Below are 55611 nucleotides of genomic sequence, written 5' to 3'. Positions count from 1 at the left end.
CCGACCGGGAGGGTTCCCGTCAGCAGGGTGCGGGTCTCGTCGAAGAAGTGGTGGCCGGAGCCCTGCGAGGGGTCGTTGTTGTACGGGTAACCCCCGTAGACCCAGCTGTACTTCGAGGTGAGCGGCAGGTCGCGGAGCTGGGTGCCGTCGGCGTAGACGCTGAGCGTGGTGTCGATGCCGGTGCCGGCCGCGTTGTCCGGGACGGAGTAGCGCAGGGTCAGCGCGTTCGCCGGCTCGGTCAGCGTGAACTGCACGTACTCGCCGGTGGAGTCCAGGACGACGGCCTTGCGGCCGGACGCCTCGGACGGCACGGAGAGGTAGGTGCGGTCGGGGCCGGTGGTCGTGGCGTTGGTGCTGCCGCTCTCCGCCTCGTACGTGGTGTACGGCAGCGTGGCGCCCCGGGTGTCGTTCGGCGTGGAACCGGTGACTCCGATGCCGTCGAGCTGGAGGGTGCCGTTGTCCCCCGACGCGGTGCGCAGGGTGACGTGGTTGAGCGCGGCCCGCAGGGGGGCGTCGGTGGAGGCGCTCTTCCACGCGCCGCCGGTGCCGGGCAGCGTCACTCGGCGGACGGTGGTGCCGTTGGCCAGCAGGGTGACGGTGGACGCCGCGCTGTCGGGCGTGCGGTAGCGAACGGTCACCGGGTAGGTGGCCGCGCGGGGCGCGTCGACCGCGAAGACGGCGCGGGCGCCGGTGGCGGTGAAGCCGGAGAGGTAGGCGCTGCCCTCGTAGCCGGTGGCGGCGGTGGCCTTGGCCGGTCCGCCGGAGACGAAGGCGTCCTCGGCCTGGTGGGTCAGGGTCCCCGGTTCGGTGGGATCGGTGGGGTCCGTCGGCTCGGTGGGGGTGACAGGGGTGACGCTGTCGATGTTGACGTTGCCGCTGTCGGCGGTGGTGAAGGTCCAGGCGACGGTGTTGGCGCCCTTCTTGTAGGTCACCGACTCCTGGCGGGTGGCCCAGGTGTCCCAGTTCGCGGTCGCCGGCAGGCTCACCTGCCGGACCTTCGCCCCGTTCACGTACAGGCTCAGCGTCATCGCCGCGCCGGTGCCGTTCGCGTACCGCAGGGCTACGGTCCCGGCCCCGGCTTCGGCGGAGTCCACACCGAAGGAGACGGAGGCGGAGCCCTTGTTGGCGTCGGTGAAGCCTCCGACGAAGCCCGACCCCGTGTAGCCGCTGTGGTCGGAGCCCGCGAGGGCGCCGCCCGACAGCTGGGCGGACTCGGCTTCGAGGGCGCCGGAGGGCGTCGGTGTTCCCGTGCCGCTGGAGGTGGCCGCGGTGGCGTTGTCGATGTTGACGTTGCCGCTGTCGGCGGTGGTGAAGGTCCAGGCGACCGTGTTGGCGCCCTTCCTGTAGGTCACCGACTCCTGGCGGGTGGCCCAGGTGTCCCAGTTCGCGGTCGCCGGCAGGCTCACCTGCCGGACCTTCGCCCCGTTCACGTACAGGCTCAGCGTCATCGCCGCGCCGGTACCGTTCGCGTACCGCAGGGCTACGGTCCCGGCCCCGGCCTCGGCTGAGTCCACACCGAAGGAGACGGAGGCGGAGCCCTTGTTGGCGTCGGTGAAGCCTCCGACGAAGCCCGATCCGGTGTAGCCGCCGTGGTCTGTGGAGACGGCTGCCCCGCCGGACAGCCGGGCCGACTCGGCTTCCAGCGTGACGGACGCCGCCTGTGCGGACGCCGTCCCGTACAGGGCGGTGCCGAGCAGGGCCAGGAGTACGGGGTAGGTGAGCCGCGCGGCGGCCCGGGAGCGCATTCTTGGTGCAGGAGACACGTCTGTGTGTCCTTCCTGTGGGGGTGGGTCAGCCCTTGAGGCTGCCCGCGGTGAGACCCGCGATGATGTGGCGCTGGAAGATCAGGAAGAGGGCGAGCAGGGGGATGCTCGCCATGACCATCCCGGCCAGGAGCTGGTTGGCCGGCATGAACTCGGAGAGCCGGTTGAGCGCGACGGTGATGGGCTGCTTCGCCTCGTCGGGGAGGACGAGCATCGGCCAGAGGAAGTCCTTCCAGACCCCCACGACCGCGAAGATCGACACGACGGCGAGCACCGGCCGGGAGAGCGGCAGGACCACCGAGACCAGGACCCTGAGCGTGCCCGCCCCGTCGATGCGTGCGGAGTCGAGGAGTTCCGCGGGGATCTGGTCGAAGAACCGCTTGAGGATGAAGATGTTGAAGGCGTTGGCGGCGGCGGGGAGCCAGATCGCGAACGGCGTGTTGATCAGGTTGACGTGGAAGAGCGGGACGTCGACCACCGTCAGGTAGGTCGGGACGAGCAGCGCCGACACCGGCAGCATCAGGGTCGCCAGCATCATGCCGAGGACGACGTTGCCGAGCAGGGGCCGGAGCTTGGACAGGGCGTAGGCGGCGGACACGTCGACCAGCAGCTGGGTCAGCCAGGCACCGAGGGCCAGCACCAGCGTGTTGAGGAAGAAGTGGCCGAGTCCGACGTTCGTCCAGGCATCCGTGTAGCTCTCGGGGTGCCAGCTCTCGGGGAAGAGGCTGGGGTTCGGGTCGCCGAGCTCGGACGACGACTTCACCGCTCCCGTCGTCATCCAGTAGAGCGGGAAGACGAAGGCGATGGTGAAGCCGGTGAGGGTGGCGACGAGCACGAAGCGGTAGAGGAACCGGCCGGTGCGCCGGTTCATCTCGGCGGGCGCGATCAGGGTGCGTACGGGGGTTTCGGCGGCCATGGGGACGGTTCCTCTCAGCCCTTGCTGCGGGTCAGGCGCAGATAGACGACGGAGAAGAGGCCGAGCACCAGGAAGAGCAGGGTGCTCATGGCGCTGGCCAGGCCGAAGTCGTTGTAGACGAAGGCGTAGCGGTACAGGAGCAGGAGCACGGTGACGGTGGCGTCGTCGGGTCCTCCGCCGGTGAGGACGAAGGGCTCGACGAAGACCTGCATCGTGCCGATGACCTGGAGCAGCAGCGTGATCATCAGGATGAACCGCATCTGCGGGATCGTGACGTGCCACAGCCGTTGCCGGACCGACGCGCCGTCGAGTTCGGCCGCCTCGTACAGCTCGCCGGGGATGCCGCCGAGCGCCGCCAGGTAGATCAGGGTGGTCGTGCCCATGTTGGCCCAGGTGGAGACGAGGACCAGGGAGACCATGGCGAGGTTCTCCGACTCCAGCCACTGCTGGGCCGGCAGCTGGAGGACTCCCAGGACGTTGTTGAACAGGCCGGGGCCGGGATCGTAGAACTGGCGCCAGAGCAGCATGGTGACGATCGGCGGGAGCATGACCGGCAGGTAGACGGTCATCCGCAGATACGAGCTGCCGTGCCGCAGTTCGTTCAGGACGACGGCGGTGGCGAAGGGTGCGGCGAAGCCGAACACGAGGGCGAGCAGCGTGAAGTAGCCGGTGTTCTGCCAGGCGGTGAGGAACAGCGGGTCGTCGAAGAGGCGCCGGAAGTTGTCCAGGCCCACCCATCGGGCGGGTTCGGCGAAGGTGACCTGCTGGAATCCGAGCAGGGCTCCCCGCACGATCGGGTACCAGGAGAAGAGCGCGAAGCAGAGCAGGCCCGCGGCGAGGAAGAGATAGGCGACCGCGTTCTCCCGCAGGGCCCGGCGGAGCCGGGGGTTCCCGGCCCCGCTCCCCGTCCGGGGGCGGGGAGCGGGTGGAGGACCGGCGGCTTCCGTGGTCTTCTCCGCGGCTGTGGTGCGTGGCCGGACGGACATCGCCACGTCACTTCACCGAGGCGAGGATGGTGTCGGCCTTCTTGGACGCCTCGGCCAGCAGGGCGTCGATGTCGGCGTTCTCCTTGGTCAGGACGGCCTGCATGACCCCGTCGAGGACGGTGTAGAGCTGCTGGGCACTGGGCGGCTCGACCTTGGTCTCCACCTGTGCGTTGCGCTCGATGAACGGCTGGTAGTTCTTCACCGGGGTGTTGGCGTACTGCTCGTGGATCCTGTCGATCTCCGCCTGCGCCTCACCGGCGAACAGCCGGGGCTGCGGCAGCCCGATCGGCACGCCCGTCTCCTTGGACCGCTCGCTGTCGATCTTCTCGCGCTCGGGGCTCCGCAGGTACTTCCACTGGACCCATGTCAGCCCGGCCTTGATCTTCTCCGGCGAGGCCTTCGGGTTGAACATGAAGCCGTCGCCACCGCCGAGGGTCGCGGTCCCGGGCAGCGCGGCCAGGCCGTACTCCTCGTACTCGCGCTCGAACTGCTTGACGATGGTGGGGATGTTGTCGGGGCCCGCCATGTACATCCCCAGCTTGCCGGCGCCCATCATCTTCTGGACGTCGGCTATCTCCAGGAGCTGGCGGGTGCCCATGCTCTTGTCGGTCCAGCGCATGTCGTGCAGGGCGTTGAGCGCCTTGCGGCCCGCCTCGCTGTCGAAGGCGGCCTTCCAGCGGCCGTCCTGCTTCGTGGCCACCTCCCCGCCCATGGAGTAGATCCACGAGGTGAGGTGCCAGCCGCCCTGGTTGTTCTTGCTGTAGTCGGCGTATCCGACCGTGCCGTCACCGAGCGCGCTGATCTTCTTCGCGGCGGTGCGCACCTCCTCCCAGGTGGCCGGCGGCTTGTCTGGGTCGAGACCGGCCTTGGCGAACAGGTCGCGGTTGTAGAGCAGGCCCATCGAGTAGTTGCCGGTGGGCAGGCCGTACGTCTTGCCCTCGGCGTCCTTGAAGACCTTCATCAGCGCCGGGTCGATGTCGTCGAAGTACGGCACGTCGCCGACGTAGTCGCTGATGTCGGCAGCCTGGCGGCGCTGGATCAGTCCGGCGGGGTCGGTGAAGTAGACGTAGTACACGTCCTCCAGCTGACCGCCCGCGAGCTTGGCCGCGAAGGTCTTCGGGTCCATCTGGCCCTCGCGGGCGTCGATCTTGATCTTCGGGTGGCTCTTCTCGAAGGCCGCGACGTCCTCCATGAAGTTCTTGCGGTCGACGGCCTGCGTCTTGGCGGGCATGCCGTTCACGCTGATCGTGACCACGCCGTTCTTGTCCACGCCGGACGGCGAGTCCGCGGAGCCGCCGCAGGCCGTGAGGGCGAGGGAGAGGGCGACGGCCGTCGCCGAGCCGAGGACCTGACGTCTGCTGATGCCGGGCATGCCAACCATGGGGATCGTGCCTTCCTGGAGGTCCGCTGCGGGGTTGTCGGACCCCGAGCACTGAGCTGCGCCGAAGGTAGAAGCCCGTTACGCAAGAAGTCAATGCATCTGCGCAAGAAAGTAATCTCAGGGGCTTGTGCAAGAAACACGGGCGCCCCCGAGGCCGCTCAGCGGGGCCGGGCGGCGGTGGACCCCCGGACGATCAGCTCGGTGTCGAACATCATCAGTTCGTTTGCTCCCGCGTGGCCGTCGATCTGCGCCACCAGGGACGCGACGACCGCGGAGGCCATCGCCTGGATCGGCTGCCGGGCCGTGGTCAGCGGAGGGTCCGTGGCCACCATGAACGGGGAGTCGTCGAAGCCGGCCACCGAGAGGTCCCGCGGCACGGACACCCCCTGACGGCGGGCGCCCCGGACCGCCCCGAGCGCGAGGGCGTCACTGGCGCAAACGATGCCGGTGACCCCTTCCGCCAGCAGTCGCGGCAGCGCGGTGGCGCCGCCCTCCATCGTGAAGAGCGCGTGGGCCACCAGCCGCCGCCAGTCGTCGGCGGGGATGCCCCTGCGCGCGCAGAAGGCGGCGAACCCGGCGAGCTTCCGGGCCGAGGGGACGTGTCCCACCGGGCCGAGGATCACGCCGATCCGTTCGTGCCCCAGCGCCTCGAGGTGGGTCAGCGCCTGGTCGGCGGCGAGCGCGTCGTCCACCCTGACCTGGGGGACGCCCGTGTTCTCGTCGGCGGCGTTGAGGAGCACCATGGGGATCCTGCGTTCCCGCAGCGCACGGCCGTGTTCGGGGCCGGCGTCGGCGTAGCTGGCACCGATGAAGACGATGCCCCCGATGTTCTGGCGCAGGAGCATCTCGATGTAGTGCGCCTCGGAGACGCCGTCGGCCGTCCTCGTGCAGAGCACGGGTATGAGCCCGCGCTTGTTGAGCAGGCCGCACAGGGCCTCGGCGAAGGCGGAGAAGATCGGATTCTGCAGATCGGGCACGACCAGGCCGATCAGCGCGGCCCGCTCGGCCCGGTAGCGGCTCGGCCGCTCGATCCCGCACACGTCCAGAGCGCTCAGCACCGCTTCGCGGGTCGTGCGCGCCACATCGGGGCTGCCGTTGAGGACACGGCTGACCGTGGCCTCGCTGACACCCGCGTACTCGGCCACCTGGGAGAGTCGTCGTTTCGTCACGGAGCTCACCCTACAAAGGGCAACGCAAAAATAGAGATCACTTACGAAAGAAAATGACTTTTTGCTCGGAAGTGCCTCCGGGCCCTGCGGGAAGGCATGTGGGGAGTGCCACGAGGAGAGGGCGGGCACGTGTCATCAGCACCCCCGGGGACCAGGTATTATTTTCGAGTCAGCAGGCGCCGTTAGCTCAGTTGGTTAGAGCAGCTGACTCTTAATCAGCGGGTCCGGGGTTCGAGTCCCTGACGGCGCACGACACCACAGTGGGCGGTCTCCCTTCGGGGAGACCGCCCACTGTGCGTTGCGCCGGATCAGAACTGCACGTCGGAGCACGCGTAGAACGCGTTGCTGGTGTCCGCGACGTTCCAGACGGCCAGGATGATGTGCTTGCCGCTCTTCTGGGTGGGCATCGAGCCCTGGTGGGTCAGCGTCGCCGGGGGCTGCTGGTTCCCGTACGGCACGGTCATGAAGGGCTGCGACTCCAGGGCGGCCCGGGTGAGCGGCTTCGTGGGGTCCCAGCCGTTCTTGGTGATGTAGTACCGGAAGTCACTCGTGGAGTGGCGGGCCGTGAACTGCCAGCGGAAGCTGTAGCCCTGCCCAGAGGTGACCTTGGTGGCGGGCCAGCCGCCACCCCGCGGGTCGTCGAGCTGCGTGAAGCTGCTGTTCCCGCCGGAACAGATCTTTCCGTCCGCGGGTCCCGCCGCCGGGAACCTCTTGGGGCCCTCGACGCTCTGGGGCTCCCACTGGATGTTGCCGCAGCCGGTGACGGTGCCGTTGGCGCAGAGCTTCTGCCGGCTGATGGGTGTGTCCGTGTAGCCGTGGCTGCTGGCACTGCCGGTCGCGAACATGGAGACGCCCGCTATCGCCAGGCCGATGACGGCCGCGCTTGCCCTTTTCCGCATGCTGTGTCGCTCCTCGAGAACGTGGGGGAGGTTCTGGGGATGTGCTGGGCTCTGCTGCGCGCATGCATTCGTGCGGTCTAGACCAAGTCCAGATTATTGACACGCCATGAACATGTCCAGACCAATGTGGATCGGGTTTCAGCGCGTGCCGCGGTGCAACCGGAAGCGATCAGGCCCCTTCTCCCGCGCTGCGGCCGGTGTAGAAGGCCACCGTCAGATCCCTGACCAGCGCCTTGTGTTCGTAGCCGTCGAGCTCGACGATGCCGCGCGCGGTCAGCCGTCGCACCGTGTCGTCCACCGCGTCGACCACGGACGTCAGCACCGCGTCCCGGTGCTTCGCGTCGATGGCCGCCACCCGGCAGCGCCGCATCGCGGCCGCGACCTCGGGGGCGTACTCGATCCCGGTCGGCTGCGCCGAGTACACCTCGATGCCCACGGGCGCGCAGTCGGCCTTCACCATCCGGGTCAGCGCGTCACCCACCGCCTCCGCGTCGCGCAGGGTGCGGGTGTCCTCGTGGAAGGCGTCGGCCGGCAGCTGCGAGAGCACCCGGGCCAGCGCCGCCTCCACCTGGTCGCTCAGATACCGCTCGTGGTCCGCGACCCCGAACAGGGCCCGCGCGGTGTCCTTCACCCTCCAGACGACGAGGACGACGGCCCGCAGGGATGTGCCGCTCGCGTCCACGGCGGGCAGCGGCTCACTGCGCCAGTGCCTCAGGCGTACGTCGATCCGGCGGCGCAGCAGGAGCGGGGAGACCCAGAGGAGACCGGTGCGCCGGACGCTCCCCCGGTACTCCCCGAAGAGCGTCAGCACCGAGGCGTGCCCGGCCCGGCCCCGTCCCAGACCGCAGAGCGCGAACAGCGCCACGGCCGCCAGCAGCGCGAGCAGCGCCCAGGTCCCGGTGCCGATCCCGTCGTACGGGCGCTGCCCGAGCCCGAGCCGTCCGGTCACGGCGGCGGGCACGGCTCCCTGCCACCACAGCACGGCGAGCCCTGCGGCCGCCCCCGTCGCGGCGGTGAACAGCGCCGCCCAGCCGGGCAGTACGGGGCCTGGCCGCTCGGTGAGCCGGGGGTCGGCGAGAGGTGCGGGCCGTACGGGCGCCTGCGGCTGGGGGTGGCGCGGCTGGGGCGGACGGCGGAAGGCGGGCCCCCGCGCCGCGCCGGCTCCCGCGGCGGTGCGGCCCTTCGCGGCCGGCCCGCCCTCGTGGTCGTCGTCACGGAAGAGCAGGTGGACGGGGATGGGTGCGGTGGTCTCGGTGGAGATGACGGGCTGCCTGCCCCCGGCGCCCCACCAGGCGACCGGGTCCGCGGCACCGACGGTCAGGGTCACCGGGGCACCCCCGTGCCTGCCCGGGCCGTCCACCGCCTGGGCCCCGCCGGGCACCGGCTTCCGGAGATCGGGCGGCCCGCCCGGCCCGCCGTCCCGGTCCGCCGGAGCGGGGCCCTCCTCCGCGTCCGCACCGGCGGCCGTTCCCGGGGCAGAGGACAGACCCGGCACCGGACCCGGACCGGCCGGCGGCTCCTGGTCCAGGGGGTCCCGGTCCAGCGGGTCCCGGTCCAGCGGGTCTCCGTCCAGCGGGTCCCGGTCCAGGAGGTCCCGGTCCAGGGGGTCCGACGGCTCCCGGTCCGACGGCTCCTGGTCCACCGGCTCCTGGTGCGGGAGCGCGAGCAGGTCCGCATCCAGCTCCGCATCCGGCTCCGGGCCCAGGCCGATGTCCGGACCCAGGCCGATGTCCGGACCCAGGTCGATGTCCGGGCCCAGGCCGATGTCCGGACCCAGGTCGAAGTCCGCCGGGCTCCCGCCGGTGGCCGTGGCGGCGCGGCCCACGACGGCCACCGCGTCCAGGGCGGGCCCCAGATCCGCCGGGATGTCCTCGTCCTCGGCCTGCACGTCCGCCACCCGTGTGTCCGCCACCGGCGGCAGCCCCGCCGCCGGATGCGCCGTGTCCACCGGCACCGTGTCCACCGGGTCCACGACCGCCGCACCCGCGGGCCGCTCCCGCGCCGGCTCCTGCCCCGCGCCGGGCGCCGGCACCCCGGCTTCGTACACGTGCGTCACCGCCGGCACCTCAGCCGGCGGCTCACCCTGCGCGTCACCCGCGCCGGGCCCGGGCACGACCACCCGCATGTCCCGCTCGCCCAGCTCGTCCCACTCGCCCCGTACGTTCTCCGTCGAGCGCATTCCCGCCTCCGTCATGTCCGTTCCGTTGCTTCAGCCGTCGTCACGCGAAGAGCCGGCGCCATGTCTCCGGCCCCGGGTATCCGTCGGCCCCGCTCCCGCTCCAGCCCTGGGCCCGCTGGAACGCCTCGACGTTGCGGCGGTCCGCCTCCGTCCAGCGCGCGCCGGGGCCCGTCACGTAGTGCGCGCCGTATCCCTTCTTCACCAGCTGGGTTCCGAGCAGCTTGATGTGGTCGCCGGTCCTCCCCGGCTGGAAGGAGCTCCTGCCCGGGTACGCCGCGGTCCCGCCCGGGCTCCCGCCCGCACCGGCCGCCGGGATCCTGCGCCCGGTGCCGTCGACCAGCAGGCGCCAGGTGTGCGGGCCGGGGAAGCCGTCGGCCTCCGCGCCCTTCCACCCCTGTGCGAGCTGGAACGCCTGGGTCGCCCGCTTGTCCGCGTCGCCCCAGCGGGGCCCCGCACCCTGCGTGTAGAAGCGCTTGCCGCCCTGGGCGATGAGCATCTTCCCGAGCCGGGTCACGTGCGCGTTGTCGGCGCCCGCGCCGAACTTCGCCGCCCCGGGGAACGCCGTCGCCGAGCCGCTGCCGCCCGCCCCGGCGACGACGCCCTTGTAGCGGTAGGCCACGTACTTCGAGGAGTTGCTCCAGTACGCCATCGGCGTCGTCGCCTTGCGGGCGTTCGGCCGGGTCTGCTCGTAGGCGAGGTACTGGCTGTGGGTGTGGTCGCTCCAGCCTCCGAAGACCGTGACGTGCGATCCCACCGCGGGGTCGGCCAGGTTGTGGAAGAGGAGGATGTCGCCGGGCTCCAGGTCGGCCCGGGCGATCTTCGTGCCGAACGTGGCGAGGCTGCCCGTCCACTCGTTGCTGCCGAGGTCCCACGCCATCGACACGAAGCCCGAGCAGTCCTGCCGGTAGCCGTCCGACCAGTAGGCCGCCATGTCGTACGGGACCTTCGCGGTCACCCACTTCTTGGCACGGTTGATGATCTCGGTCCGTGTCGTGGTCCGCTGCGCCGTGCCCGGCGCCGCGGGCGGGCCCGAGGCCCCGTCGCTGTTCAGGGGCCCGACGGAGCCCTGCGGGGTGACCGGCTGCGGGTCGGCCTCCGCACCCGCCCGGGCGTCCCGGCCGGTGGCGGCCGCGGCCGCGTGGCCCGCCCCGCAGGACAGGACCACCCCCGCCGCGGTGACGAGCACCAGAGCGCGACGCGCACCGCGCGCGGCTGGGTGGCCACCGTGGCGCACGGGGAGTGCGGCGGCCGTACGCCGTCGCTGCGCGCAGCCCGGACAGCCGCAGTCGGCGTCGGGTTCGTACTCCTCGAAGACCGGCACAGTCATGCGACTCCTCTTCCTCTCGGCAGGCGTCCAGATCTTCCGCGTCTCAACTTTCCCGGCATATCTCATGGTGACGGATTAAAGGGACAAAACGACCATCCGACAGGCCGGGGCGGAGAGGAATTGGTCAGGAGCACTCCTGGAGATCGGGTAAAGTTCTCCAGGTCAGCAGGCGCCGTTAGCTCAGTTGGTTAGAGCAGCTGACTCTTAATCAGCGGGTCCGGGGTTCGAGTCCCTGACGGCGCACGCAACAGCGAGGCCCCCTCACCGAGTGTGAGGGGGCCTCGTTCGTGCGTGCCGCGACGCGGACGTGCCCCCGGGGCGCCTCCCCTCACCCCCGCACGCCCCCTGCGCGGCATTCCCCAAATCGCACACTTGGCTGACAAACCACCCTTTTTCACTCTTGCGTTCATGCCGCGTAGTCGGACAACCTGACCAGGCGCCGCCCGGGGGATCCACGGATCTCCCGGGGCCGGGAGGACGACGAGCGGCCTCCTCCCGGGGCGGGGGCCGCTCAGGCACGGACAGCAAGACATCACGCAGGGCGACCTGCGTGCGGGGGGATGACCATGGCGTCGACGCCGTCAGGCGACCGGCAGCAGCACGACCCTGCCCACACCGTCCAGCTCAGGCCGCCTCCGCAGCCGCACGCCGGAAGACCGAGGCGGCAGCCGAAGAAGCCGCTGCCGCGCTACGACTACGAGCACTACAGCCGGCTCGCCGGGCCGCTGACCCAGCCCGGCCCCGACCGGCCGTACACGGTGCGCTACCGATCGCTGCTCTCGCAGGAGACCCATCGGATACGCGCGGCCCTGCTGCTGGGCGCCGCGCCGCTCGTCTCCCTGGGCCTCTTCGCGTGGCTCATGCAGCCCGAGCACTGGACCGAGCGCGACCCGAACCTCCGCAACGACACGCTCCTCGTCCTGGACGTCGTGATGCTGGTGTCGATCGGACTGATCGAGCTCTTCCGCACGATGAACGTCCTGTCGAACGCGCACGCCACGCTCGTGGCCCGCGACCCGGTCCCCGTCATACCGGAGAGCGGCACGAAGGTCGCCTTCCTCACCTCCTTCGTCCCTGGCAAGGAGCCCCTGGAGATGGTGACGAGGACACTCGAGGCCGCCGTGCGGATCCGGCACCGCGGCCCGATGGACGTCTGGCTGCTCGACGAGGGCGACGACCCCGCCGTCAAGGAGGTCTGCGCCCGGCTCGGCGTCCACCACTTCACCCGCAAGGGCGTCGCCCGCTGGAACCAGGCCAAGGGCCCGCACCGGGCGAAGACGAAGCACGGCAACTACAACGCCTGGCTGGACGCCCACGGTGACGCGTACGACTACTTCGCCTCCGTCGACACCGACCACGTGCCCCTCCCCAACTACCTGGAGCGGATGCTCGGTTACTTCCGCGACCCGGACATCGGCTTCGTCATCGGACCGCAGGTCTACGGCAACTACGACACCTTCGTCACGAAGGCCGCCGAGTCCCAGCAGTTCCTCTTCCACGCGCTGATCCAGCGCGCGGGCAACCGCTACGGCTCCCCGATGTTCGTCGGGACGAGCAACGCGGTGCGGATCTCGGCCCTCAAGCAGATCGGTGGGCTCTACGACTCGATCACCGAGGACATGGCCACCGGCTTCGAGATCCACCGCCACCGCAACCCGCTGACCGGCAGGAAGTGGCGCTCGGTCTACACCCCGGACGTCCTGGCCGTCGGCGAGGGGCCGACGGCCTGGACCGACTTCTTCACCCAGCAGCTGCGCTGGTCCCGGGGCACCTACGAGACGATCCTCAAGCAGTACTGGAAGGGCTGGTTCTCGCTCCCGGCGGGCAAGCTCTTCAACTACACGATGATGATCATCTTCTATCCGATGTCGGCCATGAACTGGATCCTCGCCGCCCTGAGCTGCGCCCTGTTCCTCGGCATGGGTGCCTCCGGCGTCCAGATCGACCCGGTGATCTGGATGATGCTGTACGGCAACGCCTCGGCCCTCCAGATCGGCCTCTACGTCTGGAACCGCCGCCACAACGTCTCGCCGCACGAGCCCGAGGGCTCCGGCGGCCTGGCCGGCATGGTGATGTCCGCGCTCTCCGCGCCCGTCTACGCCCGCTCCCTGATGGACGCGGTACTGCGGCGCAGGAGCTCGTTCGTGGTGACGCCCAAGGGCGACTCGTCCAGCCCGGACACCCTCTTCGGCACCTTCCGCATCCACCTCTTCTTCATCCTCGTGTTCGGCGGCTCGATCGCGGCCTCCTTCGTCCTCGGGCACAGCCACCCGGCGATGCTCACCTGGGCCTGTCTGGCACTGCTGATCACCGCGGCGCCGGTCTTCGGCTGGCGGTACACCGTCCGCGCCGAACGGAAGAAGCCCCGCGGCGAACCACCCGCGCCCGCGCCCCGGCCCGCTCCGGAGACCGAGCAGGCCGAGCCCACCCGGGCGGGCGACGAGGACACCATGCAGATCGCCCTTGGGGGACGTAACCGATGAAGTACCGTCCGAACCGCCGTACCCGCCGCCTGGCGATCGGTACGGCGGTGGTTCTGGCGCTCGCCGGGGCGAACGGGCCGTGGCTGTACCGCTTCAGCACCGACCGCTACCACGCGTACGCCGTCAACCAGCCGGAGTACAAGGCGGAGAACGGCCACTGGGACTTCCTGGACGTCCCCGCGGAGTTCCGGATCAACACGATCCACGCCGCGCTGCTGCACACCGGCAAGGTGCTGCTCGTCGCGGGCTCCGGCAACAACCAGAAGAACTTCGACGCGAAGAGCTTCCGGTCCGTGCTGTGGGACCCGCGGGAGAACACGTACAAGAACATCGCCACGCCGAAGGACATGTTCTGCGCCGGGCACACCCAGCTCCCCGACGGGAAGCTCCTCATAGCCGGCGGCACCAGGCGCTACGAGAAGCTGGAAGGCGACGTCACCAAGGCCGGCGGCCTGATGATCGTCCACAACGAGGACCCCGACAAGCCGGTCACCGTGCCCGCGGGGAGCCGCTTCACCGGCAGGGGCAACGGCAGGACCTTCGTCTCCAAGGACCCGGTGCTGGTGGAGAAGGCCACCAAGGTCTTCGACGAGGAGACCGGCGCGTTCCTCCGCAACGAACCGGGCCTGGGCCGCATCTACGTCGAGGCGCGGGAGTCCGGGACGAAGCACGGGACCGGGACCGAGGACAACTACCGGATATCGGGGCTCTCCGGCTCCGACGCCCGCAACGTGTACGGGATCGCACAGAAACTGGCCCTGGACAAGAAGGACTTCCAGGGCATCAGGGAAGCCTACGAATTCGATCCGGTGGCCGAGAAGTACATCAGCGTCGACCCGATGAACGAGGCGCGCTGGTACCCGACGCTCACCACCCTGGCGGACGGCAGGGTCCTCTCCCTCTCCGGCCTGGACGAGATCGGCCAGATCGTGCCCGGCAAGGACGAGATCTACGACCCGGAGACGAAGGCGTGGGAGTACACCGGCATCGTCCGGAGGTTCCCCACCTATCCCGCCGTCTTCCTGATGAACGACGGCAGGCTCTTCTACTCCGGCTCCAACGCCGGCTACGGCCCCGCCGACGTGGGCCGCGACCCGGGTGTCTGGGACCTGGACTCCAACACGTTCACGAAGATCCCCGGGATCGGCGACCCGGACAGGCTGGAGACCTCCGCGACCGTACGGCTGCCCCCGGCGCAGGACGAGAAGTACATGGTGATCGGCGGCGGCGGGGTCGGTGAGTCCGACAGGTCCAGCGAGAAGTCACGGCTCGTCGATCTGACGGAGGAAGAGCCCCGCTTCACGGAGGGCGCCACCCTTGAGGAGGGCACCCGCTACCCGAGCGCCTCCCTGCTCCCGGACGACTCCCTGCTCGTCACCGGCGGCTCCGACGACTACCGGGGGCGCGGCGGTTCGGACATCCTGCAGGCCAGGCTGTACGACGCGAAGTCGGACACCTACCGCCGGGTCGCCGACCCCGCGGTGGGGCGCAACTACCACTCGGGGTCCGTGCTGCTGCCCGACGGCCGGGTCATGATCTTCGGCTCCGACCCGCTCTACGCGGACCGGGCGGACACCGAGCCCGGGGCGTTCGAGCAGCGCATCGAGATCTACACGCCGCCGTACCTGTACCGCGACGGGCGTCCGGAGCTGACCGCGGGCCCCAGGAGCATCTCCCGTGGCGGAACGGGGCTGTTCACCACCCAGCACGCCTCGTCGATCACGTCGGCGAAGCTGATGCGCCCCGGCGCGGTCACCCATGTCACGGACACCGACCAGCGCTCGATCGCCCTGGGCCTGGAGAAGTCCGGCGACAGCATCACGGTGACGGTCCCGAAGAACCGGGCCCTGGTGCCGTCGGGCTGGTACATGCTGTTCGTCACCGACGCCGACGGCACGCCCTCGGAGGGGATGTGGGTGGAGGTTCCCTAGGGCCCGGCGACGTCCGGCACGGCCGTCACTTCGGTTCGCCGTCGAATCTCGACGTCGACCAGAAGTAGCCGAGGACGGTGAGGCCCAGACACCAGGCGACGGCGAGCCAACCGTTGTTGCCGATCCCGGTGCCGAGGAGGAGGCCGCGCAGGGTTTCGATGGCGGGGGTGAAGGGCTGGTACTCGGCGATCGGCTGGAACCAGCCCGGCATCGTGTCGACCGGGATGAAGGCGCTGGAGATCAGCGGCAGCAGGATCAGCGGCATCGCGTTGTTGCCGGCGGCCTCGGCGTTGGGGCTGACCAGGCCCATGCCGACCGCGATCCAGGTGAGCGCCGTGGCGAAGAGCACGAGCAGGCCGAACGCGGCCAGCCACTCCAGGGCCGTGGCGTCCGTGGAGCGGAAGCCGATGGCCACGGCGACGGCGCCCACGAGGACGACGCTCATGACCGACTGCAGCACGCTGCCGATGACGTGTCCGACGATCACGGAGCCACGATGGATCGCCATGGTGCGGAAGCGCGCCATGATGCCCTCGGTCATGTCGGTGGAGACCGAGACGGCGGTGCCGACGACGGTGGAGCCGATGGTCATCAGCAGGATGCCGGGGACGATGTAGGCGATGTACGCCGAACGCCCGCCGCTGCCGCTGCCGATGCCCGCGCTCATCGCGTCGCCGAAGACGTAGACGAAGAGCAGCAGCAGCATGACCGGGGTGAGCAGCAGGTTCAGCGTCAGGGACGGGTAGCGTCGGGCATGCAGCAGGTTGCGGCGCAGCATCGTGTGGGAGTCGCGTACGGCCAGGGGGAGGGAACTCATCGGACAGCCTCCTTGGGCCGGGTGGTCGGGGTGGGGACGGCGGTGGGGCCGGTCAGGGCGAAGAAGACGTCGTCGAGATCAGGGGTGTGCACGGTCAGCTCGTCGGCCTCGATGCCGGCCGTGTCGAGGCGGTCGAGGACGGAGCGCAGGTCGCGCTGGCTGCCGTCGCTGGGGAGCTGGAGAGTGAGGGCGCCGTCGTCGTGGGCCGCCTCGGACAGGGCGCCGGCGGCGGACCGGTAGGCGGCGGGGTCGGAGAACCGCAGTCGTACGTGTCCGCCGGGGATCCGGCGTTTCAGTTCCTCGGCGGTGCCCTGGGCGACGATCCTGCCGTGGTCGAGAACGGCGATGCGGTCGGCGAGTTCGTCGGCTTCCTCGAGGTACTGGGTGGTGAGGAGGACGGTGACGCCGCCGGTGACGAGTGCGCGGATGATGCCCCACATGGCGTGGCGGCTGCGGGGGTCGAGGCCGGTGGTGGGCTCGTCGAGGAAGATGATCCGGGGTTCGCCCACCAGGGTCATCGCGATGTCGAGACGTCGTTTCATGCCTCCCGAGTAGGTGGATGCGGGCTTCTTCGCGGCGTCGGTGAGGTCGAAGCGTTCCAGGAGTTCCGCGGCGACCCGCCGCCCCTCGGGCCTGGCCAGGTGGTGCAGGTCGGTCATGAGGAGCATGTTCTCCTCGCCGGTGATCAACCCGTCCACGGCGGAGAACTGCCCGGTGACACCGATCGCGGCCCGCACTCCTTCCGCTGACGTGGCGAGGTCGTGGCCCGCGACCTGTGCCTGCCCGCCGTCGGCGGAGATGAGCGTGGAAAGGATCTTGACCGCGGTGGTCTTGCCGGCGCCGTTCGGTCCGAGCAGAGCGAACACGGATCCGGCGGGGATGTGCAGATCGACACCGTCCAGGACGGTTCTGTCGCCGTACGCCTTGCGCAGCCCGACGGCGGATACGGCGGCCGGCGGCGGGAGAACGGGGATGGGGGTAGGTGTGGGCATGACAGAAGAAGGCATGAGGCCCTCCTGTTCGAAGGCTGGAGTGTCGGAGGATCGGTCGAGTCGGAGCTGGTCGAGCGAGGAAGGCCACTGGTGCCGCGGCAGCGGAGACCCGGCGGCGGGGGCGTTCACTCAGTAGGCAGCGGGCGTCGGGCTCCGGCGGGCGGTGAGGAACCGGCTCGATGCCGCCGGATCGACGACGGTCGACAGGACCGCCGACGCGGTGATGTTCATCCGCCGGGCTCCTTCCACGTAGGCGACTGCCGTCACGTCAAGCATGGGCAGTGAAGGAGGGCCGATCAACGGCGTATCGTGCAAGGACAGTTAACACAGCGGTTCACGAACCGGGGGGCGGAGAGCGCGTGGAGCTGCGGGAGATAGAGATCTTCCTGACCCTGGCGGAGGAGCTGCATTTCGGCCGCACGGCGGACCGCTTGCACGTCACTCCGGCCCGCGTCAGCCAGGCCATCAAGAAGCAGGAACGCGCCCTCGGGGCCGAACTGTTCAAGCGGACCAGCCGCAGCGTCCGTCTGACGCCGATCGGCGCCGTGCTGCGGGACGGCCTCGCCGCCGGTTACCAGCAGATCCAGGAGGCGCTGGCCGCCGCCGCGACGGCCGGGCAGGGCATCTCCGGTGTGCTCAACGTCGGCTACTCGGCCGCGTGGTGCGGCAAACTCGTCGTGATGGCCGCCGACACCTTCCGCGCCCGCCACCCCCACTGCGCGATCCACATCCAGGATTCACAGCTGGGCGATCCCCTCGGGCCGTTGCGGGACGGCAGCAGCGACGTCCAGCTGATCGAGCTGCCGATCGACGAGCCCGACATCGTCAACGGCCCGGTCATCTTCACCGAGCCCCGTGCGCTCGCCGTCCCCGCGGGCCACCCGCTCGCCGAACGGGATTCCGTGTCCGTCGAGGACCTCGCGGACGCCCCGATGGTCACCATCACCGGCCAGCCCCAGTACTTCCTCGACGTCCACTACCCCCGCCGCACCCCGAAGGGCCGGTCCATCCCGCGCGGCCCCTCGACCAGCGCCTGGCAGGAGGTGCTCGCCCTGGTCGGCGCGGGCAAGGGGGTCTCCCCCACCAGCGCACGCGCGGCGCACTACTACTCCCGCCCGGACGTCGTCTACGTACCCTTCCACGACGCTCCGCCCGTGGAGTACGGCCTTCTGTGGCCGGCCACCGGGAACACCCCGAAGGTGCGCGCGTTCGTCCGGACCGTCCTCGAGACGGCCGGGGCCTGACGGCCCGCCTACTTCGTGGCGCGGGCCAGCCCCAGGGCGTACTCCGGCCACCAGTCGCCGGCCTTCGGCCCGCCCTTGCAGTCGCCGTCCGACTCACCCGGACGCTTGATCCACAGGTAGGCGTCCACCAGTTCGTCGCCCGTGTCCGTCGTCGGGGGCTCGCCGAGCGCACGGCCGGGCGGGTTGCACCAGTTCTCCGCAGGGGCGCCCCCGTCGTAGGCGCCGTTGCCGTTGCGGCTGGTGTCGATCACGAACGGCTTGCCGCCCACCTTCGCCGACAGCCGCTTGCCGAAGTCCTTGCTGGCCCCGGTGGTCTCGAAGTTGGACACGTTCACCGCGAAGCCGTCCGCCGCCGCGATTCCCGCCCGCCGCAGGGGCTCGAACAGCGCGTCGGGCGACTGCCATCCGGCGTTGCCCGCGTCCATGTACACCGTGGTGTTCGGCTGCCCTTTCAGGCGCTCGACCGCGCCCTTGAGCAGGCCGTAGCGCTCCTCGTGGAGCTCCTGCGGGGTACACCCGTCCACCAGGTGCAGCAGGGCGTCCGGCTCGAGGACCACCGTGGCCCGGCGGTCGCCGATGCCCTGGGCGACACCGTCCAGCCACGTCCGGTACGCGTCGCCGTCGGTGGCGCCGCCCTTCGAGTACTGGCCGCAGTCCCGGTGCGGGATGTTGTAGAGGACGAGCAGCGCGTCCCGGTCGGCCCGTTCGGCCGCCTCGGTGAAGCCTTTCACCGCGCCCCGCGGGTCGTCCGGGCCGATCCACTCCCCCACGGGCTGCTCCGCGATCTTCCGGATCAGCTCGGCCTTCGCCTCCTCGCCGTCCTTCGCATAGGCGGCGACCTGCCGTGCCGCGTTCCCGTCGGGGTTCACCCAGTACGGATCGTCCCCCTTCGGCCGCTGGCCGACGGCGGCCGGTGCGTCCTTTCCCCCGCCGTCGGACGAGTCGTCGGACGTGGAGCACCCGGCCAGCAGCAGCACAGCGCCTGTTCCGACTGCCGCGCTCGCCCTCAGCCGGGTGTAACTGCCGTACATCCGCTCCCCCTTGTACCGGTGTACTGCCGGTCGGATCCATCCTGGCACGCTCCCGCCCGGATCCGGACATCCTGCCGAAAACCCTCCGGACCCCCGGCGTCGTCGGCCTATCGTGTGGTCGTGTCCTGTCAGAAGGACGACCCGACCTCCCGGGACGTGCCGGGCCACTCCCGCGGTCCGCACGGCGCGGTCGAGGACCGGCCCGGCCGGCGGCTCCGAGGGGGAGCGGGCGCCGACCGGGCCAGGTTGTCCTGCCGCTTCAGACGCGGCTCTTCCCCCGGTTCTCCGCGCCGCCCGTCTCCGCGCTCGTCTCGGCCGTCAGATAGGCGGAGACGACGACGTTGGCCGTGTACGCCCGGGACTTGTGGTCGTACGTACCGCCGCAGGTGATCAGCCGGAGTTCGGCCCGTCCGTCCTCGCGCGGTCCGTACGCCTTCTGCGCGTCGAAGCGTTCGCGGGTGAAGACCTGGACGTCGTCGATGGTGAATTCGGCGGTCTTTCCGTCGGACCGGTCCACCCGGATCTTCTCGCCCGGTCTCGCGGCGCTCAGCCCGTAGAAGACGGCCGGTTCGGTCTCGGTGTCGACATGGCCGACGAAGAGCGCCGCCCCCTCCGTCCCCGGCTCGGTGCCCTCGGCGTACCAGCCGACGGCGTCCGGCGTCTCGAACGGCGGGGGTTCGATGGCCCCCTCGTCGTCCAGTCCGCGCCGTACGACGGCCGCGTCGATCCCGAGGGAGGGGATCTCGACCCGCTGCGGGGCGGCACCGTCGAGCGGATCAAGAGCGGGGGGCAGCGGGACGCCCAGGGGGCGGCCGACCGCCGCGACGTCCCCGGTCGTGGGGGCCGAGTTGCCGGCCGTGGCCGCACGCCCCCACAGCCACAGCCCCAGCAGGAGCACGGCCCACGTGACACCGGTCAGCAGCCGTCCCGTTCCGGCGGGACGGTCCGTGGCCGTCATGTCAGTGCTGCGCCGGACGGCGGCGGCGTACGCTGCGGAACGCCACGGCGACGGCGGCGACGGCACCCAGTCCGAGCCCGATCACCGCGTGCCGGGTGCCGGGACCCTCGTCGGCGGCGTCCTCGGCGAGCACCGCGGTGCCTCCGCCGCCGGCCCGGACGGGGGCGACGGGCGAGGGGCGGCCGTGGTGGACGACGGTGACCGTGCCGGTGGCCTTGCCGTGGCCGTCCTTGCAGGTCACCCAGACCTCGTAGTCGTCGGGAGCGGCGTCGGAGCGGATCCGGGCCTCGGCGACGAGGCCTTTTCCGTCGGCCGGCTCGAAGCGCGCTTCGGAAGCGAACGCCTCGGAGTTGCCCCGGGCCGACCTGCCCTTGCCGCAGACGTCGACCCGGAGTTCCACCTCCCCGCCGGGGGAGACACGGGACGGGCTGACCGAGACCGTTCCCGAACGCTTCTCGTCCCTGGGGTCGTCGGCATTCGGCGTGGCCAGGGCGGCGGACGCGGGAAGGGCTATCGTCCCGGCCACCAGTGCGGCACAGAACGTGAGGGGCAGTGAACGCATCGTAAACCTCCTGAGGGAAGGTTCACGCGTGGGGGCGCGTCCCGCATCCGCTGTAGCCCGGTCGGGTTACGGCAGGGGCAGGTCGACCAGGTCGACGAGGTCCGCGATCGAGTCGACGACCGTGGAGGGCCGGAAGGGGTAGCGGTCCATGTCGGCCTCCGTGGTCAGACCCGTGAGCACCAGGAAGGTCTGCATGCCCGCTTCGAGACCGGCGAGCACGTCGGTGTCCATCCGGTCACCGATCATGGCGGAGGTCTCCGAGTGGGCTCCGATGGCGTTGAGCCCGGTGCGCATCATCAGCGGGTTGGGCTTGCCGGCGAAGTACGGGGCCTTGCCCGTGGCCTTGGTGATCAGCGCGGCCACCGAACCGGTCGCGGGCAGCGGGCCCTCGGCGGACGGGCCCGTCTCGTCCGGGTTGGTGCAGATGAAGCGGGCGCCGCCGTTGATCAGCCGGATCGCCTTGGTGAGCGCCTCGAAGCTGTACGTCCGGGTCTCCCCGAGGACGACGTAGTCCGGCTCGTGGTCGGTGAGGACGTAGCCGATGTCGTGCAGGGCGGTGGTGAGCCCGGCCTCGCCGATGACGTACGCCGTGCCGCGCGGCCGCTGGTCGTCCAGGAACTGGGCGGTGGCCAGGGCGGAGGTCCAGATGTTCTCCACCGGCACGTCCAGACCCATGCGCTTGAGACGCGCGTGCAGGTCTCGGGCGGTGTAGATGGAGTTGTTCGTGAGGACCAGGAACGGCAGCCCGGAGTCCCGCAGCCGCTTGATGAAGGCGTCGGCCCCCGGGATCGGCGTGCCCTCGTGGATCAGGACGCCGTCCATGTCGGTCAGCCAGGATTCGATCGGCTTGCGCTCTGCCATGTGACGGGCTCCTGCCGTACGCACTGTGCACCCGGGGTGCTGGACGCCGGCGGCACCGCGCTGTGCAGCGCCGACGTCCCGATTTTAGGCTGCCCGCTCCGCCGGACGGAACCGGTTGATCACGGGGATCCTGCCGCACCCGCTCAGCGGCGCCCCGCCCGCAGGCGTCTCGCGTGGATCATGGCGGCGGCTCCCGCGGCGACGAGCGCCCCGGACGCGAGGCCGGCCAGGAGGGTGCGGTCCCGGCCGGTGCGGGCGAGTCCGGGCACGGGGTCGCCCTCCGCGTCCTTCGTGGTCCCCGGGTCCTCGGGCGCCTCGATGCCGCTCTCGACGATGACGAACTCGTACGCGGCGGACTCCCCCACCCAGTCCCCGTCGGCCGCCTTGCCCGCCTGCTCGGCCTCGCCCCCGGCGGTGCGCCGCTGGACGATGGCCGCGCGGGCCGTCACCGTGCCGGGCCTGGTGTCGGAGGTGAAGGCCATCCTGACCTCGACCGTGACGGTCTTCTTCGCGGGGACGGTGAAGCCGGGGAAGTCGTCGTCCTGCTCGCCGCTGCCGAAGACACCGATCTGCTCGTCGCGTTCGGTGGACTCCCAGCTCACCCGGTGTTCCTCGTCGGGGTGCGCCCGCTCGGTGAACTCCAGCTGGATCTGTTCGGCGGTCAGCGTCCGGTCCTCGTCGGTGAGCACCAGGACGGGGTGGATGGAGTGGCACGGCTCGGAGGTGGTGTTGGTGAGGTCGAGGTACCAGGTCCCGTAGCCGCCGCCGGAGGCGAAGGTGTCGGGGCCGCCGTGGATGCGTGTCCGGATGGGGAAGTCCTCACCGTCCGGATCACCGCAGGAGGCCGCCGCCGGGGCGGCGAGGGCCGCGGTGCCGGTCGCCGCCCCGGCCACGGCGGGGGTGACGGCGGGAGCGGTGACCGGGATGGCGATGGCGGCCGGCACGCCGAGGAGGCCGGCCGGGACGACCAGTCCCGCGGCCAGTCCCAGGCGGGTCAGGGCACGGCCGTCGCGCAGTCGTGCGGGGGGTCTGGTGGACATGGGGTCACCCTTCGCTGCTCGCGAACGGCCGGGCTGTGGGTGCACCGGCTCCGGCGGCGGCACCACCACGCCTGGCCGGACGTACGGCCATGGCAATACGTGTCAGTCCGCGACGCTGTCACGCGCGCGCGAGGCGTCGCCACCCGCGGGCGGTGCACTCCGCCCGTTCGGGGGCGGGATTCCGCCCGAACGGCTCAGGCCGGGTGCGGGGGGAGCCGTTCCTCCCGCATCCGACAGGGTGCGGCCGTCGCCGGAGCCTTTCCGCCCGCATCCGACAGAGTGCGGCCGTCGCCGGAGCCGTTCCGCCCGGCTCAGGACCCTTCGCCGCCGTCCTCGCCCGCCCGGCCGAAGAGCGGGGCGAGGACCAGGTGGGCCGCTCCCTCGGCCACCGGCCGGTCGCCGCCGCCGGCCACGGTGACGGGCACGGCGGCGGTGACGCCCTCGCGCCGGGCGCGCTCCTCGATGACGGCGCGGACCCCCTCCACGTAGGCGTCCTCGTGTGCGGCGACGGTACGGCCGCCGAGGACGACCCGGTCGATGTCGAGCAGCCCGACGAGGTTGGCGGCGCCCGCCCCGAGCACCCTGGCCGCCTCCGCGACGTCCCCGCGGGCGGCGGCGGCCAGGCAGAGCGCCTCGATGCAGCCGCGGCCGCCGCAGTCGCACGGGGGCCCGTCCAGTTGGAGGGTCTGGTGGCCGAACTCGCCGGCGCCGGTGCGGACCCCCCGGTGCAGGGCCCCGCCCAGGACGAGCCCGGCGCCGAGGCCGGTGCCCAGGTGGAGGTAGGCGAAGTCGGCGTCGGCGCGTTCGCGGAGCGCGAGGCCGAGGGCTGCGGCGTTGGTGTCCTTGTCCAGGACGACGGGGAGCCCGGTGTGCGCGGCGAGGGCGTCGCGCAGCGGGTAGCCGTCCCACTGGGGGAAGCCGGTGACGCGGTGCAGCACCCCGCTGCGGTGGTCGAGGGGGCCCGGCAGTGCCGCCCCCACGCCGAAGACCTGGCGGTCCTCGCCCCGGGGGGCTTCTGCCCGTACCGTCCGCACCGCGCGGGCTGCCGTGGCGAGGACCTCGGCGGCCGGGGCCCCCAGGTCGAGCGGGAAGGAGCGGGTCGCGACCGTGGCGCCGGCGAGGTCGGCCAGGACGGCGGTGAGTTCGTCGCGGTCCAGGTGGAGCCCGACGGCGTGTCCGGCGTCCGGGACGAGGCGCAGCACGGTGCGGGGCTTGCCGCCGGTGGAGGCGAGCCGGCCCGCTTCGGCTGCGAGGCCCTCCGTGCGGAGCCGGGCGGTGATCTTGCTGACGGCCTGCGGGGTGAGTCCGGTGCGCTCGGCGAGCTCCAGGCGGCTGATGCCCTGCTCACCGGCGATCCGCAGCAGGTCGAGGACGAGCGAGGCGTTGTGGTGGCGCAGAGCCGGAAGATTCGCCCCGCCGCTCCTGCTGTTACTCCTGTTCACGGCTCCATTGTCCTCATCGCTTGCACTTTGGCAACAGCGTTGCTTAAGTGGATCGCATGACTGCCAACGCTCCTCTCCGCGTCGGGCTCGTCGGCTACGGCCTGGCGGGTTCCGTCTTCCACGCCCCGCTGGTATCCGCGACCGAGGGCCTCGTCCTCGACACGGTCGTCACGTCGAACGAGGAGCGGCGGGCGCAGGCCCGCGCCGAGTTCCCCGGTGTACGGTTCGCGGCCTCGCCCGACGAGCTGTGGCAGCGGGCGGACGAGCTGGACCTGATCGTGATCGCCTCGCCGAACAGGACGCACGTCCCGATCGCGAGGGCGGCGCTGGAGGCGGGGCTCCCGGTGGTCGTGGACAAGCCGATCGCCGGCACGGCGGCGGAGGCCCGTGAGCTGGCCGAGCTGGCCGCGGAGCGGGGGCTGCTGCTCTCGGTCTTCCAGAACCGCCGCTGGGACAACGACTTCCTCACGCTGGCCGCCCTGATCCAGGACGGCGAGCTCGGTGAGGTGCAGCGCTTCGAGTCCCGTTTCGAGCGGTGGCGCCCGCAGCTGAAGGGCGGCTGGCGCGAGTCGGGGGACCCGGAGGAGATCGGCGGGCTGCTCTACGACCTGGGCAGCCATGTCGTGGACCAGGCGCTGACCCTGTTCGGGCCCGCGGTGCAGGTGTACGCGGAGTCCGACGTACGCCGCCCGGGTGCGGCCACCGACGACGACACCTTCATCGCGGTCACGCACGCCAACGGGGTGCGCTCCCATCTGTACGCGAGCGCCACCACGGCCCAGCTGGGCCCGCGGTTCCGGGTGCTCGGCTCGAAGGCGGGCTACGTGAAGTACGGCCTGGACCCGCAGGAGGCCGCCCTCCGTGAGGGTGCGCGCCCGGCGGCCGGCAAGCCGTGGGGCGAGGAGCCGGAGTCGCTGTGGGGCCGGGTGGGTTCCGGCGAGTCCGCGCTGACCGGCGGCGGCGATCCGGTCCGGACGCTGCCGGGTGACTATCCCGCGTACTACGCCGCTGTCGCCTCGGCCCTGCGCGGCGAGGGCCGGAACCCGGTGACGGCCCTGCAGGCCGCCGCCGCACTGGATGTCCTGGAGGCGGCGCGCCGCTCGGCCCGTGAGGGCGTGTCGGTGACCCTCCTTCCCCACCACGAAGAGGAGCAGGACGCATGAGCCCCAGCGCTCCGACCATCTCCGAGCTGATCGCGCAGGAGCGGCGTCTGACGCTGCCGCGCTTCGGCTACGACGACGCGTACGCGCTGGGCGGCCTGCTGGTCGCGCTGGCCCGTGAGCGGCACGCCCCGGTCGCGATCGACATCCGGCGGGGCGGCCAGCAGCTGTTCCACGCCGCCCTGCCGGGTTCGAGCGCGGACAACGACGCGTGGATCGACCGCAAGCGGCGCGTGGTCGAGCGGTACGGCGAGAGCTCCTACCTGGTCGGTACGCGGTTCCGGGCGAAGGGCACCACGTTCGAGGAGTCCTCGCGGCTGGACCTGGACACGTACGCCGCGCACGGCGGTTCGTTCCCGATCGCCGTCGAGGGCGCGGGAGTGATCGGCTCGGTCACGGTCTCGGGTCTGCCGCAGGCCGAGGACCACGCGCTGGTGGTGGAGGCCCTGGAGCAGTTCACGGCGCGTCCGCAGCCCTGAGCACGCCACCCTGAGGACGCCCGCCGACGACGACGGAGCGGCCGCCGGGAGTGCGCTCCCGGCGGCCGCTCCGTCGTGTCCGCCTACGCGTCCTTGAGCTCCTGGCGCTGGCGTCCCAGCCCCTCGACCTCGAGCTCCACCACGTCACCGGCGCGGAGGTAGGGCTTCGGCTCGGGCCGGCCCATGGCCACGCCCGCCGGGGTGCCGGTGTTGATGACGTCGCCCGGGTAGAGCGTCATGAAGTGGCTCAGGTAGCGCACGACCTCGCCGACCGGGAAGATCTGATCGGCCGTCGTGCCGTCCTGCTTGAGCTCGCCGTTGACCCACAGCTTCAGCGGGAGCGCCTGCGGGTCGGGGACCTCGTCCGCCGTGACGAGCCAGGGCCCGAGCGGGTTGAACGTCTCGCAGTTCTTGCCCTTGTCCCAGGTGCCGCCGCGCTCGATCTGGAACTCCCGCTCGGAGACGTCGTGCGAGGTCGTGTATCCGGCGACGTGCCCGAGCGCCTCCTCGGCGGAGTCCAGGTAGCGGGCGGTGCGGCCGATCACGACGGCGAGCTCGACCTCCCAGTCGGTCTTCCTGCTGCCGCGCGGCACCAGCACCGTGTCCTCGGGGCCGACGACGGTGTCGGGGGCCTTGAAGAAGAGGATCGGCTCCTCCGGGATCGCCGCCCCGGTCTCGGCGGCGTGGTCGTGGTAGTTCAGCCCGATGCACACGATCTTCCCGATCCTGCCCAGCGGCGGCCCGACCCTCAGTCCCTCCGCGTCGAGCGGCGGGAGGACGTCGGGCGTCTGGGCCGCCTCCCGTACCCGGGCGAGCGCGGAGGCGTCGGCGAGGAGATCGCCGTCGATGTCGGTGACGAGGCCCGAAAGGTCACGCAAGGTTCCGTTACGGTCAAGCAGTGCGGGGCGTTCCGAGCCCGCCGTACCCACTCGAAGAAGCTTCAACGGTCCATCTCCCCTTGGTCGAGATCGAGCCCGTCGATGGGTTGCGGCCAGCGAAAGGCTTGGCTGATCCTCCAAGACATCGGATCACTCCGCAAGACCCTGTTCACACACTGGACCCGGCCCCCTCAGACGGCGGGCGCGACGGCGGCCTCGGCTGCCGGGGACTCCCGGTAGAGGTAGGCACGCTCGATGGCGGTCCAGGTGGTGCTGGTGACGATGTACAGGGCGGCGGCGAGCGGCACGTAGGCGACGGAGACGAGGGTCAGGAAGGACATGAGCGGCATCACCTTCGTCATCGCGCCCATGCCGGGCACGGGCTGTCCGTCCGGGCCCGTGGCCGGCGTCACCGGGTTCGCGGCCATCTGCCGCTTGGTGCGTCCGTAGTTGAAGGTGGCGACGGCGGCGACGATCGCGAAGAGCGCGAGGTAGACCAGCCCCTGCTGGCCGAAGAGCCCGCCGTCCGCGAGCGCGTCGTGCCAGCGCTCGCCGAGCGGGGCGCCGAAGAGCTCGTGGCCGAGCAGCGAGTTCGGGTCGCCGCCGATCCTCTGGCTGGAAAAGAGGTGGTAGAGCAGGAAGAAGGCGGGCATCTGGAGCAGGCTCGGGAGGCAGCCGGAGAGGGGCGAGACCTTCTCCTCCTTGTGGAGCTCCATGAGCGCCTTCTGCATCCGGTCGGGGTTCTTGGCGTGCTTCTTACGCAGTTCGGCGATCTGCGGCTGGAGCTTGGTGCGGGCCTTCTGCCCGCGCGCCGCCGCCCGTGAGAGGGGGTGGACGGCGAGCCGCACGAGCGCGGTGAAGAGGACGATCGCGGCGGCGGTGGAGGCGGTCTGGAACAGCGGGTCGAGCAGGTCGGCGAACGCGCCGACCAGGCTCGCGAAGGCGGACATGAATGCGGACATGGGTGAGCCCTCCGGGGGTCTCGTCGTGCCGGGGAGTGGGGACCGGTCGGTCCGGGAACTCGGCAGGACGACCCGCGCAGAAGGTCGTGGAAGGTGTGCCCTCTACGCGGCCGTCAGGAGGGCGGCCCCGGGTGCCCGGGGCCTGGTGCGCCCCCGGGCGTCGGGGTCGCGTTGCGGGAGGAAGGCGGTGCGCTTCTCGCGGTCGCGCATGGCGGTGCGCACTCTCGTACGGGGTACGGGGGCGGCGCAGCGGGCGCTGATGACGGAGCAGACGAGGAGCGCCGAGCCGGCGGCCGCGGTGGCGGCGAGCGCGACGGCGGCGGAGAGGCTGCCGCCCTCGGCGAGCAGGACCTCGGTGAGGAACAGGACCAGGAACGCGGCGGGGCGGAGCAGGCGGCCGACCGCTCGGCGTACGCGGTTCATGTCGTCGTGCACCGGCCCTCTCCTTCGCTTCTCGTTCGAATACGTCCCTCAGCCGTTATACACGATCGGTGTCCGGCGGCCGCCCCGCCGACCGCCTCCGGGAGTCCGGGCCCGGAGGCGGCGGCCGGGGATTCTCAGGCCGCCGACCGGTGTGCGGTGAAGCCGTCGAGGGTCACGGTCCCGTCGTCCAGGCGGGCACCGGCGGCCCAGCGGACCTGCGTACGCACGGCGGGGTCGCTCAGGTCGAGTGCGCCGCCGGTGTCCACCGTGAACAGGAACTCCCATCCCCGGCCCCTGCCCTGGTCGGCCCAGGCGGTGGCGGCGGAACCGTGCAGGACGAAGGCGTAGCGGGCGCCCGGGCCGGTGAGGTCGACGGTGCCGTCCAGATTCTGCAGCGGTTCGGCCCCCGCGGTGATCAGCCGGCCGTCGACCCGCAGGTCCCAGCCCACCCGGTGCAGACCGTTGTGGTAGCGGAACAGGAGGTAGGTGGAGGCGTCCTTGGCGACTCCGACGAAGACGGTGTCCTGGGTGCCCGCCTCGGCGAAGGAGCCCGGTGTGAGCACCGCCGCGGCCGTGCCCGGCCCCGGTGCGACGTCCGAGCGGAACACCAGGTGCGTCAGCCGGTCCGCGCTCACCGCGAGCCGTCCGTCCACGAGGCGGGTCTCGCCCGCGTAGGCGGTCACCGGCAGCACCGACCAGCGGTCCAGGCCGCCCTCGAAGGTCTCGTCCAGCTCCTGCACCGGGTAGGCGCGGGCACCCGGCGGCTCGGGCAGGATGCCGACGTCGGCGATGTGCGCCTCCAGTCCCGACCGCAGCGACCTGGCCCGTCCGGGGTGGCGGGCCGACAGGTCGGTGGTCTCCGCCGGGTCGTTCTCCAGGTCGTAGAGTTCGCTGCTCCCGTCCCGCAGACCGCGGACGAGCTTCCACCTCCCGGAGCGGACCGCGGCGTGCGGCCGGGTCGCCCCGATGAAGTGCGGATAGACCCAGAACAGCTCCTCCCGGCGCAGGCCCCCCGTGCCGGTCAGCAGCGGGGCGAGGCTGACGCCGTCGAACCGTCCGCCGGGTCGCCCGCCGGCGAGGTCGAGGGCCGTGGGGAGTACGTCGATGGTGCTGACGGGGGTGTCCTCCACCCTGCCGCCGCGTACCCGGCCCGGCCAGTGCGCGATCAGCGGCACCCGGATGCCGCCCTCGTAGAGCTCGCCCTTGCCGCCGCGGAGCGGCTGGTTGGCGTCCCGGTAGGGGCCTCCGTTGTCGGAGGTGACCAGGAGCAGGGTGTGGTCCGCGAGGCCCAGGTCCGCGAGGGCCCCGGCGATGCGGCCCACCTGGTCGTCGACGCTCTCCAGCATGGCGGCCAGCTCGGGGCGGTTGGGCAGCGCGTCGGCGCCGGGCTTGGCCCGGTACTTGGCGACCAGGCCGGGCTTGGCGTCGAGGGCGGTGTGCACCGCGTAGTTGGAGACGTGCAGGAAGAACGGCTCGTCCCGGTGGCGGGTGAGGTAGTCGACCGTCTCGGCCGCCAGACGGTCGGTGAGGTATTCGCCCTCCTCACGCGCCGGGAGGCCCGGCAGGAAGAAGTACGGGTGGAAGTAGTCGCCGTTCGCGATGTACTTCTGCTCGGAGGCGATCACCTCGTCGAAACCGTGGGCGAAGGGGTTGCCGGGACGCTCCTCGTAGGGCCCGCTGTAGGTCTCGGTGAGGTGCCACTTGCCGATGAGGCCGGTGGTGTAGCCGTACGGGCGGAGAACGTCCGGCACCGTGGGGACGGCGGGGGAGAGGTGCTTGGCGCTCGGGGCGTCCTCGCCCCGCAGGAAGTCGGTGATGCCGGTGCGCGCCGGGTAGCGGCCGGTCACCAGCGCGGCACGGGTGGGTGAGCAGAGCGGGGCGGCCGCGTAGGCGTGGGTGAAGCGGACGCCCTCACGGGCCAGCCGGTCGATGTGGGGCGTCTCGTTGAAGGTGTTGCCCCAGGCGCCGAGCTCGTCCCAGCCGAGGTCGTCGATGGAGACGACGACGACGTTCGGCGGCCTGTGGCGCCGGGCACCCTGCCCCGGGGGGCGGGGGTGCGCGGCCGCGGTCTCGGGGACGGCTGTCAGACCGGCCACCGCGGCGCCGGCGGCGCCGTGGACGAATCTGCGGCGGGACAGGCCGACCGGGTCCGTGCGGTTCACTGGATACCTCCGGGGCGGCGCGTCGTACGCGCCGGGATGCGGGACGGGGGAAGGGTGCTGCGGGCCGCTCCCGCCGTGTCCCGGAGAGGGGCGGCGGCGGGAGCGGGACCGCGGGTGGAGCGAGGAGGTCAGCCGCGAGGGGCCCGGAGCACCAGCGGGAACTCCTGTCCGGGCCGGACGGTGAAGGTCTGACCGTCGCGGCGGGTGGCCTTGTCGTCGGCGTAGGTGGTGCCGGTGACGGTGAGGTTCACCGGCGCCCTGCCCTCACGGAGGGTGGCGAGCGGTGCGTCGACGTCGTCCAGCCAGGCCAGCAGCTTTCCGCCCAGTCGCTGCACGAGGTCCGGCCTGGAGGCGGCGAGGTCGCGGGACTCCCCGATGTCCTCGCTCAGGTCGTACAGCTCCCAGGAGCTGTCCTCGTAGTTGTGGCTCAGCTTCCACCGGCCGGAGCGGATCACCGACTGCGGACGCTGGTCGCGTCCTCCGGCGATCAGGTATCCCGGCAGGTGCCAGTAGAGGGCGTCACGGCCCAGGCCGGTCCCGGTGCCGGCGAACAGTCCGCTGAGGTCGGCGCCGTCGACCGGGAGCCGCCCCGGGACTCCGGCGAGGGCGGAGATGGTCGCGTGGTGGTCGGCCGCGTACACCGGGGTGTGGTCGATGCGGTTGCCCTTCACCAGCGCGGGGTTGGCGCTCCAGGCGATCAGGGGCACCCGGATGCCGCCCTCACGCAGCTCGCCCTTCTGACCGCGCAGGGGGCCGTTGTCGGTGAACTGCTCCACTCCCCCGTTGTCGGCGGTGAAGACCACGACGGTGTTGTCGGCGAGGGTGTGCCCGGGGTTGCCCGGGTCCTCGGTGGTCTCCAGGTGGCGCACCACCCGGGCCACGCTCTGGTCGAGGCCCTCCACGAGCGCTCCGTAGGAGGGGACCGAGGTGGACTTCCCCGGCTTCTTGTTCTTGTACTTGGCGAGCAGGTCGGCGCGCGCCTGCTTGTCACCCACGGGCGTGTGGACGCCGTAGGTGCTCAGGAACGCGAAGAAGGGCTCCTCCTTGTTGCGGTCGACGAAGCCGATGGTGGCGTCGGCGAGGGCGTCGGAGACGTGCTTGGGGGTGCCGACGAGCGCGTCGAGCGCGGCCCGGTCCACACCGGTGCTGTAGGGCTTGATGTTCTTGTCCACGTAACCCTGGGTGTAGTCACCCGCGAACGCGTCCAGCTCGGGCCCGATCTTGGTGTGGAACTGCCCGCCGCCCGCGTGGTAGGCGCCGGGGTCGCCGGCCGCGGTCCCGCCGAGGTTCTCGTCGAAGCCGTGCAGGCCGGTGACGTCCGCTCCGGACCGGGTCACGTGGAACTTGCCGATGTAGCCGGTGGTGTAGCCGGCGCCCTGCAGCCGCTCGCCGACGGTGACCGCCTGGGGCGCGAGGGCGTTGGAGCCGTCCGGACGTCCCTGGGAGGGCCCCTTGAGCAGGGTGTCGTCACCGCCCCGGTTCAGGTCGCCGACGAGGTAGACGTTGTTCTCCGGCCGTGGGGCGTACAGCCCCGTGAGCAGGGCGTTACGCGTCGGCGTGCAGTTGACCGAGGAGTAGGCGTTGTCGAAGGCCACGCCTTCCTGCGCGATGCGCTCCAGGGCCGGCGTCTCGTAGAAGTCGCTCGGGTTGCCCTGGTTGGTGCGCGGGCTGCTCAGGTTGGACCAGCCGAAGTCGTCGGCCAGCACGTAGAGCACGTTGGGCCGAGCGCTCGCGTGGAGGCGCTCACCGGCCGCGGGCGCCCGGTCGGTGGCCTGGGCCGGGGCGCTGAGCGTGGTGAGGGTGAGGATCGCGGGGAGGGCGAGCAGGCCGAGTGGCCTCTTTCTCGTGGTCATCGTGGTCATCGTGCTTCTCCTTCGGGAAGGGAAGAGTGCGGGTCACGGGTGGTGCGGGCCACGGGTGGTAGGCCACGGGTGGTGGACCCCGGTCGTACGGGGCCGTGCGGTGGTCAGTGGGCATGCGGTGGCCAGGGGCCGCGCGGTGATCAGTGGCCGTGCGGTGATCAGTGGCCGCGCGGTGATCAGTGGGCGTCGTTGGCGCAGCGGAAGCCGATGTTCGCGGCCGCGGAGTCCGCGGTGTTGCCCGAGCGGGCGGCGACGCGGTAGCGGTAGCAGTAGGAGTCGTGGCAGAGGAACGAGCCGCCGCGCATGACCCGGCGTGCGGAAGGGCTCGGGTCGTGCCGGGGGCCGCGGGGATCGTGGACCGGGGCGTCACCGGCGCGTCCCGCGTAGGCGTCGGCCGCGAAGGTGTCGGCGCACCATTCCCAGACGTTGCCGACCGTGTTCCACAGACCGTGGCCGTTCGGCCGGTAGGACTTCACCGGGGCGGTGGTCTCCCAGCCGTCCTCGGCGGTGTTGCGGGTGGGGAAGGTGCCCTGCCAGATGTTGCACATCCACCGTCCGCGGGGCGTCAGTTCGTCGCCCCAGGGGAACCTCTTGCCCTCCAGGCCGCCTCTGGCCGCGTACTCCCACTCGGCCTCGGTCGGCAGCCGCTTGCCGGCCCAGGCGCAGTAGGCCTGCGCGTCGTTCCAGCTCACCTGGACGACGGGGTGGTTCCGCAGGGCGGTGACGGACGACAGCGGGCCCGCCGGGTGGCGCCACGAGGCTCCCCGCACCACGAGCCACCACGGCGTGCCCGTGGCCCGGCCGGCCACGTCGGACGCCTCGGCGCGGACCGAGAGGTGGAACACCGCGGACACGCCGAGGCGTTCCGCGTCGGTCACGTACCCCGTGTCCTTGACGAAGGCGGCGTAGGCGGCGTTGGTGACCGTGGTCGTGTCGACGTGGAACGCGTCGAGGCGCACCTGGTGCACGGTCCTCTCACCGTCCGCCTCGTACCCTTCCCCGAACGGGTCGCCCATGGTGAACGTGGCCCCCGGCAGGCGGACCTGGTTCCGGGTGCGGACGTCGGCCACGGCCGGGCGCACGGGTCCTGACGGGCCGGCGATGAGGGTGCCGGCCGGTGAGGGCGCACGGCCGGCGATGAGGGTGCCGGCAGGTGAGGGCGCACGGCCGGCGCCGTGCTCCTGAGGAGGCGGGGCGCAGCAGGACATCGGGGGGTCTCCGTTGTCGGTCGGGGGATCACCGGGCACGGCGGGCAGGCCCCGCAGACCCGCCCTGGATGACAAGCTCATGACATCCCGCCGAGCGGGGTGCGGAGCAGGGGGAACCATCCGCGACGCGCACCCGAGGGGTTCAGGTCACCGGGGGAGGAACGAGGGCAGGCCGGTCACGGCCCGACAAGGGGGCGGCTCACAGAAGGTCCCGGACGGGAGGGTGAGCCAGAGAGGGAGGGGTGCTCAGCGACAGATCTCGTCGAAGTGGTCGGCGCGCCGGGTGGGCCAGAACGAGTCCAGCAGCACCACGCGCACGACGTGAGCGGTCTCCATGGAGAAAATCACACCACGCGGGGACGCCATGTTCAACGGTGCGTCCGGGTGCTGAGATCCGGCACCTCGGCGCGGCGCCCGCCCGGCGGTCGGCACCCCGCGCTCCGGCACCTGCCCGGGACCGGGACCGGGACCGGCGCCCGCGCCGCCCTGCGGCCTTCACCGGCGCTCCTGCCCGCGCCCTCTCGCCCCACCCCCCGCCCGCAGTACCGTGTGGCCATGCGCCCCGACACGCCTGCCGACCACATCACCGAAGCCGAGCGCCTGCTGCGCACCGCGGCGCAGTACCCCGAGGACCACGAGCCGCTGTTCCTCCAGGCCGCGGCCCATCTGGAACTCGCCGGCGAGCGCGCCCGCGCGAGCGCCCTCTACGACGAGCTGCTCGGCTCCGCCGAGATCCCCGTCGACCACCCGCACCTGGTCAAAGCACTCAAAGCGGCCAACCTCTGGGAGTACGGCCACGAGGCGGAGGCCCGCGCGATCATCGACGGCATCCGCGCCGCCGGCCCGCTCGACGCGGCACCGTGGGAGATCGCGGCGGAGACGCTGGAAGCACACGACGAGCTGGAGGCCGCCCATGACTTCTTCTCGACCGCGCTGACGCTCCTCCTCGCTCCGGGCGAGGAAGTCCCGTACGCCACCCAGTCGCTGCTGATCGGCCGGCACCGGGTGCGCAGGCTGATGGGCACCGCCCACGACGCGTGGGACGAGCTGGCGGACACGCTGCACACGGCCGCCGTGCCCCTGGACGAGCTGCACGACCCGAAGCGCCTGTGGTCCCTCGGCTCCTCCGACCCGGGGGAGCTTCAGGCGGAGATCACCCGCCTCCGCGCCGAACTGGGCACCTACCGCACGGCGTTGTCCCGTCCGTTCCCCGTGGCGGTGCTGCACTGGCCCGAGGGCGAACTGCGTGAACTCCTCACGGCCTATCCGGAGCTGGCCCAGGAGTACCTCTCGCACGAGGACCATCTCGCGCGCCTGGAGGCGGCGTTGCGGGACCTGCACGCCGCGGGCACGCCGAACCTCGGCATCGTGACGGGCACGGTCCCCTCCTACGAGGCGTTCGCCGCGTCGGAGGCCGCGTCCCCGTCCGACCCCGACCTGCTCCCCCAGTACGCCACGACGCTGGCGGCCCGCGGCCGGGCAGTCCCGTGGCCCCCGGCGCGCAGCGCGGCGTGCTGGTGCGGCTCGGGAGAGCCGTACCGGGCGTGCCACGGGGCGGCCTGAGGGCCACAGGCCCCACCTGCCCGGGGGAGCGAGCCGACGGGCGTCGGCACGCTCCTGCGGCTCCCGCACCTGTCCGCGGACGCGTCCCGCGGCTTGCTGTCCAGCGCGGCGGCGGCCGGTCGTGGCCGGGCGGGTCGCGGCCGCGGACAGTCGCCGCCGGGCCGGTCGCGGCCGACGCGGTCGACGAGCGTGCCGGCCTCCTCTTCAGCTGCCCGGCGCCGGATCCGTGCGTCCTGACAGCCCTGGCGCGCCGGCCGATGACTTTTGCGCGTGCCGCCGGTCATACACACCGAGAGAGCGCCTGACGGTGTTCACCACGACGGAACTCACGGATGGGACACGGAACATGACCGCAGCAGTGAAGGGCCCCGCGAGCTACTTCCCCTCGATCGAGAAGAAGCACGGCCGGCCGATCGCCGAGTGGAAGGACCTCATCCGCTCCTCGCCCCTGACCCGGCACATGGAGCTGGTCGCCTGGCTGAAGACCGAACACGGCCTGGGTCACGGCCACGCCAACGCCCTGGTCGCGCACACGCTCGCCGAGGCCGAGTAGGGCGGTCGCCCCGGCCCCGGCCCCGGGCCCGGGCGGTCCCTGCCGGGACTCACCTCTCGTCGTCGGGACCTCGGCCGTCGCCGTGGCCATCGCCTTGGCCATCGCCTTGGCCATCACCTTGGCCGTCGCTGATGTCCTCCGGGGAGATGGCCTGCTCCGACCAGACGGTCTTGCCCTCGGCGGCGTACCGGGTGCCCCACAGCGAGGCGAGCTGGGAGATGATGAAGAGCCCCCGCCCGCCCTCGTCCACCGCGCCGGCGTACTTCATGTACGGGGCGGTGATGCTGGCGTCCCGGATCTCGCAGGTCAGCCCCCGGTCCCGGATGAGGCGCAACTCCACCGGCGGGCTGCCGTACCGCACGGCGTTGGTCACCAGTTCGCTGACGATCAGCTCGGTCGCGTCACCGGTGTCGCCGTCGACGTGCCAGTCGGACAGCGTCTTGGCCGTGAGGCGGCGCGCGGTCGCCGGGGCCGTCTTGTCGTAGGGGAGCTCCCAGGCGGCGTACCGGTCGACGGGCATGACATGGGTCCGGGCCAGGAGCAGGGCGGCTCCTTCGAGGCCTTCGGCGTCGGGCAGGGTGTAGGCGACCGCGTCGCACAGGTCCCGCAGCGGCCGGTCCGGTGGGGTGAGTGCCTTGCACAGGGCGCCCGTCGCCGGGTCGGAGTGGCTCCCCAACGCACTGCTGTGGAGCGCCAGCAGGCTGCCCTCCCGGAGAGGGAAGGAGGCAGCGGCGACGGGTCCCCGCTCCGCGGAGCCGAGCGGCGGCCCCTGGGGCACACCGACCGTGGAGGCGCTGCCGTCCGGGGCGATGACGAGCGGGGCGGAGTGGCCGGCGGAGGCGATGGTGCACGTCTCGGTGAACGGGTCGTACACGGCGTACGCGCAGGTCGCGGCCAGGGGCTCCCGGTGCAGCGGGTCACTCGCCGGCAACTGCGCACGTTCCTCCGCGAGCCGTGCCGCGGCGTCGTACAGGCGCGCGAGCAGTTCGTCGGGTTCCAGGTCGAGCGCGGCCAAGGCGTGGACGACGGTGCGCAGCTGTCCCATGGTGGTGGCCGCGTGGATGCCCCGCTCGGCCACCTCCCCGATGACGAGGGCCGTACGGGCCCCGGACAGCGCGATCGTGTCGAACCAGCAGCCAGGACCTCCGCCGGGCAGCAGCAGATGGTCCGTCTCGACCGCCGGCTGGGGCACGGGTCGCTGCGGCAGCAGCCGGCGCTGGAGGGCGCTGGCGATGGTGTACTCGTGCACGTAACGGCGGGCGTTGTCGATCCCGAGAGCGGTGCGGGAGGCCACCGACTCCACCACGGAGACGTCCTCCTCGGTGAAGGGTTCGGAGTCGCCGCAGCGGTAGAGGCTCAACAGCCCGAGGACCGCTCCGCGCAGCGTCAGCGGCGCCAGCAGGAGCGTATGGGCGCCGAGCTCCCGGATGGAGCGGGCGCGCGCCGGGTCGGCGTCGCCCCAGGGTGCGTCCTCCAGCGGCACGACGCGGGCCCGCAGGTCGGAGAGGCTCCGCTGGAACGGTGTCCCGGGAGGCACGGCCCGTACGTCTCCAACCGGATGGGCGGGCTCTGTGCCGCTGTACGCGGCTCGGCGCAGCGGCACGTCCCGGCCGAGTGGCCCCGGCTCCGGCGTCTCGCCGCGCAGGACCGCGTCGACGATCTCGACGACGCCGACGTCGGCGTAGAGCGGGACGAGCGCGTCGGCCAGGTCGCGGCAGGTGGCCTCGACGTCCAGCGTCCTGCCCACGGCTTCCCGCACCGCGGCGAGCGCAGCGTCCCGGGCCCGGCGCCGCACCTGGTCGGTGACGTCGACCACGGCGACCGCGACCCCCAGCACGGCGCCCTGACGGCTCCGCTCCGCCTCCGGCTCCTCCTGGAGCCGGAACGCGGTCAGGGCAAGGGTGCGCCCTCCGCCGGGCGCGCGGCTGGGACGGGCGAGGAAGGCCCGCTCGAAACCGGGCACGCCGGTGCGCAGGACCTCACGCAGGTAGGCCTCCACCCGCTCCGGTTCCTCGAAACCGCCCACCTCGCGGAACGGCCGACCCAGCAGCCTCGCGGTCTCGTCGGACTCGGCCGCGGTCGCGGGGCCGCTGATCCGCAGCAGGCGGAGTTCCGTGTCGAGCACATGAACCCGTTCGCGTACCTGCGTGAAGACCACGTTCAGCAGCGCCGACCCGATGGCCTCGGCGTCGCTGCCGGAGTCCGTCTCCTCGGCCGCCCAGACGGCCCAGCCCGCCCCTGCCAGGGGCTCCAGACGCAGCCCCGGCCGGGTCTCGCCGCCACCGGGAGCCCGCCGGGTGTCGGCCGCGAGGACATCCATCACGCGCAGCCCGAGCGCCTGCGCGGTCGCGTGCCCGTAACGCTGCTCGGCGTCGCGGCTCCACCCGGTGACCACCCCGTCGCTGTCGACGACCATCAGCGGCGCATCAGCCATGAGCCCAGCTCCTTCGCCCCCTCACGGCGGCCCGCGACCGGACCGCCACCCACGACGGCACGTACTCCCCCAGCATCAGCCCCGGGCTGGGGGTCCGCTACCGGAGGGGGTGGGGGCGTCAGGGGGCCGGCCCGGCTGCGCTGCGCGCTCTCTGTGCCGCCGCGCTCCGGCTCACTCCGCTATGTCGATCTCCAGATCGCTGATCTTCGTGGACCTGTTGTTGACCTTGACGAGGACCGGGTTCTTGCCCGCCAGGTTCTTGGACTTCTCGACAAGCTCACGCAGGTCGTCGAGGGTGATCTCTTTACCGTTCTTGGGCTTCAAGTGGACGCTCACAGGTGACATTGATCCATCATTCCCGTAGGTGGCTTCCCGGGCACAGTGCCCAACTGCCGCTTCAACCATGCCCCTTGGCCCCCGTTCTGGCATCAGCGCTGAGGCGTGGCGGCGCGATCCGGTCCGTCGGCCGGGAGCGGCACGCCCGCTTCCGTGACGGCCGGCCCAGATGCGGACGCTGTGCTTTCGTGTCATCGATTCGCGCAGGAGCGATTTCGCCGTGATTGATCGCGAAGACGGCTGACCGTAGGAAAATGGGCGGTGATGAGCAACGTGAAACCGTCCTCCCCAGGCGTCTCGGCACGGATGAGCCGCCAGGCACGCCGGGACACCGCGCCCGAGGTCGCGGTCCGGAAGCTGCTGCACGCGTCCGGATACCGCTACCGCCTCAACGAGCGCGTGCCGGGCATGTCCCGGCGCACGATCGACATCGCCTTCACCCGGGCCAAGGTGGCAGTGATGATCGACGGATGCTTCTGGCACGGCTGCCCCGAGCACGCCACGCAACCGAAGGCGAACTCCGAGTGGTGGCGAAACAAGTTGGACCGGAACATGGCCCGGGACGTGGAAACGACCGAGCATCTGACCGCTGCGGGGTGGACGGTCCTACGCTTCTGGGAACACCAGCCAGCGACCACGGTTGCCGAGCGGGTGGCAACGGCAGTCGATCATGCCAGGACTGCACCTGATGACACACAAGAGCAATCTCCGAGTGCATGAGATCACCGGACTGCCACTTCATGCGACCCACACGTAGATACGATGCCGCGCATGCGGAGCCCTTCATGGTCATGGGACGAACTACTACTAATCTGCGCACGAGTTGTCGAGAACGACTGGCGTCAGCTCCGCACCTACCAACCGGCCACCGAGCAGCTGGCGGACTTGCTGCGATCCCTACCCCTGCACGACACCGCCGCACGAGCCATACCTGAGTTTCGCTCAGCTGCGAGCGTCAGCCGCAAGAGCGCGGACCTGATCACAAATCGCCCGGGCTACGCCCGACAGGCCACACGCGGCGGCCACCTGACCTCATTGGTCGCAGAGGCCTTCACAACGCGCGAGAGCGAGATGATGGAAGCGGCTCAAGCCATCGAAGACGGGGTTAGCTCCGGAGAGCTACTCCAGATTCCTCCACAGCCTGATGAGGTCGACATCGATGGGTACGCAGCCATGGAGGGCAGACTTCTAGCTCGCTGGGCCATCTTTCGCGAACGAAACCCCACCCTCCGTAGACGCAAGATCGCCGAGGCGAACCGCCTGGGCACGCGCATCCAGTGCGAGGTGTGCCAGTTTCGCTTCTCGGACATGTACGGCCCCATCGGCCAGGACTACATCGAAGTGCACCATGTGCAGCCACTCCACATCTCAGGTCCACGGGAAACCCGACTTCGTGACCTAGCTTTCGTCTGCGCCAACTGTCATCGGATGTGCCACAGGAGTCACCTCGGCTCGACCTGGCGCACACCTGACGCCTTGCGGTCACTCATGCTGAAGCACGTAGGCGGCAACCACGAGCCAGAACGTCACCGTTGACAGCACCTGACGACCAGTCAACTCATCGCCATCAATATGTGTATTATTTGTGAAGGCGCTGCATCCCTTCCGGCTTGAAGCCATCCTCCTGAAAGCAGTGCCGAGAGAGGCGTCGACATGGCCAAGAAGTACGCATACGCGCTCCCCAAGCACCACGTTGAGCATGGCGTTTCCATTCCCGTCGACGAGCTCAGGATCGACGACAAGGCGCAAAGAACCTTGAATGAGCCTCGGGCTCGAGGCATGGCGAACAACTTGGTACCCGAGGCGCTCGGAACCATCGTGGTGTCACAGCGTTCCGACGGGCACCGCTACATCGTTGACGGCATGCATCGTTGGCACGCTTCCAAGCTGACCGGCATAGCCGAACTGGTGGCCGAGGTGCACCACGGTCTCGACCAACAGGAGGAAGCGGTGCTCTTCCTGATCAAGAACAGGGAATCCAGTAAGCCCACACCTCTGGACGAGTACAGGATCGGCCTTACGGCAGGCCTTCCGCTTTTCGTCGACACTGAATCAGCTCTGAGCAAGCGCAACTTGACGATGGGCTCCACCGGCACCCACACCGTCGGAGCCGTCGCGGGGGTGCTGCGGATCACCGACCTGTACGGCCCTGAGACGCTGGAGAGGACGCTCAAGGTAGCGGAGGACGCGTGGGGTCGGACGAAAGAGACCTGGGACGGCATGCTGCTCGGCGGAATCGGAATGTTCCTCGGCCGCCATGGTGACGAGATCGAGGATGGCCCACTCGCCGCGAAGATCGGGAAGAAGGATCCCGCGTTCCGCTGGCGTGCCAACATCACCGCACTGGCTTCTGCGGGCGGCACGCAGCACAGCGGCACCGGCTCCAGAATCAGCACTTGCTACACACTCATCGTGACTGAGTGGAACAAGGGGAAGCGTCTGGAGAATCGCATCAACTCCTGAAAGCAAGCTCCTGGCCGGTCCGTCGGAAGCGACTCGGCGGACCGGTCGAAATGACTACTCACGCTCGGCACCCACGGACCGTGTGCTGGCTACGCCGGACGGAGGGTCAGGACTGATACCCAGTCACGCAACCCTTCACATTGGCGAGGCAGCTGCGAGCGCTTTGAATGCGACCCATGCGTTGGGGGAGACCGACAGCCCGTGCCTCTGCGTGTCTTTCGAGTCCCGGACAAGAACCGCCTCGGGACGAACAGCCACCTCTACACAGTTGTCACCGCCGGTGCCGCTGTAGCTGCTCTTGAACCAGGCAGGTTCAGAGGTGGTCATAGCGCTCCTCGCATTTGCTCAAGCAGGCTGACGGACGCCTCGGGGCTGAGGGCCTGCGAGCGCATCTTGCCATAGCGCTGGAGCATGGAACTGACCTGATTCCCGTGCGTGGCAAGCACGCTTGTGTCATGCCCCTCGGTGTACCCGACCCACTGGTGACCGGGCGTCTCCGCCAAGTACATCGAGCCATCCAGCCCCGCATGTGCTGTCTGCCGCAGGGGCATCAGCTGGATCTCCACGTTGCGCAGACTGCCCATCATCAGCATGTAGTCGATGAGGGAGCGCGTGACATCGGGGCCGCCGGTCTCACGGTGGAGCAAGGCCTGCTCCACGATGAAGCCGAAGGCGGTGTTCCCCTTCTCGGTCAACAGACGCTGGCGTTCCAGCCGTGCGGCGACCTGGGTTTCGAGTTGGTCATCTGTCAACGGCGGCAAGCGGCTGCCGAACACTGCTCTGATATACGGCTCCGGCTGCAACAAGCCCGGAGCGACCCGGCACTCGTACGCGTAGAGCGTGATCGCCTCCTCCTCGATGGCCGCCCCACTGCAGGAACCACGACGCCAGGCCCACCTTCCGCGTCAGGCTGCTCGCCGCCGCCGCCAGTACCCGCGCCGCCGTCGCCCCCAGGGCCTCCTCCGAGCGGTCCAGCAAGTCCCTCGGTGGGAATCGCCTGCCCTGTTCGATCTTGGCGATGTACGCCACCGAGTACCGCACCTGATGGGCGAACTGCTCCTGTGTCAGGCGGGCTTCGTCCCGTAGCGCCTTGAGCACCGCCCCGAACGTCTTGAGGCTGTCGGACGACTCGGGTTCGCCGCAGAGTCCCCCGCCGCCGCTGTCCGAAGCCATGCCCGGCCACCTCTCCCCTGCGCTGCGCCCGCTCGCGGGACACTCGCACCGCGTGTCACACATGGTTACGTAACGTGACCCACCCAGTCCAGCGCGTGAACCAGTACAAGCCGATCTGTATCGGTGCCGTGCCTGCCGCGAGGCCGCGGCTCCGCACCACGCTGGGGCCCATGCCAGCCCCTCACGCTCACTCCCCCGCCTCCACACGCCTGTTCGTGCAGCGCTTCTCCGCCACCCGGCGCGGGGCGCGCCTCGCGCGTCTGCTCGCCGCGCTTCAGCTCGTCGAGTGGGGGTGTCCGCGCGGGACGGACGACCACGACGCGGTCACGCTCGTCGTCGCCGAGCTCGCCGCGAATGCCGTACTGCACGGCCGGGTGCCCGGCAGGGACTTCGCCCTGCTCCTCCGTCGCGACGACGGCCGACGCGTCATCCGGGTCGAGGTGTCCGACACCCACCCCGCCCGGCCCGCCCGTGCCCGTCCGGGAGCCGTCGAGGAGCGCGGCCGTGGGCTGGTCCTCGTCGACGCCCTCGCCGCGAGCTGGGGTGTCCGCGACCGCGTGGGTCCGGGGAAGACGGTCTGGGCGGAGTGTGCGGTGGCCTCGGGGCGGACCTGATTCCCAAGCGTTCTCCCTGCTTCGTTCCGCAGCCGAACGGAACAGAGCCGGTGCGAGACTGCCGTCATGACCGCACACCTCGTCTCCGTCATCGGGAACAGCCCCGGCGTCGGGAAATCCACCGTGTGCCGCGCCGTGGCCGAGTGGCTCACCGGCACCGGAGCCTCCGTCGACCACTTCGAGGAGGCCGACGTCCTCACGCGGCCTGCCTTCCGGCCCGTGGCGGACGAGTTCGCCGACGGGGCGGGCACCGTCCGCCCGGAGACCCTCGTCGCGTGCACACGCGCCTACGTCGCGGAGTCGCTCCGGGCCGGACGGGACCGCCTGGTGACAGATGCCCTGCTTCCCTTCATCCCGTCCCTGGTGGCGTGGGGCCACAGCGAGGACTCCATCGCTCACGTCGTCGGAGAGCTGGCCCGAGCCGTGGAGCCGTTCCAGGTCACCGTGGTGTACGTCCATGACGACCCGGAGGCCGCGCTGCGACGTGCCATCGAGCGGGAAGGGGAGGCGTGGGGCGACTGGTACGTGCACAAGCTCGCGGGCTCCCCCGGCACCCGGGCTGTCCACGATCTCGCGTCGGCCGCCGCTCATCTCCGCCACGAGTCGGATCTGACCCGCCGGCTCCTGGCGCGGTCGCCCTGGCGACTTGTGACCGTGGATGCCGGCACACTCAGCGCGCAGGAGGCTGCCGACCACACCCGGCACCGGCTGGCGGACGTACTGGGGCTCCCCTGCGGTCACAGCGGCTGAGCACTGAGCGCCGCCGGGGGCACGGGACGAGGCTGTCCGTCACCGCGGGACGGAGAAGAACGAGAGGCCTCAGGACTACGCCCAAGGTCCCGCTTCCGCCTGAGTCCGGAGCCCGATTCGCTTGCTGCGGTGCGGAGTTAGCGTCACGGCATGCGTATAGGACTACTCGGCACAGGCAACGTCGCCCAGGCACTCGCCCGGGGCTGGAGCGCCGCGGGACACGATGTGCTCCTCGGTTCGCGTCGGCCCGAGGAACGGAAGGAATTAGGCCTCCCGGTGGAGGGACTGCGTGAGACGGCAGCCCACGCGGAGGCATTGGTCAACGCCACTCCGGGGGCCGTCTCCGTGGAGCTGCTGCGCTCGATCGGGGCACCGGCGCTGGCCGGCACCCTGCTGATCGACGTCGGGGTCGGCCTCTCCGACGATTTCACCGAGCTCTCCCACCCCAACAGCAGCCTGGGGGAACAGATCCAGGAAGCCTTCCCCCTGACCCCCGTCGTCAAGACGCTGTGCACCATGGACTCGACCGTGATGACCGCCCCGGCCGGCCTCGACGGTCCGAGCACCGTCTTCCTCTCCGGCGACGACCCCGAAGCCAAGCGCACCACCGGCCGGCTGCTCGCCGACCTCGGCTGGCCCTCGTCCTCGCAGCTGGACATCGGCGGAATCGTCACCGCACGCGGCCAGGAGCACTTCGCGCTGCTCTTCATGGGCATCGCGAACGGTCTGGGATCCCATACGTTCAACATCAACGTGGTCCCCATCGCCAGGCAGAGCGGCTGAGGTCCGGCCACCCCACTCGCCGTTCTGGCCACCCCACTCGCCGGTCCGGCCACCCCAACCGTCAGTCCGTCACCCCACCCGTCGGTCCGTCACCCCGCCGCCAGGATCTCGACGCCGCGTCCCGTGAGCTGCTCGATCACCGGGTCGCCCGGCCCGGCGTCGGTGATCAGCCCGCTGATCTCCTCCCAGGGCAGGACGCGGAACCGCGACGCGGTGCCGATCTTCTCGGACGACGCGAGGACGTACGTGTCCGCCGCCCGCGCGGCCAGGGCGCGCTTCATCGCCGCCTCCTCGGCGTCACCTGTGGTCAGTCCCGCATCGGGGTGCACGCCGGTGACGCCGAGGAGGCAGAGGTCGGCGGAGACGTTCTGCGCCGCTTCGACCGCCGCCGCGCCACAGGCGACCGCGGAGTGCTTGAAGATGCGGCCGCCGAGCAGGAAGACCTCCGCCTGCGGGTGGTCGAGCAGCGCCGTGGCGATCGTCGGACTGTGGGTGATCACGGTGCACGCCAGGTCCTGCGGGAGGGCGTGGACGACGGCGAGGGCGGTGGTGCCACCGTCGAGGATCAGTGCGCCGCCCGGCCGCACCAACCCGGCGGCCGCCCTGGCGACCTTGCGCTTGCCGTCCGGTGCCACGGTCTGACGGGCCTGGTAGTTCACCACGGCCGGTGACGCGGGCAGCGCCCCGCCGTAGACCCGTTGGCAGAGTCCCTCGCTCGCGAGATCGCGCAGATCCCGCCGCACGCTGTCCTCGGAGATCCTCAGGTCGGCCGCGACGTCCTTGGCCACGATCTTGCCCTCGCGGGCGAGCAGACCCAGCAGGTGGTCACGCCGTTCAGCAGCCAGCATTGCGCACTCTCTCTCGTTCTTGCACGTTTCTGCATGTATCGTAGCGTGCCATGACCGACAAGCCCATGCTCATCCTCATCGCCGGGCCCTACCGCTCCGGCACCGATGGCGATCCGCAGGCCATGGCCGACAACCTCGCCCGCCTCGAAGCGGCCGCGTGGCCGGTCTTCGCCGCGGGCCACCTCCCCGTGATCGGCGAGTGGATCGCACTGCCCGTCCTGCGCTCGGCCGGCGCGGGTCCCACCGACCCCCTCGCCGACCAGGTGCTCTACCCGGCGGCCGACCGCCTGCTCACCCACTGCGACGCCGTGTTGCGCCTGCCGGGCGACTCCGCCGGAGCCGACCAGGACGTCGCCACCGCCCGCCGCCGCGGCCTGCCCGTCTACGACGACGTCGCGCAGATCCCGCTCCGGGCGCCGCAGGAGGCGGCATGAGCACCCGCCCCGGCATCGACGCCCCCGACCACCGGGGCCGTACGGGCCTCGACCGTGCCGGACGGGAACTGGACCGTAATCCGGACGTGGTGATCCGCGACGTCGAGCTCACCTCGCAGGGCTGGCACGTCCTTCGGCGCACCACGTTCGACTACCGCCGCCGCGACGGGCGCCGGGTGACCCAGCAGCGCGAGACCTACGACCGCGGCAACGGCGCCGTCGTCCTGCCGTACGACACCGGGCGCCGCCGCGTCCTGCTCACCCGTCAGTTCCGGTACCCGGCGTACGTCAACGACCACCCCGACGGCATGCTCGTCGAAGCCGCCGCGGGGCTCCTCGACGCGGACGACCCGGTGACCGCCGTCCGGCGAGAGAGCGCGGAGGAGCTCGGCATCGCCCTCGGCCCGCTCACGCACGTACTGGACGCCTATATGAGCCCTGGATCCGTCACCGAGCGCCTCCACTTCTTCGCCGCCCCCTACACACCGGCCGACAGGACCGGAGCCGGCGGCGGGCTCGAGGAGGACGGCGAGGACATCGAGGTCCTCGAACTGCCCTTCGCGGAAGCCCTCGCCATGACCCGCGACGGACGCATCAGCGACGGAAAGACCATCCTGCTCCTGCAATGGGCGGCGCTGGACGGCCCCTTCGCGCCGAAGGCCGACGGCCACTGAGGGGGCCGGCCACCGCCTGGCTAGGATTCCCGCTCATGGAGATCACAGGTGAGAACGTCGTGAGGAACGACGCGGACAGCGGCACGTCCGCGGAGTTCGTCTACCGGCTGACGACGGAGGACTTCGAGGAGGCACTCCGCGCACGAGCCCGCCGGACCCCGGCGGGTCGCGTCCAGGCGCTGACGGCACCGCTGGTGGGAGTCGCAGCCGTGATCGTCTTCTCGGTGTCCGGCGGCACCTCCCTGCCCGTGTGGGTCACCTCGCTGGTGCTCGTCGTCGCGATCGGCTGCTGGGGGACCGTGCGAGGGCTTCGCACCATGGCCCGCCGGATGTCCAGCATCATGGAGCCGTACGGCCAGTGCCGCACGGTGGCGGACGACCGCAGCGCGGTCAGCACCGGTGAGCGGGCTTCCTTCACCACCGACTGGGCGGTGCACAAGGAGTACCTGGAGACTCCAGGGCTCTTCGTGCTGCTGAGCGGCGAGCGCTCGGTCGGAATCGCGGTCGTGCCGAAGCGCGGTGCCCGCAGCCCCGCGGACGTGGACCGGCTCAGGGCGATCCTGGACCGGCACCTGAAGCGGCGCTGAGGGCCCGGCCGGTCCGGCAACACCACGGCGGAGTCGGGGCCGAGCACCTGACGGGCCCGAGGACCTGGCAGGCCCGATCACCTACCGGTCGGTGGACGTGCGCCCGTCGGGACGGAGGTCCGGGGCGGAATCGGGGGCGCGGACGGAATCGGGAGCGCGGACGGAATCGCGGGCAGGCATCGAATCGGGAGCAGGGGCCGAATCGCGGGCAGGGGCCGAATCGGGCTCAGGCGCCGAATCGGCGACGGCCTTGCGCCTCGGGCCGATCGCCGGGGCGAGGAACACCGCCACGGCGACGAATCCGAGGACGAGGATCATGGCGGAGCGCAGGCCGTAGTGGTCGCCGAGGAAGCCAAGGCCGGGCGGGCCGACGAGGAACGCGATGTAGCCGATCATCGCCACCAGGCTGACGCGAGCCGCCGGATCGGGGCCCGAGTCACCGGCCGCGGAGAGGGCGACGGGGAAGCCGAGCGAGGCCCCCAGGCCCCAGAAGAGCACCGCGGCGCCGGCGAGGACCGGTGAGTCGGCGAAGATGACCAGGGTCAGACCGAGGGCCGCGGACAGTGCGCTGGCCCGGACGACGGGGGCGCGGCCGAAGCGGTCGATGAAGAAGCCGCCGCAGAAGCGGCCGAGCGTCATGGCGGCGGCGAAGCCCGCGTAGACCGCCGATCCCAGGGCGGGGTCCACGCCGTGGCCGTCGACCATGAGCAGGGGCAGCCAGTCGTTGGCGGCACCCTCGGCCAGGGCCATGGCGAGGATGATGCCGCCGATCAGCAGAAGGCGCCGGTCCTTCCAGACCGCCGCCCGGGCCGGTGCCGTGCCGCCGTCGGCCGGGGCCGCGCCCCTGGTCCTGCCGACGCCGGCGGGGATGGCGCGGAAGGCGTACGCGAACATGCCGGCGGTGACGACGGCCATGGCGGTCAGGTGCCACTGCACGGGGAACCCGACAGCGGTGCACAGGATGCCGAGGGTGGCTCCCACGACGGTGCCGAGACTGAAGAACCCGTGCAGGGTGGGCAGCACCGTCCGGGCGGTGATCCGCTCGACCTCGGCGCCGTCGATGTTGACCGCGACCTCCCCGCCCCCCATGCCCGCGCCGAAGAGGAACAGCCCGGCGGTGACGGTGGGCGCGGAGGAGAGCAGGGCCCCGCAGCCGATGACGGCCATGCTCACGACGATCAGCACCGTGCCCACGCCCATCACCGGCCGCGTGCCGAACCGTGCAACCAGCGCCCCGGAGGTGAGGATGCCGAGCATCGACCCGACGGACAGGCCGAACAGGACGAGCCCCATCTGCGCGGTCGAGGCGCCCAGCTGGTCCCTGATGTCGGGGGTCCGCGTCACCCAGGAGGAGATCAGCAGACCGGGTATGAGGAAGAAGAGGAACAGCGCCGTACGGCGGCGACGCGTGGCCAGGTCCATCAGTGACGTGCTCTTTCGGAGGCGGAGTACGAGGCCGGGCGGACGTCACCCCCGGATGAGTATGTACAAACGTACACTCCGGTGTGGATCAGAGGAAGAGGACCACTTCGTGGCGGGGCGCGAGCAGGACGGCACCAGGACGACGCACGCCCGGACGCCCTGACGGAAGCCCTCGACACCCACAACTCCTGCCCGCGGGGCCCCGCTCGGGCTCCGGCCGGCGCCGCGCACTCCCGCGCCGTGTGCGCGCCCCTCGCGAAGCTCACCCGCCGATGCGATCTGTGGCATTCTCATGGCGCGCTGTAATCGGTTGCTCTAGAGTCTGGCGCCTCACAACAATCGATTCGCCGCAACTCGCGGCTATTCAGAGGAATTGGGGCCACCTTGACGGTTCCTGCTCAGCCGAATCCGCCGCCCGGCCCGCAGCCCTCCTCCAGCAGGTACTCGCATACCGGGACCACCCGCCTCCTCTGCGCGGGCCCCTATCTCCAGGCGCGCTTCCGGCGCCGCGTCGTGGAAGAGCTGGTCGAGCACGATGGGAGGGCGGTGGCACCGTCGGCCGGGGTCGACGTGGTCCCCGTGCTGGCGCACGCGTTACGGGCCCGCAGGCTCGAGTTACAGGCCGGTGGCCTGGTGGCGCTCGTGTGGACGCTGTTCTGGCTGGCCGACCTGTACGGAGACGGCTTCGGCTGGATGACGTCCTGGAGTCTGGCCGACGGGTACGGCCAGAGCTACACGGAACGGGACTTCTTCCTCCCGACGGACGTGCTCGAAGAGGGGGACAGCGTCCAGCGGTATCCGGGATCCGGTGTCTGGGCGCTGAACTACGCGATCATCAGCGGGCTGTTGTGGCTGGCCCGGAACGTGTCCGGGCGCGGTACAAGCGTCTACTCCCTGGACGGCCTGCTGCCCGCGGCCGGCGGCTGGGCCAGGTTCGCGCCCGTCGTGCCCCGGATCCTGCTGGCCCTGTACTGGGCGGCGGCGCTCGCCGCCGTGTGGAACACCTCCGCGAACTGGATGGCCCTGGTCTTTCCGCTGCTGCTGGTGATCCCCGTGTGGCGGCACCGCGGCGCGGTCGAGGCGGTGATGTGCGACCGGCTCCACGCCGAGGAGTTCGCGCAGCGGCCCCGGGAGGAGCTGACCGATCCCGACTGGCTGCGGGAGATCGGCCTGGCCATCGACAGGGAGCAGAACTCGGGGATCGTCCTCTACGAACCCTCCCGGCCCTTCGTCGGGTCGGGTCGCGCGCTGAAGCCCTGGTCACTCGTGATGGACCTGCGCCGCCGGCCGGAGTCCGACTCGGAGCCGCTCACCGCCGCGGGGGTGCTGAACTGCGTCAGGGAGCGGCTGGCCGACCTGGGGCGGCTTCCGGAACCGCCGTCCGGCCTGGACCGCCTCCGGGGGGTGGAGATCGACGAGCTGGTCTATCTGCCGTCCGGTCCTCCGAGGCACGAGGTCGATCACGGGGAGACCGCGACGACGATGCACAGGCTCGCTTCGGTCGGCGAGGGCGGCGAGGCACGGCGGCACTTCCTGCGGGTCCGCGTCAGCGCGTGGGAGCACCAGGTGGTGGTCTCCGTGCTGATCCGGGTGCACACCCAGGGCGAGTTGCTGGTGCTGGAGGTCGTCCCACACGTACTGGACCCGCTCAAGCCGGAGTTCGGGCTCGTCGACGCCATTGTCGAACGGGGCCGCGCGTACCCGGCGATCGCGGCGGGCCGAGCCCTGCTGACCGCTCCCGCCGCCGGGGTGGCGGCGGCCTTCTCCGCGGCGCGTTCGCTGGACAGCACTCTGCGCTGGGCGGCGCGCCGCTCCGGACACGTACGCACGCCGGGGTTCGCCGCCGAGGGAGCCGCGGCGTCCGTACGCGAGTTGGCCTCGGTGCGCGGCGAGTCGCCCCTCCAGCAGATGGATGTGAGCCGCTACCTGCGGACCATTCAGGAGCGCATCGGTACGGGGGCCCTTCAGGCGCTGAGCGAGAAGGGCCACGACACCGGGCAGTTGGAACAGCAGATCGTCCAGGTCAGCAACGGCGGCGTCTTCATCGGGACGATGAGCGGTGGCGCGGTGGCGACGGGCCGAGGTGCCCGGGCACGGGCCGACGGTGCCCTGCAACAGGTGCTCGGCCGCCAGCCCGGCCGGTGACCGGCCGGGCGAACACCGTGGGCACCGTGGGGACAGCGAACGAGCGAGCAGGGGAGCGGGGACATGGGCGCAAGCGACGAGGCCGAGCGTACGGACCGGGAGCGGGACGCCGCCGAGGAGCCGGCGGGCGCGGATCCGGCGGGTGGCATCGCCGTCGGTGAGTTCGACGGCGGGGCTCTCGCGGCCGGGCGGCGGGCGGAGGCCGAGGACGCCGGCAGGCGGATCGGCCGGCCGCTCGGCGGGGCCGTGACGCCGCCGCCCGTGGTGCCTCCGGTGGCGGGTGGCATCTCCATCGGCCGTATGACCGGGGGCGCGGCGGCGTCGGGCCCTGGTGCGAAGGCCACCGACCGGTCCGAGCGGTTCATCGAGGCGACGCCCCAGTTGGTCGACGCGCTGCGACTGCTGCGCGGCGAGTCGGGTGAGCTCCGGGCAGAGGCGGCCGAGGCCGAGCGGGACATCGAGACCACCGGCGGGGTGGAACCGGGCCGGCTGCGGCGGCTGGCAGCCCTGGCGGGCCGGGCGGCCGGGTCTGTCGGCGGGCAGACGGCTGCCGGGGTGGCCTCCGGGGTGATCACGGGAATGCTGTCATGAGGGGGTGGGACGCCGAGAGGCAGCTGTGGCAGCCCTCTCCGGCTCCGGACACCGGGCAGCCGCACGCCGTGGAGCGGGGCCTTCGGGTCGCGGCCGTCGTGGTGGCCGTAGCAGTGGTGGGCGGGGTCGCCTTCGGGGGCGGACGGCTGCTGTTCCGCGACGACGAGAAGCCGGGCACCGAGGCGTCCGCGGAGGCGACCCCCGGCGGGACCGAGGAGAGCACGACCACCCCGGACACCGACACAACCGCAACGGAGGAGGTCGACGTCGGCAGTGCGTCCCCCACCGCGGAGGAGCCGCCGCCCGGCTTCGTCGTGGAGGAGGACACCGAGGGCTTCGGCGTGCAGGTCAGGGAGGGCTGGCAGCGCCGGGAGGACCCGCGCCCGGAGGGCACCGTCGTCTTCTACGAGGCGGACGGCGGGGAGGGGTTCCTGCAGGTCTACCAGATCTCCGAGCCGGACTACACGCCGTACGCCGCCCTGGAGGAGACGGACCGGCTGGTGGGGAAGGCCGCCGGTTACCAGCGTCTGCGACTGGACGAGCTGGAGCCCGCCGACGGATCGCAGGCCGCTGAGCTGGAGTACCTCGTGCCGCGTGACGACGGGACGGTCCGGCAGTCGCTGCTCCGGGCCTTCGTCGCCGAGGACGGGGTGCGGTGGGTGGTTCTCGTCGCCGGGCCCGAGGACGAGTGGGACGCCACGTACGCGGAGTCGGCCTCGGTGGCGGCGGAGTCGTTCTGCCCACAGGACTACTGCCCGGTCGCCCCCTGAGGCCGCCTGCCACCCGGCTGCCGGTGGGCAGGACACCGCGTCCTGCCCACCGGCCGCGCGGACCAGACCCCACGGGCCGGGCCGCGCGGACAAGACCCCACAGTCCAGACCGCACGGACCAGCCCCACAGTCCAGACCGCACGGACCAGCCCCCGACGACCAGCCCGCGGACCAGGCCGCACCCGTGCGGCACGCGGAGGTGCCCTCAGAGCCAGCCGTGCTCCCGGGCGATGCGGGCCGCGACGTGGCGGTTCTCCGCGCCGAGCTTCATCGCGGCCGCCGAGAGGTAGTTGCGGACCGTTCCGCTGGACAGCGAGGCACGGGCGGCGATGTCCGCGACCGGCGCGCCGTCCTCGGCGTACGACAGGAGTTCCGCCTCCCGGGGTGTCAGCGGTGACTCGCCCGCGGCGATGGCGTCGGCGGCGAGCTCCTGGTCGATGTAGCGGCCGCCGCTGTGGACGGTGCGGATGATCTGCGCCAGGTCGTGCGCGGACACCGTCTTGGGTACGAAGCCGCGCACCCCGACGCTCAGCGCGCGCTTCAGGGCTCCCGCCCGGGCATGGCTGGTGACGATCATCGCGGCGCACCCGGGCACGGACTCGCGCAGTCGGCCGGCGACCCCCACCCCGTCGATGCCGGGCATCTGGAGGTCGAGCACGGCGACGTCGGGGCGGTGCGCCGTGGCCATCGCCAGGGCCTCGTCGCCGGTCCCGGCCTGCGCGACGACGGTGATGTCGTCCTCCAGGGTGAGGAGCGAGGCGAGCGCGCCCCGGATGAGGTGCTCGTCGTCGGCGAGCAGGACCGTGATCATTCTCCGTCCTCCCAGGGGACGCGTGCGGTGAGGCGGAAGTGCCCGCCGGGGTGCTGTTCGGTGTTCAGTGTTCCGCCCAGTCCGGCGAGGCGTTCCTTCAGCCCGGACAGTCCTGTCCCCGCGCCGGGTGGCTCCTCGGGCGCGCCGTCGTTCTCCATCACCAGCAGGGCCTCGGCCGGGCCCGCCGTGCGCAGCGACAGGGTGCAGTTGGACGCGCCCTGTGCGTGGCGCAGGACGTTCGTCGTCCCCTCGCGCACCACCCAGCCGAGGGCCGACTGCACGTCGGAGGGCAGTCGGGCCGCCGGTCCGTACTCGATGCGGCAGTCGATGCCCGCGGCCTCCAGGACGGAGCGCGCTCCGGCGAGTTCGGTGTGCAGGTCGGCGGTGCGGTAGCCGCGGACCACCGAGCGGATCTCCCGCTGCGACTCCCGCGCGATGCGCTGCACCTCCTCCATGTGCTCGACGGCCTCGGGCCTGCCGCGCCGGGCCAGTTGTGCCGCCAGTTCGCTCTTGAGCGCCACGACGGCGAGGTTGCGGCCCAGGACGTCGTGCAGGTCACGGCCGAAGCGCAGGCGTTCCTCGGCGACGGCCAGGCGTGCCTGTGTCTCGCGTGCGGCGGCCAGTTCCTCGACGAGCCGGACGCCCCAGCCGGAGGCCATGGACGCGGTGGCCATGAACGGCACCATGACCACGGTGGCTCCGATGAGGAGGCCCAGGTTCCCCCCTGTCAGTCCCGCCACGACGCTTCCCGCCACGGAGGCGACCGAGACGGCTCCCACGAGTGCCGCTCCCGCACCGAGCCGCAGCGCCAGTGCGGGCGGTCCGGCGTAGAACATCAGCAGCCACACCAGGTAGGCCGTCAGGTCGCCGTCCTGGATGCGGCCTGACGACAGCAGCACACATCCCAGTGCGGCCATGGCCGCGGTCAGGGCCGTGTACGCCACGACGAGCAGGTAGGGCCGGGAGCCGACCGCGAGGTAGTGGTGGAGGGCGGCGCGCCAGAGCAGGAGCTGGACGCCGGCGTGCACCACGCCCAGCACGGCCACGGTCGCCAGCACCGGGGCCGCGGCGTCGCTCCGCACGCTCCAGACCGTCCACAGGCCGATCTCGCTGACGGACAGGAACCCGACGCTGCTCACGGCGTAACGGCGGTACTGGCTGGGGCCGTCGGGGCCGCCGAGCCTCTCCACCCAGTCCTCCACGCTCATGGTGCTCATGGTCCCCACCTTCCTCGTCCGTCGGCGCGGGGCACCCGATCCCGCGGTGTCAGCCGCGGGGGCCCCAACGGAACCACTGCCGCACTCCGAGGGCCGCCACACCTGTCCAGGCCAGAGCGGCCAGCAGCAGCCGGATCTGGTCCACCCCGCCGAGGCTGCCGGTCCAGCCGCCCTGCAGGAGGTCCATCACCGGGGAGAAGGGCAGCCAGGCGCTGATGTCACCCGCCACGCCGGGGATCACACCACGCGGTACGAACATCCCGGAGCCGACCATGCTCAGCAGCCAGAACGGCAGGAACGTCAGTTGCGCGCTCTCTGCCGTCCGGGTGACCGCGGCGGTCAGCGCGGCCGCGGCCACCAGCAGTGCCCCGCCCGCCAGCAGGCCGAGGACCACCAGGTGCGGTGCCACGGGTGCGGGGGCGTCCAGGACCACGGTCAGGCCGACGATCAGCAGCACGCTCTGCACCAGGGCCAGCATCAGGGCCGGGAGGGCTCCGCCGGCGAAGATCTCCCAGTCGCGCACCTCACCCGTGCGCAGCCGCTTGAGCACGAGGCTCTCCCGTCGGGTGACGTAGACACCGACCAGGTTCGAGTAGACGGAGAAGAACAGTGCCAGGCCCAGCGAGCCGGGCAGCAGGACGGTGGCGATCGACAGGCCGGTGCCGCCCAGGTCCAGGTTCTTGACCATGCTCCGCATCGAGAACGCCGTGACGGCGGGCACGAGCAGGGCGGTGACCAGTGCGGCCCTGCTGCGCATCAGCAGGGTCAGCTCCGCGCGGCCGAGGGCGGCCAGCCGGGCCGCGGCACCGCTCCGCGCGGGCGCGGTGGTGTCGGGTCGTGTCACGCTCGCGGTCGTCGTCATCGTGTCTCCTCCTTCTCCAGGCCCTTGGCGATCTCCATGAAGGCCTCTTCCAGTGATGCGGACCGGGCGTCGAGGGACTGGAGGGTGACACCCGTGTGCTGGGCCCAGCCGAGCAGTTCCGTGGCGGTGCGCTGCAGGTCCCGGGTCTCCAGCCGGATCGTGCCGTCCTCCTCGGTGGAGTGCCGGACGACTCCCATCGCGGGGAGGGGCGGGAGTTCGCCGAGGAAGCGGTCCGGGGGCAGCCGGAAGCTGATCCGGGAGGGCCGCTCGGCGACGACGTCGGCCACCCGTCCGGTGGTGGCGATCAGCCCCTCGTGCATGATCGCCAGCCGGTCGGCGAGCTGTTCGGCCTCCTCCAGGTAGTGCGTGGTGAGCAGCACGGTCGTGCCCTGGAGCTTCAGTTCGCGGATCAGGTCCCAGGTGTCGCGGCGGGACTGGGCGTCCAGGCCGGTCGTCGGCTCGTCGAGGAAGAGCACCTCGGGCCGCCCGAGCAGTGCCAGCGCGAGGTCGAGGCGGCGGCGCTCGCCGCCGGAGAGCTGCTTGACCCGCACGTCGCGCCGGCCGGACAGGCTGGTCAGTTCGAGTGCCTCACCCGGGGGGCGGGCGCCGCTCGTGCAGCCCGCCCACATCCGTACGGTCTCCATGACCGTCAGCTCCGGCGGGAAGCCTCCCTCCTGGAGCATCACACCGATGCGGTGCCGCACCGCGGCCCGGTCGCGGAACGGGTCACGGCCGAGCACCTGGACCGTGCCGCCGGTGGGGACGGCCTGGCCCTCCAGGAGTTCGAGTGTGGAGGTCTTGCCCGCGCCGTTGGTGCCCAGCAGGGCGAACAGCTCTCCGCGGGCGACCGTGAAGTCGATGCCGCGTACGGCGTCGAAGTCCCGGTAGCTCCGTTTCAGTCCGACGGTTTCGATGACGGTGTTCATGCCTTCCACACTCCCGGCGATCGGGGCCGGGCGGCAGTGCGGTGTGTCATCGAGTCCGTATGACGCCTGTAACGGGGAGGCATGACAGGTGTCATACGGGCAGGTCATCGGGGGCGCGGGGTGGGTCACGCCGTCACCGGGGGACCGGGCCCCGGGTGACGGCGCCGCGCACAGGAAATCCCCGGCCCTCAATTGCGGACCGGGGATTTCCTCACGTATATTGGATGTTTCTGTGTGCCCACAGAAAAGGCCCCTCACTGGGGGCCACTAAGCAACACCATATCCGGCAGGGAGCGATTTTGTCAACTCGCGAAAACGTCGAATTGCAGAAGGAGCAGGAATTCATCGACCGGCTCTACGCCCGTGTCGAGGCGGGGGGGGGGGGGGGGGGGGGGGGGGGGGGGGGGGGGGGGTTTTGGGGGGGGGGGGGGGGGGGGGCGGGCGCGGGGGGGGGGGGGGGGGGTGGGGGTGGGGGGGGGGGGGGGGGTGGCGGAGTTTGTTGGGCGTGGGGTGCGGGCGCGTCAGGTGCCGGTGGATTAT

Annotated in this window: 50 protein-coding genes, 2 tRNA genes and 1 pseudogene (1 of these 53 only partly in view); 21 read left to right on the top strand and 32 right to left on the bottom strand. The window is 71.4% G+C overall.

All coding sequences use genetic code 11. The annotated features are described in order from the left end of the window. The 5 genes from ACIRJR_RS09875 to ACIRJR_RS09855 form a co-directional block, all read right to left on the bottom strand. Positions 1–1763: the 5' portion of a carbohydrate-binding protein gene (locus ACIRJR_RS09875; RefSeq protein ID WP_403776602.1), read on the bottom strand. Its footprint begins 1192 nt before the window's first position; the window shows 1763 of its 2955 coding nt (coding positions 1–1763); the start codon lies at positions 1761–1763; the stop codon falls past the left edge of the window. Positions 1764–1791: 28 nt separating this feature from the next. Beyond that, positions 1792–2679, bottom strand: coding sequence for a carbohydrate ABC transporter permease (locus ACIRJR_RS09870; protein ID WP_403776599.1), 888 nt, complete (start codon positions 2677–2679; stop codon positions 1792–1794). A gap of 14 nt (positions 2680–2693) precedes the next feature. Next, positions 2694–3665 carry a carbohydrate ABC transporter permease gene (locus tag ACIRJR_RS09865; RefSeq protein ID WP_403776596.1) on the bottom strand — a complete coding sequence of 324 codons (972 nt, stop codon included), beginning with the start codon at positions 3663–3665 and terminating at the stop codon, positions 2694–2696. Between the two features lie 7 nt (positions 3666–3672). After that, positions 3673–5046 carry an ABC transporter substrate-binding protein gene (locus ACIRJR_RS09860; RefSeq protein ID WP_403776594.1) on the bottom strand — a complete coding sequence of 458 codons (1374 nt, stop codon included), beginning with the start codon at positions 5044–5046 and terminating at the stop codon, positions 3673–3675. Between the two features lie 158 nt (positions 5047–5204). Further along, positions 5205–6215, bottom strand: coding sequence for a LacI family DNA-binding transcriptional regulator (locus ACIRJR_RS09855; RefSeq protein WP_403776591.1), 1011 nt, complete (start codon positions 6213–6215; stop codon positions 5205–5207). 176 nt (positions 6216–6391) lie between these two features. On the opposite strand from ACIRJR_RS09855, the gene ACIRJR_RS09850 reads away from it, so the two are divergent. Then, positions 6392–6465: transfer RNA gene (locus ACIRJR_RS09850), tRNA-Lys, on the top strand. A 58-nt stretch (positions 6466–6523) separates the two neighbouring features. Here ACIRJR_RS09850 and ACIRJR_RS09845 read toward each other — a convergent pair. From ACIRJR_RS09845 to ACIRJR_RS09835, 3 genes are all read right to left on the bottom strand, one after another. Then, positions 6524–7114 (bottom strand): lytic polysaccharide monooxygenase, encoded by a 591-nt coding sequence (locus ACIRJR_RS09845; RefSeq protein ID WP_403776588.1) that lies wholly within the window; start codon positions 7112–7114, stop codon positions 6524–6526. 169 nt (positions 7115–7283) lie between these two features. Next, positions 7284–9308: an SPFH domain-containing protein gene (locus tag ACIRJR_RS09840; protein WP_403776585.1), complete on the bottom strand. Its 2025-nt coding sequence runs from the start codon at positions 9306–9308 to the stop codon at positions 7284–7286. A 25-nt stretch (positions 9309–9333) separates the two neighbouring features. Continuing rightward, positions 9334–10620, bottom strand: coding sequence for a peptidoglycan-binding protein (locus ACIRJR_RS09835; protein WP_403776582.1), 1287 nt, complete (start codon positions 10618–10620; stop codon positions 9334–9336). A gap of 169 nt (positions 10621–10789) precedes the next feature. On the opposite strand from ACIRJR_RS09835, the gene ACIRJR_RS09830 reads away from it, so the two are divergent. From ACIRJR_RS09830 to ACIRJR_RS09820, 3 genes are all read left to right on the top strand, one after another. Continuing rightward, positions 10790–10863 (top strand) — tRNA-Lys (locus ACIRJR_RS09830). A gap of 323 nt (positions 10864–11186) precedes the next feature. Then, complete coding sequence (locus tag ACIRJR_RS09825; RefSeq protein WP_403776579.1) at positions 11187–13103, top strand: glycosyltransferase family 2 protein; 1917 nt, start codon at positions 11187–11189, stop codon at positions 13101–13103. Then, entirely contained in the window at positions 13100–15034 is a 1935-nt protein-coding gene (locus ACIRJR_RS09820) for a galactose oxidase-like domain-containing protein (RefSeq protein ID WP_403776576.1), read from the top strand. Before ACIRJR_RS09825 ends, ACIRJR_RS09820 begins: the two co-directional genes overlap by 4 nt. Before the next feature lie 25 nt (positions 15035–15059). On the opposite strand, the gene ACIRJR_RS09815 is transcribed toward ACIRJR_RS09820, so the two are convergent. Together ACIRJR_RS09815 and ACIRJR_RS09810 are read right to left on the bottom strand one after the other, a co-directional pair. Next, a complete protein-coding gene (locus tag ACIRJR_RS09815; RefSeq protein WP_403776573.1) occupies positions 15060–15851 on the bottom strand; it encodes an ABC transporter permease in 792 nt (263 codons plus the stop codon). Further along, a complete protein-coding gene (locus ACIRJR_RS09810; protein WP_403776570.1) occupies positions 15848–16858 on the bottom strand; it encodes an ATP-binding cassette domain-containing protein in 1011 nt (336 codons plus the stop codon). The genes ACIRJR_RS09815 and ACIRJR_RS09810 overlap by 4 nt, the downstream gene beginning before the upstream one ends. A gap of 344 nt (positions 16859–17202) precedes the next feature. Here ACIRJR_RS09810 and ACIRJR_RS09805 point away from each other — a divergent pair, with 344 nt between their 5' ends. Beyond that, positions 17203–18087: a LysR family transcriptional regulator gene (locus ACIRJR_RS09805; protein WP_403776567.1), complete on the top strand. Its 885-nt coding sequence runs from the start codon at positions 17203–17205 to the stop codon at positions 18085–18087. Between the two features lie 8 nt (positions 18088–18095). On the opposite strand, the gene ACIRJR_RS09800 is transcribed toward ACIRJR_RS09805, so the two are convergent. From ACIRJR_RS09800 to ACIRJR_RS09775, 6 genes are all read right to left on the bottom strand, one after another. Further along, on the bottom strand, positions 18096–19118 hold the full coding sequence (locus tag ACIRJR_RS09800; RefSeq protein WP_403776564.1) for a glycoside hydrolase family 6 protein: 1023 nt from the start codon (positions 19116–19118) through the stop codon (positions 18096–18098). A gap of 259 nt (positions 19119–19377) precedes the next feature. Further along, positions 19378–20076, bottom strand: coding sequence for a class F sortase (locus ACIRJR_RS09795; protein WP_403776561.1), 699 nt, complete (start codon positions 20074–20076; stop codon positions 19378–19380). 1 nt (position 20077) lies between these two features. Further along, a complete protein-coding gene (locus ACIRJR_RS09790) occupies positions 20078–20638 on the bottom strand; it encodes a hypothetical protein (protein WP_403776558.1) in 561 nt (186 codons plus the stop codon). 66 nt (positions 20639–20704) lie between these two features. Continuing rightward, the gene (locus ACIRJR_RS09785) at positions 20705–21499 is read right to left on the bottom strand and encodes an HAD-IIA family hydrolase (RefSeq protein ID WP_103514844.1); all 795 of its coding nucleotides are present in this window, start codon (positions 21497–21499) and stop codon (positions 20705–20707) included. Positions 21500–21642: 143 nt separating this feature from the next. Next, positions 21643–22539 (bottom strand): hypothetical protein, encoded by an 897-nt coding sequence (locus ACIRJR_RS09780; protein WP_403776556.1) that lies wholly within the window; start codon positions 22537–22539, stop codon positions 21643–21645. 311 nt (positions 22540–22850) lie between these two features. Further along, positions 22851–23981 (bottom strand): ROK family protein, encoded by a 1131-nt coding sequence (locus ACIRJR_RS09775; protein WP_403776553.1) that lies wholly within the window; start codon positions 23979–23981, stop codon positions 22851–22853. Between the two features lie 56 nt (positions 23982–24037). Between ACIRJR_RS09775 and ACIRJR_RS09770 the strand changes: the two genes are divergently transcribed. Together ACIRJR_RS09770 and ACIRJR_RS09765 are read left to right on the top strand one after the other, a co-directional pair. After that, positions 24038–25144: a Gfo/Idh/MocA family oxidoreductase gene (locus ACIRJR_RS09770; RefSeq protein WP_403776550.1), complete on the top strand. Its 1107-nt coding sequence runs from the start codon at positions 24038–24040 to the stop codon at positions 25142–25144. Next, on the top strand, positions 25141–25620 hold the full coding sequence (locus ACIRJR_RS09765; RefSeq protein ID WP_403776547.1) for a heme-degrading domain-containing protein: 480 nt from the start codon (positions 25141–25143) through the stop codon (positions 25618–25620). Before ACIRJR_RS09770 ends, ACIRJR_RS09765 begins: the two co-directional genes overlap by 4 nt. 83 nt (positions 25621–25703) lie before the next feature. Here the strand turns inward: ACIRJR_RS09765 and ACIRJR_RS09760 are convergent, their stop codons facing one another. The 6 genes from ACIRJR_RS09760 to ACIRJR_RS09735 form a co-directional block, all read right to left on the bottom strand. Then, complete coding sequence (locus ACIRJR_RS09760; protein WP_403776544.1) at positions 25704–26564, bottom strand: fumarylacetoacetate hydrolase family protein; 861 nt, start codon at positions 26562–26564, stop codon at positions 25704–25706. A gap of 125 nt (positions 26565–26689) precedes the next feature. Next, the gene (locus ACIRJR_RS09755; RefSeq protein ID WP_403776541.1) at positions 26690–27460 is read right to left on the bottom strand and encodes a YidC/Oxa1 family membrane protein insertase; all 771 of its coding nucleotides are present in this window, start codon (positions 27458–27460) and stop codon (positions 26690–26692) included. Between the two features lie 102 nt (positions 27461–27562). Then, positions 27563–27883 (bottom strand): DUF6412 domain-containing protein, encoded by a 321-nt coding sequence (locus tag ACIRJR_RS09750; RefSeq protein WP_403778658.1) that lies wholly within the window; start codon positions 27881–27883, stop codon positions 27563–27565. A 134-nt stretch (positions 27884–28017) separates the two neighbouring features. Next, a complete protein-coding gene (locus ACIRJR_RS09745; protein WP_403776538.1) occupies positions 28018–30045 on the bottom strand; it encodes a sulfatase in 2028 nt (675 codons plus the stop codon). Positions 30046–30173: 128 nt separating this feature from the next. Then, entirely contained in the window at positions 30174–31907 is a 1734-nt protein-coding gene (locus tag ACIRJR_RS09740) for a sulfatase (protein ID WP_403776535.1), read from the bottom strand. Positions 31908–32083: 176 nt separating this feature from the next. Next, a complete protein-coding gene (locus ACIRJR_RS09735) occupies positions 32084–33046 on the bottom strand; it encodes a formylglycine-generating enzyme family protein (protein ID WP_403778655.1) in 963 nt (320 codons plus the stop codon). A gap of 624 nt (positions 33047–33670) precedes the next feature. On the opposite strand from ACIRJR_RS09735, the gene ACIRJR_RS09730 reads away from it, so the two are divergent. Together ACIRJR_RS09730 and ACIRJR_RS09725 are read left to right on the top strand one after the other, a co-directional pair. Continuing rightward, positions 33671–34678 carry an SEC-C domain-containing protein gene (locus ACIRJR_RS09730; RefSeq protein ID WP_403776532.1) on the top strand — a complete coding sequence of 336 codons (1008 nt, stop codon included), beginning with the start codon at positions 33671–33673 and terminating at the stop codon, positions 34676–34678. A 346-nt stretch (positions 34679–35024) separates the two neighbouring features. Beyond that, on the top strand, positions 35025–35231 hold the full coding sequence (locus ACIRJR_RS09725) for a DUF4287 domain-containing protein (protein ID WP_403776529.1): 207 nt from the start codon (positions 35025–35027) through the stop codon (positions 35229–35231). A 49-nt stretch (positions 35232–35280) separates the two neighbouring features. Here the strand turns inward: ACIRJR_RS09725 and ACIRJR_RS09720 are convergent, their stop codons facing one another. Both ACIRJR_RS09720 and ACIRJR_RS09715 read right to left on the bottom strand, forming a co-directional pair. Then, positions 35281–37665, bottom strand: a complete 2385-nt coding sequence (locus ACIRJR_RS09720; protein WP_403776526.1) for a SpoIIE family protein phosphatase — start codon at positions 37663–37665, stop codon at positions 35281–35283. Positions 37666–37836: 171 nt separating this feature from the next. Continuing rightward, complete coding sequence (locus tag ACIRJR_RS09715; RefSeq protein WP_403776522.1) at positions 37837–38001, bottom strand: hypothetical protein; 165 nt, start codon at positions 37999–38001, stop codon at positions 37837–37839. Between the two features lie 264 nt (positions 38002–38265). Between ACIRJR_RS09715 and ACIRJR_RS09710 the strand changes: the two genes are divergently transcribed. From ACIRJR_RS09710 to ACIRJR_RS09700, 3 genes are all read left to right on the top strand, one after another. Then, on the top strand, positions 38266–38721 hold the full coding sequence (locus tag ACIRJR_RS09710) for a very short patch repair endonuclease (RefSeq protein WP_403776519.1): 456 nt from the start codon (positions 38266–38268) through the stop codon (positions 38719–38721). Between the two features lie 42 nt (positions 38722–38763). Beyond that, positions 38764–39537 (top strand): HNH endonuclease, encoded by a 774-nt coding sequence (locus ACIRJR_RS09705; protein WP_403776516.1) that lies wholly within the window; start codon positions 38764–38766, stop codon positions 39535–39537. A gap of 117 nt (positions 39538–39654) precedes the next feature. Then, complete coding sequence (locus ACIRJR_RS09700) at positions 39655–40464, top strand: DUF6551 family protein (RefSeq protein ID WP_403776513.1); 810 nt, start codon at positions 39655–39657, stop codon at positions 40462–40464. Positions 40465–40599: 135 nt separating this feature from the next. Here ACIRJR_RS09700 and ACIRJR_RS09695 read toward each other — a convergent pair whose 3' ends face one another. Then, the gene (locus tag ACIRJR_RS09695; RefSeq protein WP_403776510.1) at positions 40600–40791 is read right to left on the bottom strand and encodes a DUF397 domain-containing protein; all 192 of its coding nucleotides are present in this window, start codon (positions 40789–40791) and stop codon (positions 40600–40602) included. Then, positions 40788–41637 (bottom strand): annotated as a pseudogene (locus ACIRJR_RS09690) (helix-turn-helix domain-containing protein). Before ACIRJR_RS09690 ends, ACIRJR_RS09695 begins: the two are co-directional and overlap by 4 nt. Positions 41638–41807: 170 nt before the next feature. On the opposite strand from ACIRJR_RS09690, the gene ACIRJR_RS09685 reads away from it, so the two are divergent. The 3 genes from ACIRJR_RS09685 to ACIRJR_RS09675 all read left to right on the top strand — a co-directional run bounded on the left by ACIRJR_RS09685 (position 41808) and on the right by ACIRJR_RS09675 (position 43784). Then, entirely contained in the window at positions 41808–42251 is a 444-nt protein-coding gene (locus tag ACIRJR_RS09685) for an ATP-binding protein (RefSeq protein WP_403776507.1), read from the top strand. Positions 42252–42317: 66 nt separating this feature from the next. After that, positions 42318–43001: a hypothetical protein gene (locus tag ACIRJR_RS09680; protein WP_403776504.1), complete on the top strand. Its 684-nt coding sequence runs from the start codon at positions 42318–42320 to the stop codon at positions 42999–43001. Between the two features lie 150 nt (positions 43002–43151). Continuing rightward, the gene (locus ACIRJR_RS09675) at positions 43152–43784 is read left to right on the top strand and encodes an NADPH-dependent F420 reductase (protein ID WP_403776501.1); all 633 of its coding nucleotides are present in this window, start codon (positions 43152–43154) and stop codon (positions 43782–43784) included. An 89-nt stretch (positions 43785–43873) separates the two neighbouring features. Here ACIRJR_RS09675 and ACIRJR_RS09670 read toward each other — a convergent pair whose 3' ends face one another. Continuing rightward, the gene (locus tag ACIRJR_RS09670) at positions 43874–44632 is read right to left on the bottom strand and encodes a DeoR/GlpR family DNA-binding transcription regulator (RefSeq protein ID WP_403776498.1); all 759 of its coding nucleotides are present in this window, start codon (positions 44630–44632) and stop codon (positions 43874–43876) included. A gap of 50 nt (positions 44633–44682) precedes the next feature. Here ACIRJR_RS09670 and ACIRJR_RS09665 point away from each other — a divergent pair, with 50 nt between their 5' ends. From ACIRJR_RS09665 to ACIRJR_RS09655, 3 genes are read left to right on the top strand one after another with little or no spacing between them, the layout of a single operon-like run. Then, positions 44683–45066, top strand: a complete 384-nt coding sequence (locus ACIRJR_RS09665) for a DUF4406 domain-containing protein (RefSeq protein ID WP_403776495.1) — start codon at positions 44683–44685, stop codon at positions 45064–45066. Further along, on the top strand, positions 45063–45740 hold the full coding sequence (locus ACIRJR_RS09660) for an NUDIX domain-containing protein (protein ID WP_403776492.1): 678 nt from the start codon (positions 45063–45065) through the stop codon (positions 45738–45740). Before ACIRJR_RS09665 ends, ACIRJR_RS09660 begins: the two co-directional genes overlap by 4 nt. Before the next feature lie 35 nt (positions 45741–45775). Next, the gene (locus tag ACIRJR_RS09655; protein ID WP_403776490.1) at positions 45776–46327 is read left to right on the top strand and encodes a hypothetical protein; all 552 of its coding nucleotides are present in this window, start codon (positions 45776–45778) and stop codon (positions 46325–46327) included. A gap of 81 nt (positions 46328–46408) precedes the next feature. Here the strand turns inward: ACIRJR_RS09655 and ACIRJR_RS09650 are convergent, their stop codons facing one another. Beyond that, complete coding sequence (locus ACIRJR_RS09650) at positions 46409–47749, bottom strand: MFS transporter (RefSeq protein ID WP_403776487.1); 1341 nt, start codon at positions 47747–47749, stop codon at positions 46409–46411. Positions 47750–48133: 384 nt separating this feature from the next. On the opposite strand from ACIRJR_RS09650, the gene ACIRJR_RS09645 reads away from it, so the two are divergent. The 3 genes from ACIRJR_RS09645 (at position 48134) to ACIRJR_RS09635 (ending at position 51255) form a co-directional block, all read left to right on the top strand. After that, the gene (locus ACIRJR_RS09645) at positions 48134–49894 is read left to right on the top strand and encodes a hypothetical protein (protein ID WP_403776484.1); all 1761 of its coding nucleotides are present in this window, start codon (positions 48134–48136) and stop codon (positions 49892–49894) included. 63 nt (positions 49895–49957) lie between these two features. After that, positions 49958–50485: a hypothetical protein gene (locus tag ACIRJR_RS09640; protein WP_403776481.1), complete on the top strand. Its 528-nt coding sequence runs from the start codon at positions 49958–49960 to the stop codon at positions 50483–50485. Beyond that, complete coding sequence (locus ACIRJR_RS09635; RefSeq protein ID WP_403776479.1) at positions 50482–51255, top strand: hypothetical protein; 774 nt, start codon at positions 50482–50484, stop codon at positions 51253–51255. The genes ACIRJR_RS09640 and ACIRJR_RS09635 overlap by 4 nt, the downstream gene beginning before the upstream one ends. Before the next feature lie 205 nt (positions 51256–51460). On the opposite strand, the gene ACIRJR_RS09630 is transcribed toward ACIRJR_RS09635, so the two are convergent. From ACIRJR_RS09630 to ACIRJR_RS09615, 4 genes are read right to left on the bottom strand one after another with little or no spacing between them, the layout of a single operon-like run. Then, positions 51461–52066, bottom strand: coding sequence for a DNA-binding response regulator (locus ACIRJR_RS09630; RefSeq protein ID WP_403776476.1), 606 nt, complete (start codon positions 52064–52066; stop codon positions 51461–51463). Further along, complete coding sequence (locus ACIRJR_RS09625; RefSeq protein WP_403776473.1) at positions 52063–53283, bottom strand: sensor histidine kinase; 1221 nt, start codon at positions 53281–53283, stop codon at positions 52063–52065. Before ACIRJR_RS09625 ends, ACIRJR_RS09630 begins: the two co-directional genes overlap by 4 nt. Positions 53284–53332: 49 nt before the next feature. Then, positions 53333–54145 carry an ABC transporter permease gene (locus ACIRJR_RS09620; protein ID WP_403776470.1) on the bottom strand — a complete coding sequence of 271 codons (813 nt, stop codon included), beginning with the start codon at positions 54143–54145 and terminating at the stop codon, positions 53333–53335. Continuing rightward, positions 54142–55071 carry an ABC transporter ATP-binding protein gene (locus tag ACIRJR_RS09615; RefSeq protein ID WP_403776468.1) on the bottom strand — a complete coding sequence of 310 codons (930 nt, stop codon included), beginning with the start codon at positions 55069–55071 and terminating at the stop codon, positions 54142–54144. Before ACIRJR_RS09615 ends, ACIRJR_RS09620 begins: the two co-directional genes overlap by 4 nt. Positions 55072–55611 lie beyond the last annotated feature (540 nt).

It is taken from the genome of Streptomyces sp. NPDC102402 (assembly GCF_044765765.1).
Classification (GTDB): Bacteria; Actinomycetota; Actinomycetes; order Streptomycetales; family Streptomycetaceae; genus Streptomyces.
Note: the sequence above shows the minus strand (reverse complement) of the source record. Positions and strands in the feature narration are given on the sequence as shown.

Excerpts from the sequence above, each read along its gene's own strand:
- ACIRJR_RS09780 (WP_403776556.1), bottom strand. The coding sequence starts at position 22,539 with ATGTCCACCAGACCCCCCGCACGACTGCGCGACGGCCGTGCCCTGACC.
- ACIRJR_RS09675 (WP_403776501.1), top strand. The coding sequence starts at position 43,152 with ATGCGTATAGGACTACTCGGCACAGGCAACGTCGCCCAGGCACTCGCC.
- ACIRJR_RS09700 (WP_403776513.1), top strand. The coding sequence starts at position 39,655 with ATGGCCAAGAAGTACGCATACGCGCTCCCCAAGCACCACGTTGAGCAT.
- ACIRJR_RS09755 (WP_403776541.1), bottom strand. The coding sequence starts at position 27,460 with ATGTCCGCATTCATGTCCGCCTTCGCGAGCCTGGTCGGCGCGTTCGCC.
- ACIRJR_RS09710 (WP_403776519.1), top strand. The coding sequence starts at position 38,266 with ATGAGCAACGTGAAACCGTCCTCCCCAGGCGTCTCGGCACGGATGAGC.
- ACIRJR_RS09630 (WP_403776476.1), bottom strand. The coding sequence starts at position 52,066 with ATGATCACGGTCCTGCTCGCCGACGACGAGCACCTCATCCGGGGCGCG.
- ACIRJR_RS09615 (WP_403776468.1), bottom strand. The coding sequence starts at position 55,071 with ATGAACACCGTCATCGAAACCGTCGGACTGAAACGGAGCTACCGGGAC.
- ACIRJR_RS09770 (WP_403776550.1), top strand. The coding sequence starts at position 24,038 with ATGACTGCCAACGCTCCTCTCCGCGTCGGGCTCGTCGGCTACGGCCTG.
- ACIRJR_RS09810 (WP_403776570.1), bottom strand. The coding sequence starts at position 16,858 with ATGCCTTCTTCTGTCATGCCCACACCTACCCCCATCCCCGTTCTCCCG.
- ACIRJR_RS09620 (WP_403776470.1), bottom strand. The coding sequence starts at position 54,145 with ATGACGACGACCGCGAGCGTGACACGACCCGACACCACCGCGCCCGCG.
- ACIRJR_RS09650 (WP_403776487.1), bottom strand. The coding sequence starts at position 47,749 with ATGGACCTGGCCACGCGTCGCCGCCGTACGGCGCTGTTCCTCTTCTTC.
- ACIRJR_RS09725 (WP_403776529.1), top strand. The coding sequence starts at position 35,025 with ATGACCGCAGCAGTGAAGGGCCCCGCGAGCTACTTCCCCTCGATCGAG.
- ACIRJR_RS09680 (WP_403776504.1), top strand. The coding sequence starts at position 42,318 with ATGACCGCACACCTCGTCTCCGTCATCGGGAACAGCCCCGGCGTCGGG.
- ACIRJR_RS09785 (WP_103514844.1), bottom strand. The coding sequence starts at position 21,499 with ATGGCAGAGCGCAAGCCGATCGAATCCTGGCTGACCGACATGGACGGC.
- ACIRJR_RS09765 (WP_403776547.1), top strand. The coding sequence starts at position 25,141 with ATGAGCCCCAGCGCTCCGACCATCTCCGAGCTGATCGCGCAGGAGCGG.
- ACIRJR_RS09840 (WP_403776585.1), bottom strand. The coding sequence starts at position 9,308 with ATGACGGAGGCGGGAATGCGCTCGACGGAGAACGTACGGGGCGAGTGG.
- ACIRJR_RS09845 (WP_403776588.1), bottom strand. The coding sequence starts at position 7,114 with ATGCGGAAAAGGGCAAGCGCGGCCGTCATCGGCCTGGCGATAGCGGGC.
- ACIRJR_RS09860 (WP_403776594.1), bottom strand. The coding sequence starts at position 5,046 with ATGGTTGGCATGCCCGGCATCAGCAGACGTCAGGTCCTCGGCTCGGCG.
- ACIRJR_RS09730 (WP_403776532.1), top strand. The coding sequence starts at position 33,671 with ATGCGCCCCGACACGCCTGCCGACCACATCACCGAAGCCGAGCGCCTG.
- ACIRJR_RS09655 (WP_403776490.1), top strand. The coding sequence starts at position 45,776 with ATGGAGATCACAGGTGAGAACGTCGTGAGGAACGACGCGGACAGCGGC.
- ACIRJR_RS09835 (WP_403776582.1), bottom strand. The coding sequence starts at position 10,620 with ATGACTGTGCCGGTCTTCGAGGAGTACGAACCCGACGCCGACTGCGGC.
- ACIRJR_RS09660 (WP_403776492.1), top strand. The coding sequence starts at position 45,063 with ATGAGCACCCGCCCCGGCATCGACGCCCCCGACCACCGGGGCCGTACG.
- ACIRJR_RS09720 (WP_403776526.1), bottom strand. The coding sequence starts at position 37,665 with ATGGCTGATGCGCCGCTGATGGTCGTCGACAGCGACGGGGTGGTCACC.
- ACIRJR_RS09670 (WP_403776498.1), bottom strand. The coding sequence starts at position 44,632 with ATGCTGGCTGCTGAACGGCGTGACCACCTGCTGGGTCTGCTCGCCCGC.
- ACIRJR_RS09740 (WP_403776535.1), bottom strand. The coding sequence starts at position 31,907 with ATGACCACGATGACCACGAGAAAGAGGCCACTCGGCCTGCTCGCCCTC.
- ACIRJR_RS09870 (WP_403776599.1), bottom strand. The coding sequence starts at position 2,679 with ATGGCCGCCGAAACCCCCGTACGCACCCTGATCGCGCCCGCCGAGATG.
- ACIRJR_RS09750 (WP_403778658.1), bottom strand. The coding sequence starts at position 27,883 with ATGAACCGCGTACGCCGAGCGGTCGGCCGCCTGCTCCGCCCCGCCGCG.
- ACIRJR_RS09865 (WP_403776596.1), bottom strand. The coding sequence starts at position 3,665 with ATGTCCGTCCGGCCACGCACCACAGCCGCGGAGAAGACCACGGAAGCC.
- ACIRJR_RS09820 (WP_403776576.1), top strand. The coding sequence starts at position 13,100 with ATGAAGTACCGTCCGAACCGCCGTACCCGCCGCCTGGCGATCGGTACG.
- ACIRJR_RS09815 (WP_403776573.1), bottom strand. The coding sequence starts at position 15,851 with ATGAGTTCCCTCCCCCTGGCCGTACGCGACTCCCACACGATGCTGCGC.
- ACIRJR_RS09625 (WP_403776473.1), bottom strand. The coding sequence starts at position 53,283 with ATGAGCACCATGAGCGTGGAGGACTGGGTGGAGAGGCTCGGCGGCCCC.
- ACIRJR_RS09635 (WP_403776479.1), top strand. The coding sequence starts at position 50,482 with ATGAGGGGGTGGGACGCCGAGAGGCAGCTGTGGCAGCCCTCTCCGGCT.
- ACIRJR_RS09665 (WP_403776495.1), top strand. The coding sequence starts at position 44,683 with ATGACCGACAAGCCCATGCTCATCCTCATCGCCGGGCCCTACCGCTCC.
- ACIRJR_RS09640 (WP_403776481.1), top strand. The coding sequence starts at position 49,958 with ATGGGCGCAAGCGACGAGGCCGAGCGTACGGACCGGGAGCGGGACGCC.
- ACIRJR_RS09800 (WP_403776564.1), bottom strand. The coding sequence starts at position 19,118 with ATGTACGGCAGTTACACCCGGCTGAGGGCGAGCGCGGCAGTCGGAACA.
- ACIRJR_RS09795 (WP_403776561.1), bottom strand. The coding sequence starts at position 20,076 with ATGACGGCCACGGACCGTCCCGCCGGAACGGGACGGCTGCTGACCGGT.
- ACIRJR_RS09790 (WP_403776558.1), bottom strand. The coding sequence starts at position 20,638 with ATGCGTTCACTGCCCCTCACGTTCTGTGCCGCACTGGTGGCCGGGACG.
- ACIRJR_RS09825 (WP_403776579.1), top strand. The coding sequence starts at position 11,187 with ATGGCGTCGACGCCGTCAGGCGACCGGCAGCAGCACGACCCTGCCCAC.
- ACIRJR_RS09695 (WP_403776510.1), bottom strand. The coding sequence starts at position 40,791 with ATGACCACCTCTGAACCTGCCTGGTTCAAGAGCAGCTACAGCGGCACC.
- ACIRJR_RS09705 (WP_403776516.1), top strand. The coding sequence starts at position 38,764 with ATGCCGCGCATGCGGAGCCCTTCATGGTCATGGGACGAACTACTACTA.
- ACIRJR_RS09685 (WP_403776507.1), top strand. The coding sequence starts at position 41,808 with ATGCCAGCCCCTCACGCTCACTCCCCCGCCTCCACACGCCTGTTCGTG.